Annotated in this window: 50 protein-coding genes, 4 tRNA genes and 1 pseudogene (2 of these 55 running past the window's edge); 29 read left to right on the top strand and 26 right to left on the bottom strand. The window is 48.6% G+C overall.

From position 1 onward, the window contains the following. Both ACJJIO_RS05995 and ACJJIO_RS05990 read right to left on the bottom strand, forming a co-directional pair. Positions 1-1,513 carry the start of an efflux RND transporter permease subunit gene (locus tag ACJJIO_RS05995; protein WP_444910432.1) on the bottom strand. Its footprint begins 1,598 nt before the window's first position, so 1,513 of the gene's 3,111 nt are visible here — the first part of the coding sequence; its start codon is at positions 1,511-1,513; the stop codon falls past the left edge of the window. A gap of 111 nt (positions 1,514-1,624) precedes the next feature. Next, complete coding sequence (locus tag ACJJIO_RS05990) at positions 1,625-2,743, bottom strand: efflux RND transporter periplasmic adaptor subunit (protein WP_444887125.1); 1,119 nt, start codon at positions 2,741-2,743, stop codon at positions 1,625-1,627. 134 nt (positions 2,744-2,877) lie between these two features. On the opposite strand from ACJJIO_RS05990, the gene ACJJIO_RS05985 reads away from it, so the two are divergent. After that, positions 2,878-3,510 (top strand): TetR/AcrR family transcriptional regulator, encoded by a 633-nt coding sequence (locus tag ACJJIO_RS05985; protein ID WP_252083215.1) that lies wholly within the window; start codon positions 2,878-2,880, stop codon positions 3,508-3,510. Positions 3,511-3,514: 4 nt separating this feature from the next. Here ACJJIO_RS05985 and ACJJIO_RS05980 read toward each other — a convergent pair whose 3' ends face one another. From ACJJIO_RS05980 to ACJJIO_RS05960, 5 genes are all read right to left on the bottom strand, one after another. Then, the gene (locus tag ACJJIO_RS05980) at positions 3,515-3,940 is read right to left on the bottom strand and encodes a GFA family protein (protein WP_444910431.1); all 426 of its coding nucleotides are present in this window, start codon (positions 3,938-3,940) and stop codon (positions 3,515-3,517) included. Positions 3,941-3,957: 17 nt separating this feature from the next. Next, positions 3,958-4,719 carry an ABC transporter permease gene (locus tag ACJJIO_RS05975; RefSeq protein WP_252083213.1) on the bottom strand — a complete coding sequence of 254 codons (762 nt, stop codon included), beginning with the start codon at positions 4,717-4,719 and terminating at the stop codon, positions 3,958-3,960. Then, positions 4,719-5,681 (bottom strand): ABC transporter ATP-binding protein, encoded by a 963-nt coding sequence (locus ACJJIO_RS05970; RefSeq protein WP_444910430.1) that lies wholly within the window; start codon positions 5,679-5,681, stop codon positions 4,719-4,721. The genes ACJJIO_RS05975 and ACJJIO_RS05970 overlap by 1 nt, the downstream gene beginning before the upstream one ends. 62 nt (positions 5,682-5,743) lie before the next feature. After that, the gene (locus ACJJIO_RS05965) at positions 5,744-6,973 is read right to left on the bottom strand and encodes an MFS transporter (protein WP_444910429.1); all 1,230 of its coding nucleotides are present in this window, start codon (positions 6,971-6,973) and stop codon (positions 5,744-5,746) included. Next, positions 6,970-7,152, bottom strand: coding sequence for a hypothetical protein (locus ACJJIO_RS05960; protein ID WP_444887121.1), 183 nt, complete (start codon positions 7,150-7,152; stop codon positions 6,970-6,972). The genes ACJJIO_RS05965 and ACJJIO_RS05960 overlap by 4 nt, the downstream gene beginning before the upstream one ends. A gap of 83 nt (positions 7,153-7,235) precedes the next feature. On the opposite strand from ACJJIO_RS05960, the gene soxR reads away from it, so the two are divergent. Further along, positions 7,236-7,724, top strand: coding sequence for a redox-sensitive transcriptional activator SoxR (gene soxR, locus ACJJIO_RS05955; protein ID WP_444889479.1), 489 nt, complete (start codon positions 7,236-7,238; stop codon positions 7,722-7,724). Positions 7,725-7,776: 52 nt separating this feature from the next. On the opposite strand, the gene ACJJIO_RS05950 is transcribed toward soxR, so the two are convergent. The 9 genes from ACJJIO_RS05950 to ACJJIO_RS05910 form a co-directional block, all read right to left on the bottom strand. Then, the gene (locus ACJJIO_RS05950; RefSeq protein ID WP_444910428.1) at positions 7,777-8,502 is read right to left on the bottom strand and encodes a dienelactone hydrolase family protein; all 726 of its coding nucleotides are present in this window, start codon (positions 8,500-8,502) and stop codon (positions 7,777-7,779) included. Between the two features lie 34 nt (positions 8,503-8,536). Beyond that, a complete protein-coding gene (locus tag ACJJIO_RS05945; protein ID WP_444910427.1) occupies positions 8,537-8,950 on the bottom strand; it encodes a VOC family protein in 414 nt (137 codons plus the stop codon). A 275-nt stretch (positions 8,951-9,225) separates the two neighbouring features. Beyond that, positions 9,226-11,988, bottom strand: coding sequence for a nitrate reductase (locus ACJJIO_RS05940; protein WP_444910426.1), 2,763 nt, complete (start codon positions 11,986-11,988; stop codon positions 9,226-9,228). A 12-nt stretch (positions 11,989-12,000) separates the two neighbouring features. Beyond that, positions 12,001-12,429 (bottom strand): nitrite reductase small subunit NirD, encoded by a 429-nt coding sequence (gene nirD, locus ACJJIO_RS05935; RefSeq protein ID WP_252083207.1) that lies wholly within the window; start codon positions 12,427-12,429, stop codon positions 12,001-12,003. 78 nt (positions 12,430-12,507) lie between these two features. Continuing rightward, positions 12,508-15,045 (bottom strand): nitrite reductase large subunit NirB, encoded by a 2,538-nt coding sequence (nirB, locus tag ACJJIO_RS05930; RefSeq protein WP_444910425.1) that lies wholly within the window; start codon positions 15,043-15,045, stop codon positions 12,508-12,510. Positions 15,046-15,376: 331 nt separating this feature from the next. Then, positions 15,377-17,155 carry a bifunctional protein-serine/threonine kinase/phosphatase gene (locus ACJJIO_RS05925; protein WP_444910424.1) on the bottom strand — a complete coding sequence of 593 codons (1,779 nt, stop codon included), beginning with the start codon at positions 17,153-17,155 and terminating at the stop codon, positions 15,377-15,379. Then, positions 17,145-18,608 carry a NarK family nitrate/nitrite MFS transporter gene (locus ACJJIO_RS05920; protein WP_444910423.1) on the bottom strand — a complete coding sequence of 488 codons (1,464 nt, stop codon included), beginning with the start codon at positions 18,606-18,608 and terminating at the stop codon, positions 17,145-17,147. The genes ACJJIO_RS05925 and ACJJIO_RS05920 overlap by 11 nt, the downstream gene beginning before the upstream one ends. Before the next feature lie 180 nt (positions 18,609-18,788). Next, positions 18,789-19,853 (bottom strand): CmpA/NrtA family ABC transporter substrate-binding protein, encoded by a 1,065-nt coding sequence (locus ACJJIO_RS05915; RefSeq protein ID WP_444910422.1) that lies wholly within the window; start codon positions 19,851-19,853, stop codon positions 18,789-18,791. A gap of 7 nt (positions 19,854-19,860) precedes the next feature. Further along, positions 19,861-20,448 (bottom strand): ANTAR domain-containing response regulator, encoded by a 588-nt coding sequence (locus tag ACJJIO_RS05910; protein ID WP_444887113.1) that lies wholly within the window; start codon positions 20,446-20,448, stop codon positions 19,861-19,863. Between the two features lie 706 nt (positions 20,449-21,154). Between ACJJIO_RS05910 and ACJJIO_RS05905 the strand changes: the two genes are divergently transcribed. The 4 genes from ACJJIO_RS05905 to ACJJIO_RS05890 all read left to right on the top strand — a co-directional run bounded on the left by ACJJIO_RS05905 (position 21,155) and on the right by ACJJIO_RS05890 (position 26,328). Then, positions 21,155-22,705, top strand: coding sequence for a Re/Si-specific NAD(P)(+) transhydrogenase subunit alpha (locus ACJJIO_RS05905; protein WP_444910421.1), 1,551 nt, complete (start codon positions 21,155-21,157; stop codon positions 22,703-22,705). Positions 22,706-22,720: 15 nt separating this feature from the next. Next, positions 22,721-24,112: a Re/Si-specific NAD(P)(+) transhydrogenase subunit beta gene (pntB, locus tag ACJJIO_RS05900; RefSeq protein WP_444882653.1), complete on the top strand. Its 1,392-nt coding sequence runs from the start codon at positions 22,721-22,723 to the stop codon at positions 24,110-24,112. Positions 24,113-24,323: 211 nt separating this feature from the next. Then, positions 24,324-25,946 (top strand): S41 family peptidase, encoded by a 1,623-nt coding sequence (locus ACJJIO_RS05895; RefSeq protein ID WP_444910420.1) that lies wholly within the window; start codon positions 24,324-24,326, stop codon positions 25,944-25,946. Position 25,947: 1 nt separating this feature from the next. Then, entirely contained in the window at positions 25,948-26,328 is a 381-nt protein-coding gene (locus tag ACJJIO_RS05890; RefSeq protein WP_444882651.1) for a hypothetical protein, read from the top strand. A 44-nt stretch (positions 26,329-26,372) separates the two neighbouring features. On the opposite strand, the gene yhbY is transcribed toward ACJJIO_RS05890, so the two are convergent. Then, a complete protein-coding gene (gene yhbY, locus ACJJIO_RS05885) occupies positions 26,373-26,675 on the bottom strand; it encodes a ribosome assembly RNA-binding protein YhbY (protein ID WP_444910419.1) in 303 nt (100 codons plus the stop codon). Positions 26,676-26,818: 143 nt separating this feature from the next. Here yhbY and rlmE point away from each other — a divergent pair, with 143 nt between their 5' ends. The 10 genes from rlmE (at position 26,819) to ACJJIO_RS05835 (ending at position 35,176) form a co-directional block, all read left to right on the top strand. Further along, positions 26,819-27,442 carry a 23S rRNA (uridine(2552)-2'-O)-methyltransferase RlmE gene (rlmE, locus tag ACJJIO_RS05880; protein WP_252083196.1) on the top strand — a complete coding sequence of 208 codons (624 nt, stop codon included), beginning with the start codon at positions 26,819-26,821 and terminating at the stop codon, positions 27,440-27,442. 175 nt (positions 27,443-27,617) lie between these two features. Then, a complete protein-coding gene (ftsH, locus tag ACJJIO_RS05875; RefSeq protein ID WP_444887108.1) occupies positions 27,618-29,546 on the top strand; it encodes an ATP-dependent zinc metalloprotease FtsH in 1,929 nt (642 codons plus the stop codon). A 94-nt stretch (positions 29,547-29,640) separates the two neighbouring features. Beyond that, entirely contained in the window at positions 29,641-30,489 is an 849-nt protein-coding gene (folP, locus tag ACJJIO_RS05870) for a dihydropteroate synthase (RefSeq protein ID WP_444910418.1), read from the top strand. 93 nt (positions 30,490-30,582) lie between these two features. Further along, the gene (gene glmM, locus ACJJIO_RS05865; protein ID WP_444882648.1) at positions 30,583-31,935 is read left to right on the top strand and encodes a phosphoglucosamine mutase; all 1,353 of its coding nucleotides are present in this window, start codon (positions 30,583-30,585) and stop codon (positions 31,933-31,935) included. Between the two features lie 127 nt (positions 31,936-32,062). Continuing rightward, on the top strand, positions 32,063-32,797 hold the full coding sequence (gene tpiA, locus ACJJIO_RS05860; protein WP_444910417.1) for a triose-phosphate isomerase: 735 nt from the start codon (positions 32,063-32,065) through the stop codon (positions 32,795-32,797). A 68-nt stretch (positions 32,798-32,865) separates the two neighbouring features. Further along, positions 32,866-33,306 carry a preprotein translocase subunit SecG gene (gene secG / locus ACJJIO_RS05855; RefSeq protein ID WP_444910416.1) on the top strand — a complete coding sequence of 147 codons (441 nt, stop codon included), beginning with the start codon at positions 32,866-32,868 and terminating at the stop codon, positions 33,304-33,306. An 8-nt stretch (positions 33,307-33,314) separates the two neighbouring features. Next, positions 33,315-33,400: transfer RNA gene (locus tag ACJJIO_RS05850), tRNA-Leu, on the top strand. 68 nt (positions 33,401-33,468) lie between these two features. Further along, positions 33,469-34,116 (top strand): hypothetical protein, encoded by a 648-nt coding sequence (locus tag ACJJIO_RS05845; RefSeq protein ID WP_444910415.1) that lies wholly within the window; start codon positions 33,469-33,471, stop codon positions 34,114-34,116. Continuing rightward, a complete protein-coding gene (locus tag ACJJIO_RS05840; RefSeq protein WP_444910414.1) occupies positions 34,109-34,579 on the top strand; it encodes a site-specific integrase in 471 nt (156 codons plus the stop codon). The genes ACJJIO_RS05845 and ACJJIO_RS05840 overlap by 8 nt, the downstream gene beginning before the upstream one ends. A 6-nt stretch (positions 34,580-34,585) precedes the next feature. Continuing rightward, a complete protein-coding gene (locus tag ACJJIO_RS05835; RefSeq protein ID WP_444910413.1) occupies positions 34,586-35,176 on the top strand; it encodes a tyrosine-type recombinase/integrase in 591 nt (196 codons plus the stop codon). Positions 35,177-35,179: 3 nt separating this feature from the next. Here ACJJIO_RS05835 and ACJJIO_RS05830 read toward each other — a convergent pair whose 3' ends face one another. After that, positions 35,180-35,347 (bottom strand): hypothetical protein, encoded by a 168-nt coding sequence (locus ACJJIO_RS05830; protein ID WP_444910412.1) that lies wholly within the window; start codon positions 35,345-35,347, stop codon positions 35,180-35,182. 593 nt (positions 35,348-35,940) lie between these two features. Here ACJJIO_RS05830 and ACJJIO_RS05825 point away from each other — a divergent pair. The 4 genes from ACJJIO_RS05825 to ACJJIO_RS05810 all read left to right on the top strand — a co-directional run bounded on the left by ACJJIO_RS05825 (position 35,941) and on the right by ACJJIO_RS05810 (position 37,913). Then, on the top strand, positions 35,941-36,537 hold the full coding sequence (locus tag ACJJIO_RS05825; protein WP_444910411.1) for a DUF6988 family protein: 597 nt from the start codon (positions 35,941-35,943) through the stop codon (positions 36,535-36,537). A 90-nt stretch (positions 36,538-36,627) separates the two neighbouring features. Next, on the top strand, positions 36,628-37,203 hold the full coding sequence (locus ACJJIO_RS05820; protein ID WP_444910410.1) for a hypothetical protein: 576 nt from the start codon (positions 36,628-36,630) through the stop codon (positions 37,201-37,203). Positions 37,204-37,340: 137 nt separating this feature from the next. After that, entirely contained in the window at positions 37,341-37,532 is a 192-nt protein-coding gene (locus ACJJIO_RS05815) for a hypothetical protein (RefSeq protein WP_444910409.1), read from the top strand. Between the two features lie 6 nt (positions 37,533-37,538). Further along, positions 37,539-37,913 carry a hypothetical protein gene (locus ACJJIO_RS05810; protein WP_444910408.1) on the top strand — a complete coding sequence of 125 codons (375 nt, stop codon included), beginning with the start codon at positions 37,539-37,541 and terminating at the stop codon, positions 37,911-37,913. 338 nt (positions 37,914-38,251) lie between these two features. Here ACJJIO_RS05810 and ACJJIO_RS05805 read toward each other — a convergent pair whose 3' ends face one another. From ACJJIO_RS05805 to ACJJIO_RS05795, 3 genes and pseudogenes are all read right to left on the bottom strand, one after another. Continuing rightward, positions 38,252-38,413, bottom strand: a complete 162-nt coding sequence (locus tag ACJJIO_RS05805; protein WP_444910407.1) for a hypothetical protein — start codon at positions 38,411-38,413, stop codon at positions 38,252-38,254. A 509-nt stretch (positions 38,414-38,922) separates the two neighbouring features. Then, a pseudogene (locus ACJJIO_RS05800) lies at positions 38,923-39,972 on the bottom strand (IS3 family transposase). Positions 39,973-40,174: 202 nt separating this feature from the next. Beyond that, positions 40,175-41,464, bottom strand: a complete 1,290-nt coding sequence (locus tag ACJJIO_RS05795) for a hypothetical protein (protein WP_444910406.1) — start codon at positions 41,462-41,464, stop codon at positions 40,175-40,177. Positions 41,465-42,264: 800 nt separating this feature from the next. On the opposite strand from ACJJIO_RS05795, the gene cueO reads away from it, so the two are divergent. Beyond that, positions 42,265-43,836: a multicopper oxidase CueO gene (gene cueO / locus ACJJIO_RS05790; protein ID WP_444910405.1), complete on the top strand. Its 1,572-nt coding sequence runs from the start codon at positions 42,265-42,267 to the stop codon at positions 43,834-43,836. 31 nt (positions 43,837-43,867) lie between these two features. On the opposite strand, the gene ACJJIO_RS05785 is transcribed toward cueO, so the two are convergent. Both ACJJIO_RS05785 and ACJJIO_RS05780 read right to left on the bottom strand, forming a co-directional pair. Continuing rightward, the gene (locus ACJJIO_RS05785; RefSeq protein WP_444910404.1) at positions 43,868-44,929 is read right to left on the bottom strand and encodes an FAD-dependent oxidoreductase; all 1,062 of its coding nucleotides are present in this window, start codon (positions 44,927-44,929) and stop codon (positions 43,868-43,870) included. A 336-nt stretch (positions 44,930-45,265) separates the two neighbouring features. Continuing rightward, positions 45,266-45,727, bottom strand: a complete 462-nt coding sequence (locus ACJJIO_RS05780; protein ID WP_444910403.1) for a helix-turn-helix domain-containing protein — start codon at positions 45,725-45,727, stop codon at positions 45,266-45,268. 1,237 nt (positions 45,728-46,964) lie between these two features. Here ACJJIO_RS05780 and ACJJIO_RS05775 point away from each other — a divergent pair. After that, positions 46,965-49,355, top strand: coding sequence for a chitinase (locus ACJJIO_RS05775; protein WP_444910402.1), 2,391 nt, complete (start codon positions 46,965-46,967; stop codon positions 49,353-49,355). Between the two features lie 159 nt (positions 49,356-49,514). Here ACJJIO_RS05775 and ACJJIO_RS05770 read toward each other — a convergent pair whose 3' ends face one another. Continuing rightward, positions 49,515-49,910, bottom strand: a complete 396-nt coding sequence (locus ACJJIO_RS05770) for a nuclear transport factor 2 family protein (RefSeq protein WP_444910401.1) — start codon at positions 49,908-49,910, stop codon at positions 49,515-49,517. Positions 49,911-50,836: 926 nt separating this feature from the next. Between ACJJIO_RS05770 and ACJJIO_RS05765 the strand changes: the two genes are divergently transcribed. Together ACJJIO_RS05765 and ACJJIO_RS05760 are read left to right on the top strand one after the other, a co-directional pair. Continuing rightward, complete coding sequence (locus tag ACJJIO_RS05765; RefSeq protein ID WP_444910400.1) at positions 50,837-52,222, top strand: MFS transporter; 1,386 nt, start codon at positions 50,837-50,839, stop codon at positions 52,220-52,222. A gap of 524 nt (positions 52,223-52,746) precedes the next feature. Continuing rightward, complete coding sequence (locus tag ACJJIO_RS05760; RefSeq protein ID WP_444910399.1) at positions 52,747-53,907, top strand: NnrS family protein; 1,161 nt, start codon at positions 52,747-52,749, stop codon at positions 53,905-53,907. 60 nt (positions 53,908-53,967) lie between these two features. On the opposite strand, the gene ACJJIO_RS05755 is transcribed toward ACJJIO_RS05760, so the two are convergent. Together ACJJIO_RS05755 and ACJJIO_RS05750 are read right to left on the bottom strand one after the other, a co-directional pair. After that, the gene (locus ACJJIO_RS05755) at positions 53,968-54,390 is read right to left on the bottom strand and encodes a GFA family protein (RefSeq protein ID WP_444910398.1); all 423 of its coding nucleotides are present in this window, start codon (positions 54,388-54,390) and stop codon (positions 53,968-53,970) included. A 75-nt stretch (positions 54,391-54,465) separates the two neighbouring features. Continuing rightward, entirely contained in the window at positions 54,466-55,275 is an 810-nt protein-coding gene (locus ACJJIO_RS05750; protein WP_444910397.1) for a PhzF family protein, read from the bottom strand. A gap of 169 nt (positions 55,276-55,444) precedes the next feature. Here ACJJIO_RS05750 and ubiM point away from each other — a divergent pair, with 169 nt between their 5' ends. The 5 genes from ubiM to rimP form a co-directional block, all read left to right on the top strand. Then, the gene (gene ubiM / locus ACJJIO_RS05745) at positions 55,445-56,611 is read left to right on the top strand and encodes a 5-demethoxyubiquinol-8 5-hydroxylase UbiM (RefSeq protein ID WP_444910396.1); all 1,167 of its coding nucleotides are present in this window, start codon (positions 55,445-55,447) and stop codon (positions 56,609-56,611) included. 274 nt (positions 56,612-56,885) lie between these two features. After that, positions 56,886-56,962 (top strand) — tRNA-Met (locus ACJJIO_RS05740). A gap of 39 nt (positions 56,963-57,001) precedes the next feature. Continuing rightward, positions 57,002-57,078, top strand: a tRNA-Met gene (locus ACJJIO_RS05735). 40 nt (positions 57,079-57,118) lie between these two features. Beyond that, positions 57,119-57,195 (top strand) — tRNA-Met (locus ACJJIO_RS05730). A gap of 136 nt (positions 57,196-57,331) precedes the next feature. Then, positions 57,332-57,671 carry the 5' portion of a ribosome maturation factor RimP gene (gene rimP / locus ACJJIO_RS05725; RefSeq protein ID WP_252083179.1) on the top strand. The gene runs 125 nt beyond the window's last position, so 340 of the gene's 465 nt are visible here — the first part of the coding sequence; the start codon lies at positions 57,332-57,334; its stop codon lies off the right edge, out of view.

Here is a 57,671-nt window from a genome sequence, read left to right as displayed (position 1 = left end):
CCTGAACCTCGCCACTGTGATTGTGGCGAGCCAGATTGGGCAAAAGGTAATGGCCCAGGTAGGGCACGAATATGACTGCGGCAATCCAGGAGACAACCAGGGAAAGCGTGACCACCTGGAAGATTGAGCGGGTGTATTCCCCGGTGCCGGATTCCGCCGTGGCAATGGGTAGGAAACCGGCGGCGGTGATTAAGGTACCGGTGAGCATGGGGAAGGCGGTACTGGTCCAGGCGAAGCCGGCGGCTTTCAGGCGACTGAGCCCCTGCTCCATTTTAATGGCCATCATTTCCACGGCGATAATGGCATCGTCCACCATCAGGCCAAGGGCAAGTACCAGGGCGCCCAGAGAAATCTTGTGTAAGCCGATATTGAAGTAATTCATCAGTGCGAAAGTCATGGCCAGCACCAATGGTATCGATAGCGCCACGATTAAGCCGGGGCGGCTGCCGAGAGAGAAAAAACTCACCAGCAGGACAATGCCCAGTGCCTCCGCCAATACTTGCAGGAATTCCCCCACACCGCGTTTCACCGCCGCGGGTTGGTCGGACACCTTGCGTAACTGCATGCCGATCGGCAGATCTTCCTGCAACTCGGCAAAGGTGGCGTCCAGCTGTTTGCCCAGCTTGAGGATATCACCGCCTTCTTTCATGGAAACGGCCAGGCCGATGGCGTCCTCGCCCATAAAGCGCATGCGCGGTTGTGCAGGATCGCTGAAACCGCGGTGTACTTCGGCAATATCACCCAGCCTCTGGGTGCGTCCGCCGGCAGTGATGGGGAAGCGGCGAATTTCATCGACCGAGTGAAATTGACCGCTAACGCGAATGCGTACGCGGTCGCTCACCGTATCTACAAAGCCCGCATCGGCGACCTGATTTTGCGACTGCAGTGCGCTTTGCACTGCACTGAGGGGAATCCCCAGAGAGGCGAGCTTGGTATTGGAAATTTCCACCCAGATTTTTTCATCTTGCAGCCCCAGTAATTCCACCTTGCCTACATTCTTGACCCGCTGCAGTGCCAACTGCAGGCGCTCGGCATAGTCTTTCATCAGGGCGTAATCGAAACCGCTGCCGGTTAGCGCATAAATATTGCCGAAAGTAGTGCCGAATTCATCATTAAAAAACGGGCCCTGGATATCCGGTGGCAGGGTGTGGCGGATATCCCTGACCTTTTTGCGTACCTGATACCAGAGATCGGGAATGTAGCGCGAGTGCATATCGTCGCGGGCGACGAACAACACCTGGGATTGGCCGGGACGGGAGAAAGAGGAGATGCGCTGGTAGTCACCAGTCTCCAGCAGTTTTTTCTCCACCCGCTCGGTAATTTGACGGGACACCTCCTCGGCACTGGCGCCGGGCCAAAGGGTATTGATCACCATTACCTTGAAAGTGAAGGGAGGGTCTTCGCTTTGCCCAAGTTGTGTGTAGGAGGCAGCGCCCAGCAATCCCAGCACGATCATGGCGTAGAGTACCAGCGGGCGGTTTTTCAGCGCCCATTCGGAAAGGTTAAAGCCCATGGTTATTTCTCTGTATGGAAGCACGGATTGATCGAACTAACAGTGCTTCGGCAATTTCATCGGAGCGCGTTTTAGCGTTCAGTCCAGTTGTTATTTTGGGGTGGTGCTTAGTTAGTCCTGCTGGGCAAGCGCGCGGTCCGGATCGATCGGGCGATTCATACGGTCCACGGGGCGAATCTGTTGTCCCTCCAATAACAAGTGCGTACCAGCGGCAACGATCCAATCATCGGCGCGCAGGCCAGAGAAAATCGGTACAAATTCTTGGCCGAAGGCACCTACGGTGACTTCGGTTTTATGCAGGGTTTGTTGTTCGCGGTTCAGTACCCAGACAAAGGCTTTGCCGTTATCGGCGCTCACTGCCGACATGGGTACTTGTAAAACATCGGTGGCCACTGCTTTGGGCACGAATACTCGGGCGCTCTGACCTATTTCAATGCCGGTGGTCTTATTGGTAAAGGCCACGCGTGCTTCAAAGGTGCGGGATACCGGATCTGCGGCTGGGGAGAGTTCCCTCACCTGGGCGGGGAAGGATTTACCGGGCTGCGACCAGAGTTCTACGGTCAAAGGTTGGCCGACACGGAAATGGCTAATTGCCTGCTCCGGTAAATCGATGCGCACTTCGCGTTCGCCGTCGGCGGCAAGTTCGAAAATCCCCTGACCAGCGGCGACAACCTGGCCAGCCTCGGCCATGCGGCGGGCGATAACACCGCTCTCTGGAGCTTTCAGTTCCGCATAGGCGGCTTGATTACGCGCTACGTCTAATTGCGCCTTGGCTTGTTGCAGGCGCGCATCGCTGGCTTCGAAACGGGTCTCCACCGCATCGAACTGTGATTGGCTGACCAGCTGGCGCTCCAATAGTTTGCGGTGGCGCCCCAGCTCGCTGCTGGCCAGGCGCTGGTCTGCCACGGCGGAGGTGAGGCGTGCGCGTGCGGAATCCAGTTGTAGGAGCAGGTCTTCGGTATCCAGTTCAGCCAGCGGTTGGCCCTGCTCAACACGGTCGCCTACATTAACCAGGCGCCGCTGTAATTTGCCACTGATGCGAAAGGCCAAAGCGGGTTCGAAGCGGGCTCGCACCTCGCCGGGATAAAAATCCTGTTGGGCACTGGCCACTTGTGGCTGGACCATCACCGCTGGGCGGGGTTTTTCTAATTGTTCGGTGGACTCTGATGGCGCGCAGGCGGACAACAGCAGGCTGAACGACAGGGCAGCGAAGAGTAGCGATCGGTACATAGGGGCTCCCTTCCTCGGCGGCGAGGCGACAAGGTAAGTCCGGAAGTGGACGAGTCATGGCCGGGCGGCCGGTAATGTTATACTAGCGAGTATAGTAAATTTATTAAACTGGCGAGTCCAGTATATGGAGTGCTATGTCTGAACAGACTCAGACGGCCGCCCAGCGCGGGCGTCCCAAGGATCTGGCCAAACGCCAGGCCATTCTCGATGCAGCCAAAGAGCTGTTTCTGACCAAAGGCTTTGCCGCTACCAGTGTGGATGCGGTGGCCTCTGCTGCGGGCGTATCGAAACTGACGGTGTACAGCCATTTCTCCGATAAAGAGACGCTGTTCAGTGCTGCGATTACCTCCCGCTGCGAGATGATGATGCCCCTACCCATTTTCGATCTGAAAGAGGGGGATTCGGTGGCAGAAGTACTGGAGCGCATTGGTCAGGCTTTTCTAAGCATGGTGGATAGCGAGGATAGTATCCGCCTGTTACGGCTTTTATGTGCTCTGGCGGCGCAGGAATCAAAACTTGCTCAGTTGTTTTTCGATGCGGGCCCCCAGCGCATCCTTCGAGATATTGAGCAGTTGCTGCGCCGCGCCACCGAGATGGGCAAGCTGCAGGTGGCAGACCCGGCCGAGGCCGCCGAGGACTTTATGGGCATACTGCTGGGTTGCCGGCACATGCGGGTATTGATCGGTTGTTGTGAGGTACAGGCGGAGGATGAGCGGCGCGAGCGGGTGCGCAAGGCAGTGGCGCTTTTTATGCGGGGGTACCGCTGACAAGCTACTGGTTGGGGTTTTCCGGCATCGCTGGGCAACGGTTGATATCGCCGCTTATTTCCAGCCAGCCCGGCTTGTTTTGGTAGTAGACGTAACGCTCTGGTCGGATAAATACCGGGTCGTCGAAGGCGCCCCCAGCTAGGCCGCGAAACTCTGGGAGAAATTCCAGTGTCCAGCTGAGGGCGCTGCCGCATTGCCCACAAAATTGGCACTCTATCCAACGGCCTGCATCGGACATTAACCGGTGACTTTTCAGCTCGCCTCGAATGAACTCTACATTGTTTTTTTCGAAATACACTGATACGCCTATTAAGCTACCGGTGCGTTTCCGACACCAGCTACAGGAACAGAGGCTCACTCGGCGCGGCTGGCCAGTGGCGCGAAATCGTACAACACTACAGGCACAGCCACCTTCGTGAAATTCCTCCATCCCTAAACTCTCACCGATCAGGTTTTAATGCGGTAACCGGTGCGGAAAATCCACCAGACTGTTACCAGGCATAGGAAAAGGAAGAGTAATGTCATTCCCACGCTGAGGCCCAGGTTTACATCGGCCACACCGTAGAATGCCCAGCGGAAACCACTGATCAGATAAACCACCGGATTAAACAAAGTCACTTTTTGCCAGAACTCCGGCAGCATACTGATGGAATAAAAAGCCCCACCGAGAAAGGTTAAGGGGGTAATAATCATTAGCGGAATAATTTGCAGTTTTTGGAAGTCATCGGCCCAGATGCCGATAATAAAGCCGAATAAGCTAAAACTAACGGCGGTTAGCACCAGAAATGTGACCATCCAGAATGGATGAAGGATTTCGTAGTCCACAAAAAATCGCGCGGTGAGAAGGATTAGTAGCCCGAGCAGAATTGACTTGCTGGCCGCAGCGCCGACATAGCCGGCGACAATTTCAAAGGGGGATACCGGTGCCGATAGCACTTCATAAATAGTGCCTGAAAATTTCGGGAAAAAGATGCCGAAGGCGGCGTTGGCAATACTTTCTCCCAAAAGCGCCAACATCAACAAGCCTGGGATAATAAAGGCCCCGTAGCTCACACCTTCGATGTCTCCCATACGCGAGCCGATAGCGGCACCAAAAACAATAAAGTACAGGGATGTGGAGAGTACCGGAGAAGCGACACTTTGTATCAATGTGCGCCAAGTCCGTGACATTTCAAATTTGTAAATTGCCGCAATACCATACCAGTTCATTATTGTGCCTCCCCACTGAGTTGCTCCTCGCCTTGGTGCTGTGCAGAGTGCACCAGATTGACAAATATTTCTTCGAGAGAACTCTCCCTGGTATATAAATCGCGAAATTCAATATTTGCAGAGGTGAGGCGGCGAAGGAATTCCGTAATACCGGTATTTTCACTCTTGATATCGAAGCGATAGATGAGTTCACTACCATCTCCGTTGAGGCGCAGTGGCAGGTCGGAGAGGCTGTCAGGAATAGTTTCCAGAGGCGTGGGTAATTGCAGACTGAGCTCTTTTTCCCCCATTTTTTGCATCAAAGTTTTTTTATCTTCAACCAATACTAATTCACCGCGATTAATGACACCGACCCGGTCGGCCATCTCCTCCGCCTCTTCAATATAGTGCGTGGTGAGAATAACGGTTACGCCTGAGTCGCGCAGGTCGCGCACCATCCCCCACATATCCTGGCGCAGTTCCACATCGACCCCGGCGGTGGGTTCGTCCAGGAAGAGCACGCTGGGCTCATGGGATAAGGCTTTTGCAATCATCAGGCGTCGTTTCATACCGCCGGACAAGGTGACAATTTTGTTGTCTCTTTTTTCCCATAGGGAAAGCTGTCGAAGGATTTTCTCCAGGTAAGCGGGGTTGGGTGGCTTGCCAAACAAGCCGCGGCTAAATTGAATTGCGCCAAGCACGCTCTCAAAGGAATCTGTGGCAATTTCCTGGGGGACCAAGCCAATTTCGCGCCGTGCATGGCGGTAATCACGCTGGATATCGTAACCATTGACTGTAACGTTGCCCTGACCAGGATTGACGATGCCACAGATTATACTGATCAGAGTCGTTTTGCCGGCACCATTGGGGCCGAGCAGTGCGAAGATCTCACCCCGTTGAATATCCAAGTCAATACTTTTTAGGGCGTTAAACCCACCACTATATGTCTTGTCGAGATCTCTAACAGAAATTATCGGTTTCACTTTCTCTCCTAAGCGTGGCCTTACAGGCAGCTCGGCCAAAATATTTTTAGTGTGTATAGATCCTACTGCAAAAACATTTTTGCGGAGGGCTTCGGTTTTAACCAATGCAGGAGCAGTGCCAGGGAGGCTAAAAGTAGCAGCGCAGTGCTGGCTGCGGAAAAACCACTGGCGAGGCCAAAACGTTCTATCCAGGGCTGGCTGATAAATGGTGAGATAAATTGTCCGATAAAAACACTGGCGGCGAGAGCTCCAGATATTCGCCCACGAATATTGGGAGTGGCAGATTCCAGCCCGGTGGCGAAAATATGGGGGATCAATGTCCCCATACCGCAGCCGTAAATCGCGGTGGCCATTATTATCGCATTAAATGAATCTGCCTCGGCGATCAGCCCCATACCACAGGCCATAACAGTAAAACCTAACACAAAAACGCCACTTTTTCCCAAGTAGTTACGTGCCAGAGGGTAGAAAACCAGTGAAGCCAGGGCACCCATTAAATTGCTGGCAGCAATGGCAATGCCCGCGAGGCTGGGGGTGTTTGCTCCAATCTCTTTTAGCAGGAATGGGAGCTGTGTGGGAATCAGGAAAAAGATAAGGCTGTTTAGTAGGGCTGCACCCAGCAACAAGGCGAATGCTGGCCAATCGGGATTTCCATTCGTGACATTGTTGGGGAGTGGTTCAATGCGATTGCGTGTAGGTTCTGGCAGAAAACGCAACACGGCAGGGATTAGTAGTAGTGCCACTGCATAAATAGCAAAGGGCGCGCGCCAATGTAAATCTGCCAAGAGTCCACCGGCCAAAAGGAAGACAACTCCGCCGAGGCTGATAAAGGCGCCCTGCTGACTCATATAGGTTTGTCTTTGAATGGGGCTGAAATAGTCACCAACCAGGGCGGTGACTGAAGTCATTGTGCCCGCCACTGCAATTCCCAGAAGGATGCGACTGGCCAAAAGTCCCACCAAGCTTTCCTGTAACAGTGCAGAGATGCCGGCCAGGGCGTAAATAGTTACCGCCAGTAACAGCAATTTCCTGCGACCATAACGGTCGGATATAAACCCGGCGATAGGTGCAAATAGAGCGATCATTAATGCCGGTAGGCTCAAAATCAGGCGACTGAGCAGGGCAATATCGTCATGCTGGGCAAAATGTGCCTCCAGTGCCGGTAAGGATGGCGCTATGGTGGCACCAGACATAATTGTGAGCGCCGCCAGGCACAGCAATGTGAATCGCATCGGCACCGGTATAGCTGATTCCGCCATTTCGCGGGTTGGTGCTGCGCTGTTAAGTATCACCGGCGCCCTCCGCTATCGGTTTCTCTATTCTCTACGCTCATGGAGGTGATTGGTTGGCATAGCCCCTCTTGCACCGCCAGGCTGATACTTTGACTTTGTGCTGCCACTAAAAGGGAAGTGGCAGTTGTAGCCGGTACTTCTATGACTGGGTAGGTTTGTTTGCTGTTACGGTTCATCATGATTCTCCCTGGGCTTGCAATGGAATGCTGCGCAGTGTAAAACCTCAAGCAATATTGAGGTCAATAGTTGTCGGAGACATCTGATGTCTGATACCAGTGAAAAGAAAGAGTCGGTTTGTGGAAACAAGAAATGCCGTCGTGAGATGACCGTAGGTGAGGTTGCAGAGCGTAGTGATGTGGCGGTGAGTGCGCTGCATTTTTATGAAAGTAAAGGGCTGATCAGCAGCTGGCGCACCAGCGGCAATCAGCGGCGTTACTCGCGGGACGTATTGCGACGTGTGGCCATTATCAAGGTGGCACAGAGCACTGGTATTCCCCTCGCCGAAATTCGCGAGGCCCTGTCTAATCTGCCTGATGGGCGTACACCCACCGCGAAGGATTGGGCCAAACTTTCCGCCGGCTGGCGTGAGGAACTGGACCAACGCATTCGCCAGCTGACCCAGCTACGCGACCGTTTGGAAGGCTGTATTGGCTGCGGCTGTCTTTCCATGGAGAGCTGCCCGCTCCGCAATCCAGGGGACCAAGCTGCAGAGCAGGGGGCTGGGGCGCGCTATCTGGATATTGGCAAGTAGCGGAGTATTTTTACGGGGTGAACTATTCGACCCCTGAGATATTTGATTGAAATTACTGGAAAATTTTCCGATAAAAATCCAGAGTGCCCAGCCGTGCGTCCTGCGCGGCTTCCTGGTTATAGGCCAGCGGCAGGCCAAATTTCTGCCCGCGCTCAGTTGCGGCAGGATTGGTGAAGCCGTGTAATACGCCGGGGTAGCTCACCAGGGTAAATTTGGCCTCGGCCTCCTGCATCTCCGCCACAAAAGCGCCGACCTGTTGCGGTGGGATCATGCTATCGGCACCACCGGTGTAAACCAATAATTCCGCTTGGACTCCCCCTTTTTTGGTACGAACCTCGCTGGCCAGGGCTCCGTGGTAGCTGACCACGCCACGAAGTTCCACACCGAGGCGTGCCATGCTCAAGGCTACGCCACCACCAAAGCAATAGCCCTGAGCAGCGACTTGAGTTTCCTCGACAACTTTATGCTGTTGAAGCAGGGTGAGGGCGGTGCGGAAACATGCCTCGAGGGATACAGGATTCTCAAGTGCCTCATCGCGATACTGCTGGGCTTCAGCGGGATCATCGGTTTGCCTGCCACTACCAAACATATCCACCGCAAATGCACAGTAACCCTGTCCGGCGAGCCTTTCCGCCTGCTCGCGTACAAAGGCATTGTGACCCCACCATTCGTGAACCAGCATAACGCCGGGACGTTTTTTTGGAGTTGTGTCGTCCCAGGCGAGATAGCCGCTATAGGACTTGCCACCTACTGCATATTCGATCACTTCGGTTTTCATCGTTGCATGTCTCTCTGGCGAATGATGGATACTGTTATTTCAATAATTTGGGGGGGCCTTTGAGTTCCACTAAATTTTGCTCGGGATCATAAATATAAATTGATGGGCCCAGGCCTTCGGCACCGTAGCGCTGTTGTGGCGCGGAGGGTTCAATATTCTTCCCCTTCAAATAAGCAATGATTTTATCGGCTTCGAAAGGGTCTATACGCAAACAGAAATGATGTAAATTACGCCCCTCTATGCCTGGGGCTGCACCACCCTCGCGACCGATGCCTTGATCAACTGGAACCAGATCGATTAATGAGTGCCCTGCGCGCAACTGATAGAGACCCAACTCCTTATTCTCTCGCTCCATGGTGCAGCCGAGGACTCCTTCATAAAAATCGCGCATTGCAGCCAGGGATTTAACCCTCAGCACTACATGGTCAATATGTTGAATTTTGAACACTGGAATTCCTTATAATTGTGGCGGGCGCTAATCTGGCGAATAAAAAATAATACAAATAACCGCCACCGCTGCTAAAAGCCAATAATGGCTGTGTTTGAAACCTTTGATCCAAATATCTGCGCCAGTGTATTAACGGCTCTAAGTGTAGGGGGTGTGAGGCTTTATGGGCCAGGTGGGGCGTGTATTGCGACTAGTGCTATGTCTTTGCGCGGAGTGCTGGTTGAGAAAACCGCAATCCGCGCATTTGGATATGAATTTATCGAACAATATTGGTCTTAAGCACTATAAACCTTATCAAATTTCTCACGCAGACTTTTTGCCGATCTGACAATCTCTGTTTCCAGCACCGCCGCAACTGCGTGGTTCTGTGTATTATGCTGCAGTCTCGTGCGCAACAGCTGGGAAATCTCTGGCTTGCAGGAACCACAGCGGGTCCCGCAACCCAGAGCGTCACCCAGCGCATCAATGGAATTGACCCCCTGGTTGATTGCTTTTTCAATCTGTGGACGTGAAACCTGCATACAGGTGCATACTATGCGCTCACCTGGTGGAATTGCCTGGAGAAACTGGGCAGGGTTTTCAGGTAATTCCAGTTGTAGGTAGCGTTCCAGGGTGCGTCGATCAGGAAGTGTCTGCCAATCATTACTGGAAAAAATAAGCAGCTCTATTTGTTCGCTATAAGCGAGCCAACGCTGGCTATTTAAGGTCTCTATTTGCTGCCAGCGTATATCTGGTTTTTTTTGTAGTAATTGGGCACCCAGTTGGCGACCATCCAAAGGGGTGCTGAGCGCCAACTCAAAGCGATATCCATTTTGACAGGGCACTCGATACCAGTGCAGTAGATTTTCTTCCATATGGGTCTGTAGCCAGCGCCAAAGGTTTTGTGCCAGTGGTTCCGGGCAAATAAGGGTGATAAAGCTCTTACAGGCGAGGGCTTTCAGCTGAACCGGTACCTGTTTGAATTCGGGCTGACCGGAAATTGGGTCTACCTCTGCCCCGGCAAGAGCGCTGACCTTAGACTCTTGGGCCAAGGTCTGGCTCCAATGAATAGGAGCGAATAGCTCACCGGGTTTTTGGCCACTGTTTAATACCGCACGTCCGCACATTTTACCCTGGGCACTGTGTAACTCTACCAACACGCCCTCGTCTATACCGTATTTACGCGCGTCTCTGGGGTTTATCTGAATTTCGGCAATCTCACTGTGATCCAGCAATTTCCGCGCGCGGCCGGTACGGGTCATGGTGTGCCATTGGTCACGTATGCGGCCGCTGTTTAGCCATAGGGGATAACTAGGACTTATTTGTTGCTGGGGTGTACGCGGCTTGACAGCAATAAAATTGGCTCGACCAGTTTCAGTGAAAAATTTTCCATTGCCAAATAATCGTGCACTACCCTGGGGATTTTCCCGATTTACCGGCCACTGTACTGGTTCAAGCGCATCGTATTCATTTTGCTCGATATTACTAAAGAGTGAGATATCAAAGGCGCGACTGCCATTATTTTCGAAACCGGACAATTGTGCATGTTCTCGAAAGATATCTGCGGGGTGGGCAAAGTTAAACTGCTCGCGGAACCCTAGGCGGCTGGCCAAATCACAGATAGCCTGCCAGTCGTGACGCGCTTCTCCAGTGGGATCGATAAAAGTGCGCTGCCGGGAAATACGCCGCTCTGCATTGGTAACTGTGCCATTTTTCTCTCCCCAGCCGGTGGCCGGCAGTAGTACATCGGCGCAGCGGGCGGTATCGGTATCGGCGATGCAATCGGAAACAATCACCAGTGGACATTTACGTAGTGCCTCAGTCACCCTCTCTGCTTCAGGCAAACTCACGGCGGGATTAGTGGCCATAATCCAGATTGCTTTGATTTGGCCGGTCTCCACTGCATGGAACATATCCACCGCTTTTAGTCCGGGGGCCAGTGCCATATTGGGAGCATCCCAGAAGCGTCGCACCCGATCGATATCACTCTCTTTAAACTCCATATGGGCGGCGAGCATATTGGCCAGGCCGCCTACTTCACGCCCCCCCATCGCGTTGGGTTGGCCGGTAATAGAGAAAGGACCAGCTCCAATCTGGCCAATGCGACCTGTTGCCAGGTGGCAGTTAATGATTGCATTGTTTTTGTCTGTGCCGCTACTGGATTGATTAACCCCCTGTGAGTAAAAGCTAAGTGTTTTTTCCGTTTCGGCAAACAAACGGAAGAAAGCTAATAACTTTTCTGCAGGTACACCACAACTCAGTGCAGTTTGCTGAAGGGACCAGTGCTGGGCCGCTTCCAGAGCCAGCTCAAAGCCTTGGGTATGATGCTGAATATAGTGGTGATTGAGGCGGTTGTGCTGGGCGAGGAAATTAAGCAGACCATTAAACAGTGCTGCGTCACTGCCGGGATTTATCGCCAAGTGCAGATCGGCCATCTCGGTGGTAGCGCTAGCCCGCGGATCAACGACTACTATTTTGGCCTTGCCTGCCTGCATACGCTGGAACAGTATCGGGTGGGTCCAAGCGGCGTTAGAGCCTATTAAAACAATAAGGTCTGCCTCTTCCAGATCCTCATAACAACAGGGCACGGCATCTGCACCCAGGGCGCGCTTGTATCCTGCTACGGCTGAGGACATGCAAAGGCGTGAATTGGTATCAATATTGGCGCTGCCAATAAACCCCTTCATTAATTTATTAGCAACATAATAGTCTTCAGTAAGGAGTTGCCCGGAAAGGTAAAAAGCTACTGAATTCGGGCCGTGTTCGTGAATATTGCGGGCGAATTCATTGGCCACATAAGACATAGCGGTATCCCAGTCACAGGCTTCGCCATGCAAATGTGGGCGTAAGAGTCTCCCATGCTCACCGAGTGTCTCCCCAAGGGCTGAGCCCTTAACACACAAACGGCCAAAATTAGAGGGATGTTGTTTATCACCTGTGACGGAAATTACAGAAGTACTTTGCCGCTTTTCCTTGTTAATAGTTACTCCACAGCCCACCCCACAATAGGGGCAGGTAGTGCAGGAACGCTGGGTGCTTAGGTATTCCTTTACTGCCATTACTATTCTTGCTTATTTATCACAACCGATATAAACGGTATTTCCATTAAATGCTAAAGGGTAAGTGGCAAGCTGGATATTACCGTCCTCCATACAAACGCCATCTTCAAGGCGAAAGTGATGTTTATAAAGTGGTGAGGCAATAGTTAATTCACCATCCAGTTCTGCGATTATTCCCCGTGAAATAATGCCAGCTTGTGCGATCGGGTCCCAGTTGTCAACGGCGTAAAGTTGTCGCTCTTGCCCCGGTAAAAAAAATAGGGCGATACCTTTCCTCTCAGGTTTTGCTAGATAGTCCGTTTTTTCTGAGGAGGTATCGCCCCAAAGGGCACACACCCCGGAGTTGCTGACTAAATCTGATCTTTGGCAGATCGGCAGCCAATGGGGGTGGGTTATGGCATTGGATGTATGTGAGCTTTGTCTGGCGCTGGCTTGGTGCATAACAATTTCCTTGCGGGATTAAGAGAAAAATCAGCAATTGAAATTAAATTTTCATAAATTAAATGTATAGGATTGTCTCTATGCAGATTCAGCAGTTTCTATTATTTCTTCAATAGTTGCGGGACGGGGCTGGCCGCGTTCCTTGACGAAAATAATATTGTCATCGCTCTCATTGCTGTTAACAAACTGACGAAATCGTTTAAGTTTTTCCGGATCGTTGATTGCGGACTTCCATTCACACTGATAACTATCGACAACGCGTTCCATCTGGATTTCCAGTTCGGTACAGATTCCCAATTTGTCATCGATAATGACTTCACGTAGATAGTCGAGTCCGCCATCAAGGCTTTCCAGCCATACCGAGGTGCGCTGCAATTTATCGGCAGTACGCACATAGAACATCAGGAAACGATCGATATAGCGAATCAGGGTTTCATCATCCAGGTCGGTAGCGAATAGATCGGCGTGGCGCGGGCGCATGCCGCCATTGCCGGCAACAAATAAGTTCCAGCCTTTTTCTGTGGCGATAACGCCCACATCCTTGCTCTGCGCCTCGGCGCACTCGCGTGTACAGCCCGATACAGCCATCTTTATTTTGTGTGGGGAGCGAAGCCCCTTGTAACGGTTTTCTACACGCAGGGCCATGGAAACACTGTCCTGCACACCAAAGCGGCACCAAGTACTACCTACACAGGACTTTACCGTGCGCAGAGATTTGCCATAGGCATGGCCGGTTTCAAATCCCGCATCAATGAGTTCCCGCCAAATTTCCGGTAGTTGTTCCAGGCGTGCGCCAAACAAATCGATACGCTGGCCACCGGTAATTTTGGTGTAGAGGTTATAGCGTTTGGCAACATCGCCAATCACGATGAGTTTCTCTGGTGTGATTTCTCCACCGGGAATACGCGGTACTACAGAGTAGCTACCATTTTTCTGCATATTCGCCATAAACGTATCATTGGTATCCTGCAGGCCAACGTGGGCTTGCTCCAGGATATGTTCATTCCATAGGGAGGCGAAAATAGAGGCGGCGGTGGGTTTACATACTTCGCAGCCCTTGCCGCTACCATGCTTTTGAAGGAGATCATCGAAGGTTTTAATTTCCTCCACCTGAATAATGTGGAACAACTCTTGGCGACTATAGGGGAAGTGTGTACAGAGATGATTGTTGACCTCCATTCCCAGAGCGGCTAATTCACTATCGACGATATCCTTCAGCAATGCGGCACAACCACCACAACCCGTGGAGGCCTTAGTGGCATCCTTCACTTCAGCCAAGGTATGACAGCCGCCATGTACAACATCCAGAATTTGCCCTTTACTCACGTTATAACAGGAGCACACGGTAGCATTAGTGGGGAGAGCGGAAGCACCAAGGAGTGATTCCGCTCCGTCAGTTGAGGGAAGAATCAGTTGTTCCGGGTGCTCTGGCAGGTCGATATCATTGAGATGATATTGCAGAAGAGTATCGTAATCCCCAGTATCACCAACCAGTACAGCGCCGAGCAGTTTCTGGCCTGTAGCATCGGTTATCATACGCTTGTACACGCCGTTCTGTTCATCGACAAAAGTAATTGCTGCAGCGCCTTCGCTGCGGCCGTGAGCATCGCCAATAGAGCCAACCTGCACACCGAGAAGTTTTAATTTAGTGCTCATATCGGCACCATTAAAAAACGTCTCCATACCGGTGAGCTGTGCGACGGTGGTGCGAGCCATACTGTAGCCTGGAGCCACCAGGCCAAAAATTTGCCCCTCATAGAGAGCGCACTCACCGATGGCAAAAATGTTGGGGTCTGATGTACGACAGCGGTTGTCGATGACAATACCTCCTCGCTCACCGACTTGCAGCCCTGAGGATTTTGCCAGCTCATCTTGAGGTCGAATTCCTGCAGAGAACACGATCATATCGGTAATCAGTTCGTCCCCCCCTTTAAATTGCATACGCAAGCGGCCGTCAGCCTCCTTAATAAGTTCGGTAGCTCGGCTGGTATGTACAGTAACGCCAAGGGCCTCGATTTTTTTTCGCAGTAAATTGGAGCCGCCCTCATCAAGCTGAGTGGACATCAGTCCTGGAGCAAATTCCACCACATGGGCGTCAAGCCCCAGGGTTTTCAAGGCGTTTGCCGCTTCCAAACCGAGCAGGCCACCACCGACAACGACGCCACTTTGCGCGTTAGACGCAGCTGCGCGAATCGCATTCAAATCTTCGATGGTGCGGTAGACAAAGCAACGCTCGTGTTGATGCCCTGGGATGGGGGGCACAAAAGGATAGGAGCCAGTAGCGAGGACCAATTGATCATATCTATGTAAGCTTCCAGTCTGGGTGGTAACAGTTTGCTTTTCGCGGTCGATGGAAGCTACCGGATTGTTGAGCTCTAGCTCAAAACCCCATTGTCGATATTGCTCAATATCACCCATAGCCAAATCTTCCGCACTGCACCCAGCGAAGTATTCGGATAGATGTACTCGATCATAAGCAGGTCTGTTTTCCGCACAAAAGACTGTGACGGTAAAACCGATGCTTTCATTTTTTTCTGCCAGCTGCTCAAGAAAGTGGTGCCCGACCATGCCGTTACCAATCACAACCAGCTTTTGCTTTTTTGTCTTTTCAGTCATTGATATTCCTGCCATCTAGAAGCGATTCTCTTGGCAGGAGGGGCGGATGATATGACAAGGGCGCCTCCTCTTCTGCCGAAGAGTACAGGCGCCGTTGCCTCGAATTGGGGGATAATTTTGTTGGTCATTAAATACATTCAATCTTCATGCCAGTATTTATCCCAGGGATGGCGCCTATCCGCTCCTATTGTCCACAATTTTTGCGGTATGTTGGTGCAGAAAACCTTTTTTCTGCTCTGAATTGGTGCTTAGTTAAATTTTGTGGAATATTAAGTAGGAAATGTCATCTTAAGTTACTGAGAGGCAAGTGAGGGATTAACCAAGAGGGGCTTTAGAAAACATACAGAAGGTGGGAAAGCAGTAGAATCAGCGCTATGAGTTGCCAGAATAAAATTGGATTTTTTTCCAGTAGAGGATGGCTCTGGGCAGGTTTAAAGGTTGGATTGGGATGCTGCAGGTCCTGGATAAATTCGGATAGGCTATCGTATCTTTGTTGAGGGTTGGGGGCACAGGCTTTTTGCAAGGCACTATCTATCCAGTGGGGGATATCCTTGCGGTGCACATATGCATTTGTATAACGCAACTGTTGATAACTTTTGAGGTGATAGTGCAGATTGCCGAGGCGCTCAGGGTAGGGATATCTTCCTGTGAGTAATTCATAGGCAATTACTCCGAGAGAAAAAATATCCGAACGATGGCTGGCGCTATCGCCATAAAAGAATTCAGGAGCCGCATAATTCTTACTGCCTGGAGTATCAATTTCTGTGAAGTGTAATTGCTCTCTAAGGCCTGGCCCATCGACCCCTCCGAGGTCAATGATTACTAGGCGACCATTATTGCGGATCATAATATTCTCCGGCTTCAGATCGCCGTGCACAATCTCTAATCGCTGCAGGCTGCGCAGGGCACTTACCAGCTGAGAAAGTAATCCCCTTACCTGGGATACCTCTGGCTGAGGGTTAAGTTGCATCCACTGTCGCAGCGTCTGCCCCTCAATATATTCGAGAACATGATATAGGCAAGCGCGTTCGGCTCTTGGAGCGTATAGCTTGATAACCCCTGGATGATTTATTCGCCTGCCGGTCCATTCTTCGGCGATAAAACGCTCGATATAGTTTGGATCATCACAGTAATTTACCGATGGAGTTTTCAGCGCGCGAAGCTCTCCGGTCATATGATCTTGGGCCAAGTATAGGTGGCTACGTTTACTGGCATAAAGCTCCTGCAAAATAAGAAAACCATCGAGTTTTTGTCCTGGGTTCAGATCGGGAGCGAAGGGAAGCGTTCGGCTGTGCATTGCCAATTCGTCGCATTGAGGAAAGTCCAGATTATTAACCCTGGTGACGATTGCACTAAGGTTATCTTTGGAGCCTGATTTTAGGGCCGCATCAATGAGTTGTTGTGGTGTAGTTTTGTCAAACTCAGAAAGTCTTTTCTGGATAGAAGTCTCTGGCAAAAAATCGTGAATGCCATCGGTACTCAGTAAATAAATATCACCGGTTTGCAGTGCTTCACAGCGGTAGTCCACTTCAATATGGACATCCATCCCCAGGGCTCTACTGAGAAAAGTGCGCCCAGGAGACAGCTGGTGGCTGTGATCACGCGTGAGGCACTCAAGCGTGCCAGCGCGCAGGCGGTAGATACGTGTATCGCCGATATGCACCAAGTGGGCGCTGGCACCTTTAAAAATCAGGGCTGAGAAAGTGGTCAGCCAACCCCGCTGGATTTCCACGCTGCCTCCACTTTGCCGGTATAGCCAGCTGTTGAGGGAGTGGAGTACTCGTGCAATAGCATGGCGAGTAGACCAGGTTTCCGGGGTGCTGTAGTAGTCCGAGAAAAAACCGTTGATGGCTGCACGAGCAGCTTCGCCGCCGGCCTCGGCGCTGGCGACACCATCCGCTACTGCGGCGAGTGCGCCATAGCGCTTTAACTCTAGCCTCTCGGGTAGCCGTACGGCACAAGCATCATCATTGTGTTGGCGATGACCGGAACAGGTAGCACTGAAAATTTGCAGAGCATGAAACTCTTTACTCTGCAAATTTTTAGAAGCTCCATGGGCGTTTTGTATCCCTACCGGAGTTTTTGTGTGCTGTTCTTTATCAGGCGACATCGATCATCGACACGCTGCCATCTGGGTGTACCTCAGCCATTTGACCCTCGGGTTCCTCCAATAATAACAGTGCTGTAAAGCCGAGAAGTGCGGTGATGCCGATAACCATAAAAAATGTTTGGTAGGAAACCAGGCTTAACACGGTGAGATAAAAAACTGCTCCGACATTGCCGTAGGCCCCAGTCATACCTGCGATCTGCCCGGTAAGACGGCGCTTGATTAGAGGGACTACAGCAAATACAGCCCCTTCACCGGCTTGCACAAAGAAAGAGCAGGCCATGGCAGCGGCTACCGCCAAGTAGAGTGGCCATTCGGCATCAATCAGGCTCATGGTGAAGTAACCCAGTGCCAGGCCTGCAGTTAGTATCAGCAAGGTGGGTTTGCGTCCCCAGCGATCACTGATTAAGCCGCCTGCTGGACGAGACATCAAGTTCATGAAGGCATAAGCTGAGGCAAGTAATCCCGCTTTTACAGGGTCTAGGGTAAAAGTCTCAGAGAAAAACAGTGGCAACATGGATACTACTGCGAGTTCTGAACCAAATGTAGCAAAGTAAAGAAGGTTGAGTACGGCTACCTGCTTAAATTTATAACGATGTACGGGAGCCGGTGGATTAGTGAAAATCTCCCGGTTGATGCTATATGTCTTGCGTGCATCCAGTAGGTAAAGTAAGCCGAGCCCACAATAAATCGAGGTGGCAGCGAGACTGGAAATCAAGTTTACACCGCTTGAAAGTTTCCAGGTCAACAACGCCAGTGCGGCATACATTGGTACCTTCATAATCAGTAACAGTACAAAGTCTCCTGAACTAGTGACCTCCATAGCCCCTATTTTTTTGGGTTTGAAATAAGTGGAGCCCTTGGGGGTATCGGTAACTGAGAAGTAGTAAATCACACTATATACCAGTGCAATAACTCCGGTGATTCCAATCGCATAGCGCCAGCCATTGTCGCCACCAAAAAATAGAGCGATGGTCGGTAAGCTCATAGCGGCAGCGGCAGAGCCAAAATTACCCCAACCGCCGTAAATTCCCTCAGCAGTGCCCAGTTGACGGGCGGGGAACCACTCGGAAACCATGCGGATACCAACGACAAAACCAGCGCCAATAAAACCGAGCAGAAAGCGACCTATTGCCGCCTGCATAAAGTTATCTGCTAAGGCAAAAATAAAGCAGGGTACACTGCCGATAGCAAGTAACAGGGAGTAGGTAAGCCTGGGGCCGTATTTATCGGTGAGCATCCCGATTACTACTCGTGCTGGAATGGTTAGGGCTACATTTAAGATCAGTAGCGTTTTTACCTGATCAGGAGTCAATGACAGGCTTTTCGATATTGCCATCAATAATGGGGCATGGTTAAACCAGGCAAAAAACGTAATGAAGAAGGCCACCCAGGTTAGGTGAAGAATCTTTATCCTTCCTCGAAATGAAAAAAGATTGAGGGATTCACTAGACATGCGCATTTCCTTTATTTGCATACTTCACAGGCATAAAAAAAGCCCACCACCGCGCGCCTTTGGTCGCAGTCAATGGACTCCATTGCCCGATATTTTTGTTGAAAGAGCGATTGACTGTGCGAATGCGCTTAGCGGCAAGCCATTGCACCATCGATATATTCTCATTCAATTAATGTGCCATTATTTCTTGGAATTGAGGAAATCCACAGTTTGATGGTATAGCTCTGGCCTGAAGTTTTGACTGTTTATCGTTGCTATCTCACTAAACCCCCTGCACATCTCTATTAACTGCCGGGCTTTTGTCTCACAGGGACGACCGTTGTCATTATCGATATGGGCAAACAGGTGCCAGCCTGGGTTGGCTATGATATTGGTGTTGCGGCGGTAGAGAATCTGATCATTCAGGGAGTGCTGCAACAGTGACTCTGGTAAATTCAGATAGTGTTTCTGTGATAATAATCCGGCGGCTTCGCAGCGATTTTCTCTTGCTATTAACCAGGAGCAGGCTTTCAGTAATGCTGCACGCAAAGCTAGATGGCTGACCGGGTTGGCCTTATGCCAGCTCTGGGTCACAGCTAATACTTTTTCCGGCATTGCCGGCAATAGTGTATTGCAGGCCGTAACAACCACTCCAGTACCCTTTTGGGCTGCAAGGCTATTCCATGGTTCGCCAACACAGTAACCATCAATAATGCCGCTGAGAAGGCTTTCCAGCATTTGTTCGGGGGGTAATATAATAAGCTGTATATCCCGATCCGGATTCACACCTGTGGCCTGTAACCAATGGCGCAACTGTAGTGTGTGACTGGAGAATGGGTAAACCGTGGCCAGTCTTATCGGTGAGATGCCAGTGTTTTTCTGTAGGTACTGTTTTAGTGCTACACCAATATCAGTTTTCGTTTCTTCTGTTGTGTAGTGCTGCAGGCGTTGATAGAGATCCTCTGATAGGGTAATGGCGTTGCCATTACAACTGAGAATCAAACCACTGATAAGTCGCTCTTTGCAGTCAGGTAGAGTTTCTGGGAGCGTTAATGGCATAGGGGCCAGCATGGCTGCGGCATCGGCCCTACGCCCGATCAATTTATCGCGCAGAGTTGCCCAGGAAGTCTCCCGCTTTAACTCCACCTCAAGGCCAAATTGACTAAAGTAACCTTTCTCCTTGGCAATGATTAGGGGGGCGCTGTCGGTGAGTCTGAGATACAGCAGCTTGATAGATTTCTTTTCCGGGTACAGTAAGGAAGACATTAGGGATTCAGTGCTCGCTCTGAAAATATTGAATAAGCTGTTCGGCTACCGCGTGCATGGTGGCATTACTACTCATGGCAAGATTACGCAAAATCTTATGCGCATCCTCCTCGTTGAGTTTTTTCTTGGCCATTAGTAATCCTTTGGCTCTTTCAATGGTTTTTCTATCACTGAGTTGCTGTTGGGTTTTCTCAAGTGATTGTCGCAACAGCTGAAAGCTCTTGAATTGAGCCATGGCAATTTCTATTGCCGGGGCAACTCTCTCGGTAGTGATCCCCTCGGCCATATATGCGCTGACCCCAGACTCAACTGCGCGACTGATAAAGTCCGCACTGTTGTGGCTGGAGAACATAGCTACTGGTGTCGGTGCCTCACGATTAACGATGGCAAGGCTCTCTAGGATGTCTCTATCAGGGGATTCAATGTCGATCAACACCACATCGGGGCGATATTTCTCTACTTGGAATAGAAGCCCTTCGGCACTGCTGATTTGCGCAACAATAGTGTATCCGGCAGATTTTAAACACTCACAGACAAGGTGAGCGCGTTCTTGATTATCATCAACCAACATGATGGCAGGGCTAATATTCGTCACGACTTGAAGTGGCACTCGTTTGTGGCTAGATAGACGGCTTACCAAAGTACAATCAAAACTTGTGCCAAAATCGTGAGAGAGGGGCAAATAAAATAAATTCTTCTAATTCCATGAAGTACAGTATGAGATATCCGCTGTTTCTTATTACGCCATTTTGGAACTATTGATCTTTTAGTACAAGAGGAGTTTTTGAGAGGAAATCTGGCCAGGTCACTTTGAAATGAAGATGCTAAAGAAGTTTTTTGAAAGCATTTCCAGGTGGGTATATGAAAAGAATTTACATCATTATCAATTTCTGATGGGTGAAAGATCCTATTGCCAGGTTTTTTTTGTGATGATTAGCCTAATGAGAAAGAACTTTTAGGGAATTAACAAACCCAATTGTTTGGCCAGTGTGAAACCAAAGAGTATTTGTATTATTTAAGTTGGCCCGATTCCTTTGTTGCTTCTCACGGGTGATAGAAAGTTCCTTTTCACAGTTTATTCTTTTTTTGTCGCTGTGACCTTATGATGTGCTTGAATTAATGTTGCAGCTGTAACTTATTAATAGCCTTATAAATTTCACCAATTGTGGCTATTAGATAGCTTCTCTTTCAATCCCAGTTTGCTGAGTTTACACTCGGCCTGACTATAAAGTGGGCAAACTAGTCCTTTTTGAGGTGGATGTAGTTGTAAATTCATAATATTAAATGTGAGGGGCACGGCGGTGATAATAGCCATACCTAGAGAGACCGTAGAGGGGGAGGCGCGTGTTGCGGCAACTCCGGAGAGCGTAAAGCGATTAATTGACTTGGGTTTTTCTGTTGTTGTACAAGCCGGGGCTGGTGAAAAGGCTAGCTTTGCCGATGAATTATATCGACAAGCTGGTGCTGAGATCCGTGGGGATATAGTGGCTTGCCTAAAGGGGGCGGAAGTTGTTCTTAAAGTGCAACCGCCAACGGATGAAGAGTTGGCTTTAATCCCTAAGGGGGCAACATTGATTGCCTTCTTAAAGCCAGCACAAAATGCCGAGCTCCTACAAAAGCTTGCCGATAATGATATTAACGCACTTGCCGTAGAGTCCATCCCCAGGATTTCCCGGGCCCAGAAAATGGATGCGCTCAGCTCCATGGCTAATATTGCCGGCTATCGAGCCGTCATCGAAGCCGCACATAATTTTGGTCGTTTTTTTACCGGGCAAATCACCGCGGCGGGAAAAATCCCTCCAGCCAAAGTTCTCGTTATTGGTGCCGGTGTTGCCGGACTCTCGGCAATAGGTACAGCTAAAGGTATGGGAGCCATCGTTCGGGCATTTGATACCCGAGCCGAGGTGCGCGAACAAGTAGAATCCATGGGGGCCGAGTTTCTCACAGTAGAGGTGGAAGAGGAGGGCTCGGGTTCTGGCGGATATGCCAAGGAGATGTCGAAGGAATTTATTGAAGCGGAAATGGCGTTGTTTCGCGAACAGGCCAAGGATGTGGATATTGTTATTACGACGGCATTGATACCCGGTAAACCAGCACCAAAACTATGGCTTGCCGATATGGTTGACAGCATGGCGCCTGGCTCTGTGGTGGTGGATCTGGCGGCAGAAATGGGGGGTAACTGTGATTACACCGTCCCTCACCAGAAAACAGTACATAGTGATGTGACAATCATTGGCTACACCAATTTACCCAGCCGTGCAGCGGCACAGTCTTCCCGATTGTACTCCACCAATCTCGCCCATTTACTCAGTGAACTCACTCCGAAAAAGGATGGTGAAATAGATCTTAATTTTGAGGATGAGGTTATTCGTGGAGCGACTGTGGTTAAGTCAGGGGAGATCACCTGGCCGCCTCCCGCTCCCAAGATCTCTGCGCAGCCCCAGAAGCCAACAAAAGCCGCAGAGGAAACCAAGGTTTCCCTCGAAGAAAAAGTTGAAAAGCGCAAATCTCCCCTATCTATTTTTGTTTTCTGGGCAATCGCTGGAATATTACTTCTTTGGCTTGGCCGGGTAGCTCCATCAGACTTCGTTTCACACTTTACCGTTTTTGTGCTGGCCATTTTTGTCGGTTGGCAGGTAATTTGGAATGTCACCCATGCCCTGCATACCCCATTGATGAGTGTTACTAATGCGATTTCTGGGATTGTTGTGGTGGGGGCATTGTTGCAATTGGGAGCTACTGGTTCTGGGCTTGTAACCTTGCTGGCCTTTGTTGGTGTACTTGTAGCTAGTATCAATATATTCGGTGGTTTTTTTGTTACCTACCGGATGTTGAAGATGTTTCGTCGTTAAGAAGGGAGATAAGTGATGAACGGTATGATTGCAATGGCTTATCTTTTTTCCGCGGTAATGTTTATTTTAAGTCTGGGCGGTTTGTCCAGTCATGAAACTGCGCGCCGGGGGAATATCTACGGAATGGTTGGTATGGCGGTTGCCATAATAGCCACTATTTCCGGTATTGCCTCCGGCGCTTACTGGATGGTGATTATTGCCATGGTGGTGGGGGCTGTAATAGGCCTGTCACTCGCAAAACGCGTGGCTATGACACAGATGCCGCAGATGGTAGCCCTTCTGCACAGCTTCGTTGGCCTTGCGGCAGTTTTAATTGGTTGGGGAGGCTTTCTCGATCCTCGAGTCAATCTCCATGGTTCTGCACATGTTGTGCACAGCACAGAAATTTATCTTGGGGTGTTTATTGGGGCTATCACCTTAACGGGCTCACTTGTTGCTTTTTGTAAGCTACAGGGCATAGTTTCCGGTAAGCCCTTGATGTTGCCGGCTCGGCACTGGCTTAACCTAATTGCGATCCTGGCCTGTATCGTATTAGGTGTGCTCTTTGTGCCTGCAGAAGTGAGTGGGCCTACGGTTATCAATCTACTAGTGATGACCGCTATTGCTTTATTGTTAGGTATCCACTTAGTGGCTGCTATCGGTGGGGCTGATATGCCGGTGGTTATCTCCATGCTGAACAGTTACTCAGGATGGGCCGCAGCGGCTACTGGATTTATGCTAGGTAATGATCTGCTTATCGTAGTTGGTGCACTCGTTGGTTCTTCCGGTGCGATCCTCAGCTATATTATGTGCCGCGGTATGAATCGCTCTTTTATCAGTGTGATTCTCGGTGGTTTTGGCTCTGACGGTGGGGAAGTCTCCGATGAGGAAGTCGAGGGTGAGGTGATTGCCATTGACCAGCAGGAACTTGTCGATGACCTCAAGAGCGCCGATAGCATCATTATCGTGCCTGGGTTCGGAATGGCTGTTGCCCATGCGCAACAAGCCGTCAGCGACTTGACCGATCGCCTGCGCGGTATGGGTAAAACAGTGCGTTTTGGTATCCATCCTGTTGCAGGGCGACTGCCGGGCCATATGAATGTCTTACTGGCCGAAGCCAATGTGCCTTACGACATAGTGTTAGAGATGGATGAAATTAATCCCGACTTCCCCAGTACCGACTTGGTACTGGTGATCGGAGCCAACGACACTGTTAACCCCGATGCCGTAGAAAAACCCGGCTCTCCAATTGCTGGAATGCCTGTAGTGGAAGTTTGGAAAGCGCGCAAAGTGGTGGTGCTTAAACGTTCTATGGCCTCTGGTTATGCGGGCGTGGCAAATCCCCTGTTCTATAAAGAGAATACTCGTATGTTGTTTGGCGATGCCAAAGACAGCCTGCAGGGTGTAATTGGGAGGGTTTGCGACTAATAAAATAACGCCTGAATGTTTAATCATTAGGTGGCCATTACCCAATGGGGCTGAGACGCTGATGCCAGATTGGTATTGGATGTTTCAGCTCCATTTGTTTTTTCAGAGTGAAATTATTCTTAAATTACTTTGACTATCGCTGGCTTTCATTAATAGTGATAACCTCCCCTACTTTAATAGTATTAGACAAAAATATTAAAGGAGCTGGGGGATGGGGGCCTGTTTTCGTAAACTTGCCTTGCAAGGAATGATGGCGTTTGGAGCGTTTGCTCTGATTGCTTGTGGTAGTGGCGGCGGCAGCGGAGATGATACACCTGAAAGAACGGGTACTGCTGGTAATGCAGAGGTTCCTACCCCGGCTGGAGCATCTTGGGTAGAGAATAACTTTTTGCCATCCTCGACTTTTGTAGCTAGATGCGTCTCACCAAGAACTGGTACCGACCCAGCAACTGGCTACGAATATATCGATCAGCTGGGAACACGCGTCGACGAAAACAACTGGCTTCGTTCCATGAGTAATGAAGTCTACCTTTGGTACGATGAAATTACAGATAAGGATCCGGCAAGCTTTGATGACTCTTTGGCTTACTTTGATCAGCTGAAAACGTTTAAGAAGACGCCCTCCGGCCGAGATAAGGATCGTTTTCACTACACGATTCCGACCAGCGAATGGTTATCGCAAACCGAGTCCGGAGTCTATGTTGGCTATGGACTTCAGTGGGCACTTCTATCGAGTGAGCCACCACGAAAGGCAGTAGTTGCTTACCTAGATGAAGAAAGCAATGAAAGTTTGCCAGATATTATTGCTCGGGGTGCTGAGGTGATCAGTGTGGATGGAGTCGACTTGGCCAATGGTGAAGATATAGATACGCTAAATAATGGCCTGTGGCCTGAGAGTGAAGGTGAATCCCACACTTTTGAATTTAGGCAAGTGGGCTCTTCCACGATTGAAAAGGTTACTCTAGTTGCCTCAGCAGTGAAGTCTGATCCAGTTCAGTTTGTAAAGACCGAGGTGACGGGCTCCGGTCGCAGAGTGGGCTATATACTTTTCAATGATCATATTGCAACAGCTGAGGCGGAATTAATTAATGCAGTTACCCAGTTAGATACTGCTTCTGTTGAAGATTTAGTGTTGGATTTACGCTATAACGGCGGTGGGTATTTAGATATTGCCTCAGAGCTAGCCTATATGATTGCTGGTACAGTAACAATTGGCCAGCCCTTTGAGCGGACCAAGTTTAATAATAAGCATCCAGAGACAAACCCAATCACAGGGAAACCAATTGACTCGACCCCGTTTCATACCTCTGCGCTTGGGCTTATAGATGAGGGTTTGAAAGGAGCCCCTTTGCCTACATTGAACCTTCCACGTGTATTTGTTTTGACCAGTGAGAATACTTGCTCGGCCAGTGAAGCTATTATTAATGGCTTGCGCGGAGTAGATATAGAGGTTATTCAGATTGGTGAAACTACTTGTGGCAAGCCCTATGGTTTTTATCCGTTGGATAATTGTGGTACTACTTATTTCACAATTCAGTTTTCTGGTGTGAATGCTAAAGGCTTTGGCGATTATTCAGATGGGTTTGTCCCTAATGGTACCGATAATACAGCTGCTGATTTGCCGGGTTGTCATATCGGCGATGACTTTTATCATCTTTTAGGTGATGCCAATGAGGCTCGTTTTGCGGCAGCCCTCAACTATATTGAAACAGGGGAGTGTGGTGATATAGCCGTTAGTGCATTTTCTGAGTCTGGTATCAATTCACGCATTCCAATATCAAATGTTCAAGTGCCAAAAGAAGCTTCTCGTAGCAATCGGATAATGGTGAGATAAAATGAAAATTGCAGCCCTGATAGGTTACTGCTGTCTTGCCGTTATATGCTTGGGATGCGCCTCTCAGTCAAATATTCAGAGTGTCCAACCGGCGCTTTTGAAAAAGGTTAGCCCAGAAGTTACTGCGGAGATACAAGTGCTGGTTTCAGAAGCCTTGGGTGGGGTTAAAGTTACTCTGGGCTCTGAAGTGTTTGTAGAAAAAAGTATTCTGGTCGTTGAACGTAATCGGCAGCATATGGCATTAATTGGTCGAGATATGGCGAAGCCCATCAAATTCCAGTTACTTACGGATGGGCGGAAGTGTTGGCTTGCTCGACTTTCTAGCGATGAGATGTGGGAACTGTCTGTACCCTGTGAGCTTGCTGTTGATGAAGATACTTGATGGAGATTATCAAGAAACGGCAAAGGCCGCTTCTTGATAAAACATCAGCGCAGCAAGTTAGACTTGCGTACATCCGGCTTCTTCGCAGCTCGATAGATTAAAGCGATTTTACCAATTTCCTGGATCAGTTCAGCAGAGGATTTCTGGCAGAGCTCCCCTACAACCTGGTGTCGGACTTCACGGTCAGCGATCATCAGCTTTACCTTGATCAGCTCGTGATCTTCCAGTGCACGTTCCAGTTCTTCCATCACGCCCTCGCTGAGCCCATTGCCCGCTACAGTCACGACAGGTTTGAGATTGTGACCGAGAGAGCGCAGTGCTTTTTTGCGGTCGGCGGTTAAAGGCATACAATACTCCATTACCACTTTGTGGATATCGATATGGGAGTGACCAAAAGCCTCGATCTTCGTCAGCAGTTGTTTGGCTGACCCGATCGCGGCTTATGACCGCTCTTACTAATAAGCTGTAGTGATTGTAGGCATTGTACCCGATGGGCCGATCTAAGAGCAGCCACCGCTGGCTGCGTGAACATTTTAATGACCATTACGTCAAACAGTCCCAGAAAGAGGGCTATCGCTCCCGTGCCAGCTACAAGCTGCAGGAGTTACAGGATAAGGACCGCCTGTTCAAGCCAGGCATGACGGTTGTCGATCTGGGCGCTGCACCGGGAGGGTGGTCTCAGGTGGCGATGGAGCTAGTGGGGCACAAAGGCCGGGTTTTGGCGTCTGATATATTGCCGATGGACCCCCTGGCCGGTGTGGACTTTGTGCAAGGTGACTTTACTGAGGAGTCAGTGCTCAATGAGCTGCTGCAACATCTTGGCGATGAGATGGCAGACCTTGTGATTTCCGATATGGCCCCCAATATGAGTGGGATACGCGATGTTGATCAGCCCGCCTCCATGTATTTGGTAGAGTTGGCAGTAGATATGGCCCGGCAGGTATTAAAGCCTGGCGGTGCTTTTGTTGCCAAAGTCTTCCAGGGGGAGGGGTTTGATGAGCTGATCCGCGACTTGCGCGCGAGCTACAACAGTGTTGTGACTCGTAAGCCTGGCGCCTCCAGGCCTCGCTCTCGCGAAGTCTATTTGGTGGCCAGGGGCTTTAAGGGCAATTAGGCGCGAAGGCGTATTTCTAGTCTGCCTGCTTGATATGGTATAAGCATTATTCCTATTGGGCGGCAGGGCTGTTGTCTCCTACACCTATACTGATTTGATGGGTATAGATAGGATCGGCACAGCAAAATGAACGGATTTTGAGTGCGAAAGCGAGAGGGCTATCCCTTTGAATGATATGGCAAAGAACCTTGTACTGTGGTTGATCATCGCGGCGGTGCTGCTGATGGTATTTCAGAATTTTAAGCCGCAGACACGGGATGAGGCTCTCAGTTATTCCGACTTTGTTCAGGATGTGCAGTCGGGACAGGTGAAAAGCGTCGTTGTGGATGGTCTGGTGATTACTGGCGAAAAAGCTGACGGCAGTCGCTTCAAGACTATCCAGCCGCAGATTATTGACGATGAACTCACCAATGAGTTGGTGCGCAGTAATACCCAGTTCGTTGGCCGTGAACCTGAATCTCCCAGTATCTGGCAGCAACTCTTGGTAGCGAGCTTCCCGATCCTCATTATTATTGCCGTCTTTATGTTCTTCATGCGCCAGATGCAGGGCGGTGCTGGTGGCCGTTCCGGGCCTATGGCTTTTGGTAAAAGTAAAGCGCGCCTATTAGGCGAAGATCAGATCAAGACCACCTTCGCCGATGTTGCGGGTGTGGATGAAGCAAAGGAAGAAGTACAGGAGCTGGTAGAGTTTCTACGAGACCCCACCAAGTTCCAGCGCCTGGGCGGTAATATCCCCCGTGGTGTACTGATGTGTGGTCCTCCCGGAACCGGTAAGACCCTGCTGGCTAAGGCCATTGCCGGTGAGGCAAAAGTGCCTTTCTTCTCTATTTCCGGTTCCGACTTCGTAGAAATGTTTGTTGGTGTGGGTGCTTCCCGCGTCCGTGACATGTTCGATCAGGCCAAGAAGCAAGCTCCCTGCATTATCTTTATTGATGAAATCGACGCTGTAGGCCGCCACCGTGGCGCCGGTGTTGGCGGTGGTCATGACGAGCGTGAACAAACACTCAACCAGCTACTGGTAGAGATGGATGGCTTTGAAGGCAATGAAGGGGTGATCGTGATCGCCGCCACTAACCGCCCGGACGTACTCGACCATGCTCTGTTGCGCCCTGGTCGATTCGACCGTCAGGTATTTGTCGGCCTACCGGATATCCGTGGCCGCGAGCAGATTTTGACTGTGCATATGCGCAAGGTACCACTGGATGACAAGGTCAATGCTCAGACTATTGCGCGGGGTACACCCGGTTTCTCCGGTGCCGATTTAGCCAACTTGGTGAATGAAGCTGCACTTTTTGCTGCTCGCGCCAATAAGCGTACGGTGACCATGGAGGAGTTTGAGCGCGCCCGTGACAAAATCATGATGGGTGCCGAGCGCAAGTCCATGGTGATGAATGAGAAAGAGAAAGTGAATACTGCTTATCATGAAGCGGGTCATGCGATTATTGGTCGCCTGGTTCCAGAACATGATCCGGTTCACAAAGTCACCATTATCCCTCGCGGCCGTGCACTGGGTGTTACCCAGTTCTTGCCTGAGGAGGATAAGTACAGCCTCTCCAAGCGTGCGATTGAATCCCAGTTGTGTTCACTGTTTGGTGGTCGTATTGCCGAAGAGATGACCCTGGGTATAGATGGTGTGACAACCGGCGCGTCCAACGATATCGAGCGCGCTACCGACTTGGCACGTAGTATGGTGACCAAATGGGGACTCTCTGAGAAACTTGGTCCCTTGCACTATGGAGAAGATGAAAGTGGCCAGCCGGGGCAGGGTAACCCGGTTTCCGGCAAGACCTCTAATGATATTGATGAAGAAGTTCGCCGTATCATTGATAGCTGCTATGAACGTGCCAGCCAGTTGCTAGAGGAAAATCGGGATATCCTTGAAGCGATGAAAGATGCCCTGATGGAATATGAAACCCTGGACGCAGAACAAGTGGACGACCTGATGGCTCGTCGCAAAGTGCGTCGACCTAAAGACTGGGAAGATAACAATTTTGGCTCCGGTGGCAACAGCTCAACCGATGAGGTGGATAAAACGGATACATCTGAGGCCTCTACTGAGGCAGACAAGAGTAACCCGGTTGGTGGCCCGTTAAACGAGCACTGATTCCCAGCGAAACATTCAAATGGCATAAACGGAATGTAGGTCGGGATGGCGTCAGTCCATCCCGGTTCGACATTCCGTTTTTTTATCTCTGTATATGAAAATCACCTGTGGAAAACACACACTAGACCTCTCCTCACCGGTAGTGATGGGGGTTCTCAATACCACCCCAGACTCTTTTTCCGATGGCGGCAGTTACTATCAGGCTGGCATGCTAGACCTGTCTCTTGTCTTGTGCCGGGCCGAGCAAATGCTAGACGAGGGGGCCGCAATTATTGATGTGGGTGGGGAGTCTACTCGACCTGGAGCTTCTCCTATTTCTGAGCAGGAGGAGCTCGACAGAGTACTTCCCGTGGTAGATGCGATTTGTACGAGGCTGGATGTCGTCGTCTCGGTAGATACCAGTACACCAACAGTGATGCGCGAAGCCGCTAAAGTGGGAGCAGGGCTTATCAATGATGTTCGTGCACTTGAGCGAGAGGGGGCACTTGAGGCTGCCGCGCAAACAGATTTACCGGTATGTCTTATGCATATGCAAGGGCAGCCGGATACCATGCAAACTTCCCCCAATTATAGAGATGTAGTAACGGAAGTCGCCCATTACCTGGCGAGCCGTATTGAGGCCTGTGGTGCTGTGGGAATTAACCGAGAGCGCCTCTTGCTGGACCCAGGCTTTGGCTTTGGCAAGACCGACGCTCATAACCTGGCTTTATTGGGTGCCTTGTCGCAACTGGGCCCAGTGGAAGTCCCTATACTGGCTGGCTTGTCGCGTAAGTCGATGATTGGGCGCCTGTTGCAGCGAGAGGTGGAAGATCGGCTTCCAGGTAGCCTTGCACTTGCTATGCTAGCAGCCCAGCGAGGAGCAAAGATTTTACGGGTGCACGATGTTGCAGAGACAGTTGATGTTCTGCGATTACAGCAAGCTGTCGAGGGGTTTAAAGCCTAATTCCTACAAACATTAGCCTTCTAAAATTGTAGAGGCATTTGTAAAATTTTTACAAATTAAATGCGGCGTAGTTAGCTGCAGTAGAGATCAGAAATGGAAAGAAAGTACTTTGGCACTGACGGAATTCGTGGACATGTGGGAAAGGGGCCAATAACCCCGGACTTTATGCTGAGGTTAGGGTACGCCACTGGTAAGGTACTGGGTAAGATGTCTGCGGGTAAGAGGTCCAGTCGCCCCTATATTTTGATTGGCAAGGATACGCGAGTGTCCGGCTATATGTTTGAAGCTGCCCTGGAGGCGGGTTTAATCTACTCAGGAGTTGATGTGGGCCTATTGGGCCCCATGCCTACCCCTGCTATTGCCTACCTCACTCGTACTTTCCACGCTCGGGCGGGAATCGTAATCAGCGCCTCGCATAACCCTTTTCACGATAACGGCATCAAGTTCTTCTGTGCCGAAGGCTACAAATTGCCCGACGAAGTAGAGCGCGAGATCGAAGCTGCGCTCGAGCTTCCCATGGAAGCGGCGGAAAATCTAGGCAAGGCATATCGAGTAGATGATGCGGCCTCGCGTTATATCGAATTCAGCAAAGCATCCACACCTTGGAACTTTTCCTTGGGTGGTCTCAAAATCGTTCTTGATTGCGCAAACGGGGCCACTTATCACATAGCACCAAAGGTCTTTCGAGAACTGGGGGCAGAAGTGACTGCCTTAAGTGCTAGCCCGGATGGGCTAAATATCAATCTGGAATGTGGCTCCACCAAACCCAAGCAGCTACAGAGCGCAGTAGTGGAGCAAGGTGCTGATCTCGGGATCGCTTTCGATGGTGATGGCGACAGGGTTTTGTTTGTTGATCGCAATGGTGATCTTGTCGACGGGGATCAGCTGCTCTTTATTATCGGCCTTTACCAGCAGGAGCATCTTGGGGGCTGTAAGGGCATTGTCGGTACCCTGATGAGTAATTACGGCTTTGAGTTGGCCTTGCGGGAGCGCAATATCCCGTTTGAGCGCGCTAAAGTTGGCGACCGCTATGTGCTCGAAAAAATGAAGGCCAATGGCTGGATGCTGGGTGGTGAATCTTCTGGCCATATCATCTGCGCCGATGCTTCAACAACCGGAGACGGCATTGTTGCTGCTCTTCAGGTGCTTCGAGCCCTTTCTGAATTTGGCCTACCTCTGCACCAGCTCAAGGCGCGCATGCAGATGCTTCCCCAGCACATGATTAATGTGCGACTTGGACATCGCGATGGTATACTCGACCATCCGGAAGTTATGGCAGCGGTCAGTGATGCGGAGCTTCAGCTCGCTGACAATGGTCGTGTTCTGCTGCGTCCCTCTGGTACTGAGCCCCTTATCCGGGTAATGGTGGAAGGCCGTGATAGCACACAGGTAGAGCAACTGGCACAGCAGATCTCCGCTGTAGTACAAAGGGTTGGGGGCGGCTGAGCCCTTCATTAGGGGTGCTCCTGAGGCGTTCTATAGGGCGCCATCAGTGAGATAGGCAAACTCGTATATTTTTGGTTGTATGTTGGCGGCAATGTCGCTAAGATTTGCGCCCCTTAAAGGAGCACACATGCGAATACCGCTGGTAGCAGCTAACTGGAAAATGAACGGCAATAAAGCCTTTGCCGAACGTTTTTTTTCTGACTTCGACTTGCAGGCTATTGCCGCTCACGTGGTTGTTTGCCCGCCATTTCCTTATATTCCCCTGGTGTCCCAGGTAGCAGAAGATAGGGAGCGCTTTAGTGTTGGTGCGCAAAACCTCAGTCAGGAATCCAGTGGCGCGTATACCGGTGAAATATCCGCTGAAATGCTACTCGACTGGAATGCTCGTTATGTCATTGTTGGGCACTCCGAGCGTCGCAGTCTCTATGGGGAGACAAGCGAGCTGGTAGCCAAGAAGTTTGTGGCTGCCCAGGAGGCTGGTTTGATCCCGATCCTTTGTGTCGGGGAAACCCTGCAAGAGCGTGAGCAGGAGCGTACTCTCGAGGTGATCGCAAACCAGCTTAAAGCTGTTAGCGACATCATCGAAAGTGATACCTGGAAGCATTCAGTTGTGGCTTATGAACCTGTTTGGGCAATAGGCACAGGTAAAACTGCAACGCCTGAAGAGGCGCAGGACGTTCACCAATTTATTCGGGGTGAGCTCGGTAATGTAGGTGAGCATGTACAGATTTTATATGGCGGTAGTGTAAAATCCGCTAATGCCAGCGCCCTGTTTGCGCAGGCTGATATTGACGGCGCCCTTGTGGGTGGCGCTTCGCTTGATGCGAAAGAGTTCGCCGCAATTTGTCGCGCTGCTGAATAATATTCAGCGAGCGGATTAGGGAATACTAAAAACGGGTTAGCACAACCCCGGTAGAGAGTTTCCAGAAAATGGAAGAAATTGTTTTAGGTATACACGTTCTGGTTGCATTGGGTATTATCGGCCTGATTTTATTGCAGCAAGGTAAGGGTGCCGAGGCCGGTGCCTCCTTTGGTGCAGGTGCATCTCAGACAGTTTTTGGTAGTCAGGGTGGCGGAAATTTCTTTTCCCGCTTGACAGCAATTCTTGCTACTGTATTCTTCGTCACCAGTTTGGGGCTGGCCTTTCTGGCTCGCCAAAACGCAGATGCCGATGTCGATGCAAATCTGCCGCAAATACCTGCTGCAGTTGAGCAAGTTGGACCGGCCAACGAGTTGCCAGAAATCGAAAGCGATATCCCGCAACTTGAATCAGGTCTGGAAGCCGGTGATGTTCCTCAGGCTCCGACTGAAAGCAGCGATTCGCAAGAGCCAGCTGTAAATCAGGAAACTGATTCAGAGGAACAGCAGTAAAGATTTTTGCCCAGGTGGTGGAATTGGTAGACACGCTATCTTGAGGGGGTAGTGAGCTATGCTCGTGCGGGTTCAAGTCCCGCCCTGGGCACCATACATGAAACTGAGAGAAAACCTCAGTCAAATCAAAGAGTTAAAAGGAGGCTTAGGCCTCCTTTTTTTATGTCTGATACTCCGCTGGCACACAATTGGTACACACTCATGCACCTGTTGAAGCGCCCGGATAGCCCCCACCTTTACTTCAATCTACGCCTCCCTAATTCATCGCGGTTCTTGCGCTTCTCCTTACATACAGTTGAAAGAGATAAGGCTTCTAAGAGAGCGTTATATCTAGCAAGGAAGGTCAAGCAATGGCACTGGTTGGGTATGGACTACGAACTGATAAAACGTAATGCCTACGAGCAGGCAATAAAATTTCGGGATGATTGGCTGGATGAGTTCTTTAGTGAAGGGGGGTACGCTCTACATAGCTATGATGCAAAGCAGCTTTTAGCGGAGCATTTAGGGGGGAGTGTTGAGAGTGGTCCTCAGGTTGAATTGGATTTAGTGGAGACCGAGGAAGAGTTTCTTAGTAGCGGTGTAAGACCTGAAAGAACGGCTACGGCACTTCAGGCGCGGATAGGGAGGTTGCAGAGACAGTTATTGAGGGCTCAACAACGCCTTGTTTCTGGCTTGTCTACACCCGATGAAGTTGAAGATGATTTAGCGGATTTACTCGGAGCCCAGTTAACAATAGAAGCCCTTGAGCAACATAGGAGGCCTGAAGGCCTTACCGAAATTCTCAGAGCTGTATCAAGGCTGTGTGGATAACAAAAAGGCCGAAACTATAGCTAATCCACTGGGACAGGGAGCCTATGATGCGCTTCGTTTGGCCGCAGAGGATTTCATGTGGGTGTTCGGGGATATTTCTTTAAATGCTTTCAAGGTAAAGGATGCAATGCATTTTAGGGATGTGCTGCTGAGAGGTCCGAGTAACAGGAAAAAATATCCCGACCTTACACCTGAAGCGGTTTTATCTGGTGATGCAGGGTTCGGTAAAGGAATGTCGGCCACCACGGTTGGGGAGCGACTGCTCTATGTCTCTCAAATTTTTGAGTATGGGGTTAGGTTTGAGTACATCAGTAAGAATCCCTTTAAAGGCATTACGGTACAGAGGGATACTCCAACGATGCCCGATTATACGCAGGAGGATTTGGAGCGTATCTTCAAGTCACCGCTATTTGTTTCTGGTAGTTCATACTGGAAGCGGTCTGCAAGGCAGTCGCATTTTTGAGCGTTGATGATAGCGCTATTTACTGGTGCAAGATGTGGTGAGATAGCACAGCTTAGAGCCGAGGATGTAAGGGAGCAGGATGGTATTGCTTACTTCAGCATCAATGATGAGGAGGGAAAGGCGGTCAAGTCTAAGGCCGCTATAAGAAAAGTCCCGGTCCACTCTAGATTGGATGAGCTGGGTTTCAAGGATTATCTGAAAGGTTTGCCTAATGTGTGGAATGAGACTCACCGCTCAGGGCTACTGTTACCAGGTATTCCAGCTCCATCAGTAAGGCAAAGGCCACATGCACGCCTTAGTAAGTGGTTCAATGAGCAGTACAGGGATCGCTTTCTAGGAGGCTTTAAGGCAGAGAATAAATCTTTCCATACATTCCGTCGTAATTTCATTCGTAACTCACTAGTTAGTGATGCAAGTGAAACTCATGTGCTGAATATGGTTGGTCACCAAGAAGGTGAGTTCAGTACAGCAACTATCCACTATGCCCCCGAACGCTATACCCCTAAGCAGCTATATAATGAGCTTGTAAAGATGGACTATCCTTTTCTGGACTTTACAGCATTGGCTGCTTTTTGGAGAGAGATACCTAAGCCGTAATACCTATGAAGAGTGCTTGAAGTTATCGTCCTTGTTTTTGGGTGTATCGTCTTCATCAAAAATCTTAGATGGATCACCAGTATATTGTGGTTCATCAAAGTCAGGGCCATCTTTGAAAATTTCTTCAGAGCGTTTCTTAAGCTTGTATTGGAGGTCTTTCGTTGAAGCCATGGTTAAGATTTATGCATAGATGTATTCACGGAATGCCATCAAAGGCTATGTCTCCTGATGGTACATTAGAATTACCTTTTTAGTTCATAGAAAAACCCTCCCTTCCAGGGATACCCTTTCAGAGCTTTAAATATTCTTTCTTTAGGTTGTTGGTAGTGGTGGTTACTAAAAGACCCCTATAAGCCCTTATAGGCATTTAAAAGCCCTTTAAAGTGCCCCTATAACCCTAAAAAACAAAACCCCGACGAATCGACGAAAAGAAAAAAATATTGCCTTAGGGCAACAAAATTCCAAACCCAGTAACCATGTGGGTTTCAGAGTATTTGGAAGGGAGGTGAAAGAAGTGGAGTTGGCGTGAAAATAAACGTATTGGGGTGATTAGAGTTTCCCCCCCTGACTTATGGGCATCATACTCTTGAGGTTGTCATAGCTGATTGAACAACAGACTTAAAACACTTGGTTGCTATTTAATCAAAAATCTATAAGCTGCAGCAAGTAATGGTCTTTCTGCGGGCCTTGAAGGGGCTCCCTTAAAAATAGTAACTAAGCAGATAATGAGCCGTTCGCTAATTAGTAATCAGTTATAACTCGGCATGAACTACAAAGAAGAACTAAATAAAGCCAATAACTTTCGCATTAAAATTAATACGATCACAAATGGCATAGTTATTCCTGGGAATGCAAGGTCTAAGGTGTCTAGTGCATATCATCATCTTACATTAGAACACTTTTGCTCCCTGATCCACTTGCTGAATCTAAATTTATACGCTTCATCAGCCGCTCTACTTCGACCTCAGTATGAAGCTTCTATGAGAGGCATATACTTTTCAGATTACGCATCTGACAAGGCACTAAAAAACTTCATTTCCGGAGAAAAGAAACCTACTCTGGGAACAATAATCGGCGATATCACGAGCAAGCTTGAAAAGAAAAAAGAGAGTCCATTTTGCCGGTTTTTCTCGTCTATAGAAACGATGATGAATGAATTTACTCACGGTGGAATGGACCAAGTAAATCGCAGGTTCACGGAATCAGAGCTAATTAATAACTACAGTGAAAAAGATAAATTTATTCTGGTTTCTGCCTCCTTAAGCCTCGCAAAAATATCATTTACATGTACGTTGAATACGGCTGGTAGGAAAAGCGAGCTGGCAACGCTTTTCCCTGAGGTTGAGGTAGATAAGTTATGAGCATCACTGGCAATATGCGTAAGCCCCTTGCGGGGCAGGCTGCGTCAGGACTGTCACCAGCTTTGAGTTTTTTATTTTGGGAGGAGATGAATGTCTTCCGAAAAATCACTTGGCATAATAGCGATTATTATATCAGTTTTTGCTTTGGCAGTATCTGTCTGGCAGGCCGTAGATAATCGAAACTTTAACAAGCTATCAATAAGGCCGCATTTACAAGTAAGTCCAAACTTAACTAGCGTGTCAGAGTCTGGGCTATATCTTGAAAACGCTGGAACTGGAACAGCATTTATTCATTCAATTAAGTTGAATATAAAGGGAAAGTCTTTTGATCTTATTGAAAACAGCTCAACAGATTTTTTTAAATTTACTGACGTAAAACCAAACTGCTACAGAGAAAGCTGGCCGCGACGTGGAGCCGCCATTCAGGCTGGCAAAGAATTCCCACTGATAAGTGTAACAAAATCCGACAAGCCACTGTGCGGTTTAGCCGCGATTGAGTTTCTCACAGAACCGGGAATAACAATTAACATTTCTTACTCATCACCTTACGGTGAAATATTTGAGTTATCTGACAGTATCTCCTTAACTGAGAGAGAGCTTGGCGAGTATTTTGAGCTGATTAATAAAATTAAAAATATGAAACGCCGAGTTTATCCGGCCAGCTAAAACGCTTTTGCCGTGGAAATCATGTTTAACAAATAAAGTTTAGGTGTTCATTTTAGGGGGGGATAGTAGAGAGTATGCTATTTATTGAAGTTGTTAGTAGTACCTAAGAAACCACCATTGTTCAAATAGATTCTAATGTGGCACCAAGACCCGGTGAGGTTATTGACATCTCTGACCATGAGAATGTAAAAGATTTTGATGAAGTAATTGCCTTTGAAACTTCTTACAAATATGAATCTGGCAATTTTCAAATATGGGTATTAGCTGAAGAAAATGAAGATAATCTTCAGCAGCGTCAGAGAATCATGAAAGATAACGGTTGGGTATAAGCATACATGGAACAGTTAGACCCGGTAGAAATTTATATGTCTACGATTCTTCTAGCTACGGCTGCTAGCATGATCGTGCCAATGCTGCAACATATAACTGGTCGTAAAATTCCTGATTTAGAATATCTAAAAGAAGGAGAAAAGGACATAAAACCGAAAATAAAATCTCAGAGCCTTATAGAGCGATACCATTATATTCTGTGTTGTGCTGTCTGCGGTCTCCTTATCGGTATTGTGTTACCCGCCTACTGGTTTGGATTTGATAAGCTACCAAATGTCCATCAGCAAATATTTTGGCCGTTAGTTATTGGCTTTCTTTCTCAGCAGGTACTTATGTACGCACAAACGAAGAACATAAAGGAAATAGAAAAAGAGCTATAATACAGCTAGAGAATTTCTAAGTTACTGAGTATATTTTTTCTATAATCAGGCAAAAGTTACTTCAGAAATTCTTATCACTTATAAAGCTAGCAAAGATGTGAGCATTACTCTATGGAAGCTGATTAGCGGGGATAGGGTACTCAGCCGTAAAAGAAAGTTATGGTTAACTAATTTATATAGCAATACGCCCAAATCGACCTCGCGCTGGGGCGATTCTATATTCATTTTCTCCTTTATGAGCCAAATATCTCACACAATTAAACTATACCCGTTTATAAAAAAATGCCTGCAAAACCCCTCAAAGGTTCTACAGGCATCGTCAACAAATCTTAAGCGGTTTACTGGACGTATCCAGTCGGACGGCTGACAGTGGTTCCAGAGGCGTCCATAGCGGACACAACGGTACTGCCAGCACTCATAAACTTCTCTACATTATTCAGCAGGTCATCAATAGCCTGCTCTCTGTGCTCCCTACTCACCTTTGCAGTGTCAACTGCCATACGTTCTACCCAGGCATTTCGGTAGGTAATTACAAATAGACTTGAAAAGGTATGGAAAACTGTAACGCAATTAAGCTGATAGAGGCTTACTAAGGGGCAGGTATAAGTAGGAAGTGATAGTGTGATTACGTATGGTTTTTAGTTACGCAATTAGTGTTGAAGGATAGGTGTTCTTAAGTGCTCCGTAACTGTAGCAATTGTCTCTGGGAGTTTCTTTCCACGGCTCTTGGGCCTAAAAGTGTATAAGGAAGACTGATTGAAAGTGCAGTTTTCTACTTGCTGGCGCCATGACCTTAAAGAAAGTTTGTCATAGATGCATTCTTTACAGTGGGCATTTATCTCTTGTTGTCGTGACATTATTTTTTACCTATAGGTTGAGCACCCAAAATCTCTGCTGTAAGTGCCACATAGAGTGAGGGCATTGTATTTAGGGGATTTTTAAACTGAAAAGCTTATTTATGAGTCCCTACGAGCGTGCTATAGGCCTTTAACAGGTTGGGCTGTAGTGGTCAACTATTTCCGGACAGTAAGTTAAGTTTTTCCTCCGCTTTTGCAGGCAGTAATCCGTCATTGTGTTGGTGGGGACGCTCCCAGTTGTAGTAAGTCATCAAAGTAATGGCTGATGTCTCAGCTTACTTGTAACCGAGAGAGGGTATCCATTCACTTTTCAGACTCCGGCACAGTCTTTCCATTGGTGCATTATCCAAGCAATTTCCACGTCGACTCATGTTCTGGGTCATTCAGTAGCGCCATAGCCGTTGGCGGAACTGATGGCTGGTATACTGACTGCCTTGATCTGAGTGGAACATAACCCCATTAGGCTTTCCTCGCTGCTCCCAGGTCATTTCTAGTGCCTTTATCGTTAGTGTGCATCTGGTTTCCCTGAGAGGGCCCATCCAACGATACGGCGAGCGTGTAAATCTATAATGGTAGCCAGGTAACACCAGCTTGAACCGGCCCAGATATAGGTAATGTCACCACACCAAAATTGATTGGGTTTCTCAACATTAAACTGGCGATCAAGTTCATTCGGTATATCTGAGTGCTCGACTATTGCTCTCTTATGCTTATGAGGACCAAGTTGTGTACACACTAAGTCGGCCTCACACATTAGTCTTCGGACTTTAAAGCGTCCGGTTGATACCCCTTGCTCTTAAAGCAAACTTACGACTGTACGACTTCTTGCAGAGCTACGGCTGCGTTCGAAGACTTCAATGACTTTGGAGCGGAGCTTTATTCTGGGAACATCAACGGAGTTCTTCTTTATCCTGTATTCGTAGTAGCATGATCGCGGTATTTCAATCGCTTTGCAGACCAGTTCCACGGGCTCCTGCTCACTCAATTGGTCTAGCAGTGCGTACGATTCATCTCGTCGGACACTAAAAGAGCGGTAGCCTTCTACTCCGATCTGCCTCTAGTTGCCACATCCAACGGCGGATAGCCGTTGTACCAACATCCAGTGACCGGGCTGCTTCAGCAATTGAATAGCCTTGACCTACAACCAAGCGGGCAGAATCTAATTTAAATTCGGGAGAAAAGGATCGACGTTGTCTACTCATTGAAAACCATCTATTTTCGATGGCAACTTTACCACCTAAATTGGTGTCCGGGTTTAGGGGACCACTACACAGCGACTAGTTCTAAAGAACAATTCGAATGAGTGCAAAATCTCAAGCCTTGCCTATTTGTTAGCCTAAAATAAGTAAGACAGGGAATAGTTGATACAAAGTAGAGATTTAAGTGATCAGTAATAGCTAGCCATCATTGATATACCTGACTAGTATTACCTTGCCCTACTTGATGCAAAGAGGCCCGGCTACTAGAGTTACTTTGCACTATTTTTTGTCGGTTCCCATTTCCAATCTGGACACTTTCAATAGCGCTAAAATTACTTTTCTGAATAATTGAAAGGCTATTTCTATCGCCAAGTTGCTTGGTAATTATGTTTAAGTCACTTCCCGTTTGATGAAAGGTTGACTGATTTTCATTGCCAATCTGGCGAGTAAGGATGGTGAGGTTCTCTCCAGCTTGATCAATTCCTGTAACATTTTTATTGCCTTGTTGTTCATTAGAAGTGTTAATGTTTAGAGCGCTCTGGTTAATGGTTAGTTGGTTAGCTAAGCCAAACTGATTGGAGTTAATGCTGCTTAACTCAGTACCTTTCTGATTGACAATTACTTGATTGTTGGAATTGGTTAGTTGTATGTCTTTGCCGTTTTCAGTGGACTCCTGGCCTGGAATGTCAAGTGCGCGGTCTCCACTCTGGCGTAAGACGATAGTGTTGTCAGAGCTACCGGTTTGGCTGATCAAAGCAATATCAGAAGTTCCCAATTGTCGAATTTGCACACTATTTCTAGTAGACAAGCGCTGCAATATTCCTATGTGATTTTTGCTTTCCTCTTGAAATATATCAATGCTGCTATTATTTGTTGCAATTAAATTAATAGTTGCTGAGTTTTTTAGATTCAGCTGAATAACTGAAACAGTGTTGAAAAAGCTAGATTTGCTTTCCTCTACAGCGGCATGCTGAACATTGCCTTCTTGATGTACTTTTATAGTACTGGATATGCTCCCTTCTTGTTTGGTAATGAAATAATTTGAACCTCCTATCTGAGTATTGATGACTCTATTTTTGTCTCCAGAAATTTGGTTTGTGTTTGAATAGTTTTGGTTGCCCTGTTGATTAATGAAGATGTTGCTGTTGATGTTGTTAGTCTGGGTGATAGATAAAATATTTTTACTGCCAAGTTGGCGATTAATAATGGATGAGGTTATGGTTCCTGACTGAAAAATATTTGCCTGATTTAAGTTGCCTATTTGAATGGGTTGTATGCTGCTTCCAAGTGTTTCTTCATTTTGCTGGGTATTCACAATATTCTTATTGCCATTTTGAATGCTCGCCCTGAAGTTATTGTTATTTTTTTCTGGTTGATCGCTGCTGGAGTTGAAATCTGTTTGTAAGTGATCCTGAGAGTTATGATTCCCTGCGGCAAAGGCTGCAATGCTAATAAATGTAATTATCCCTGTGAATAAGTTGCAATATGGCTTCATGTGTGACTCCTTTACTGCATGAGTCTGAAATAAATGGCAGGTCTATATTGAGATCTAATTATTTTTTGGATTCTTTAAGTGGAAAATAAGGTTGAAATGATCTCCTTCGTGAATTTAGAGGGAGCCCCGCTTGTAGGAGAGTGTTCCATCTAGCGTTGCGATTGGTCTGCCTTCTAAGTAAATCTTCTCATAAAAGTATCTATAGGTGTCAGATTATCCGCCATGGGAAATAAGTGTTGAAATTATGAGAAAAAAGTATGGGTTTGGCGTATGTTGCTTTTTTTGTGATTCTGCATATGCCTAGAGTGAAGGTCTGAAAAAAATTTGGCAATTTATTCTACGGATTGTTTTATAGTTTTAGGCGCTTTATTGATTATTTGAGTTAACTGTATAGGAATATTTTCTTAGATTTGTTGAGTGTCTATTTCTATATGTACACTGGCGGATTTATTATATTGAGGCGCTGTTGAGAGACCATGCTTTTGATTGCGTCGCCCCAGCTTTTTTCGGTTAAATGATAAAGCCAGCGGTTTTAATATGCATTGGCTTCTGGATGTGGATATTGTTGTGCTGAGGAAAAATAAGAGTTCAGCCTGTATCTCAAATGACAGTAATGCTGTTGGCATATAAATATAGATAAACGTAAGGCCACCTAACTCCAACTCTTGTAACCATTTATTGCTGATGCCACCGCAGTCTATGCTGCTTTGGGGCTTATTTAAGGTGTGTAGTTAGCAAGAGGTTTTAGCCGCCAGAGTATTACCAAATTTTAACGCTAAGATTATGAGGAGGGATTCTTCTTGTCTCATTTATCACGTCGAGATTTCTGTCTTGGTACCTTGGCGGCATCTCTATTGGCTAGTTCTAATATGAGGGCGCAAACCAATGGCACCTGGGATTCCTCTACAAGGCCTGTACTGCCAATTCCTCCGGAGTTGAGGGCGGACTCAGTCGGAAAAATCAATCTAGTAGCCAAGCGAGCAGAGAAAGTATTTCTCAAGGGAGTAACAACGCCGACCTATGGCTTTAATGGCCCCTTTTTAGGCCCGGCTTTGCGCTTGCGCAAGGGTGAAACGGTAACGGCCAACGTACATAATCAGTTGACCCAGAATGTAACTGCACACTGGCATGGCCTGATTGTGCCGGGTCATGCCGATGGTGGTCCCTATATGCCCATCAAGCCAGGCCATACATGGACTGCAAAGTTACCGATTATCCAGCCGGCGGCGACGCTTTGGTTTCATCCGCATCTCTATCCCACCACTGCCGAGTTGGTACTTAAGGGGCTGGCAGGGCTGATTATCATTGATGATGAAAATAGTGATGCCTTGCCTCTGCCGAAGCGTTGGGGGGTGGATGATATCCCTCTGATTATCCAAGATAGGCGCTTTAACAAAGACGGCAGCTTCTTTCATCGCTTTAATGAGATTACGGTTGCAGCGGGCTATTGTGGGGATATCTTGCTTACCAATGGCGTGGTCAACCCGGTTGTTAATCCCCCAAGAGGATGGGTGCGCTTCAGGATTCTGGACGGATCAAACGCTCGTAACTACCGACTCTCCACTAGTGATCAGCGGCCCTTCTATGTGATTGCCACAGACGGTGGATTTTTACCGGAACCCGTAGAGGTTAAAGAATTACCCATAGCTGCCGGGGAGCGCTACGAGGTAATGGTGGACGCTCGCAATGGCCAGCCCTTTGATTTTATAACTCTACCAGTGCCCCAACAGGTGATGCGGTTGCCCCCATTCGATGGGCCTGTAGTGTTTCTCAGTGTGGTCCCCACTAATGAGGAGGGGCGGGGTTCTTTGCCTGAGCGGCTGGTATCAATGCCTGAAATACCGGCTAAGCTGCCGCCGATCAGCCAGAAGTTGGTAATGCAGATGAACCGCTGGCAGATCGCAGACAAACTTATTGATGCGACCGGACTGGAAAAAATGGTAGCCTCGGGAAAAACGGACCCTGCTGTGGTAGCTAGGGTGCTCAAACTCATCACTGAGGCGCCGGCGTTGCCTTTGAAAGCACAATTGACCGCTAATGCGGTTAATGGTGTTTCATTTTCATTCACTGAACCTGGGTTCAAGGCCCCCATTAATACAGACTTGCACTGGCGAATTTCTGAGGGTAAAGACACTATGCTACACCCGGTCCATATTCACGGTTGCCAGTTTCGGCTGGTTAAATTTAACGATGCTACGCCGCCGGCCTATATGCGTGGCTGGAAGGATACGGTGCCTATATCCAATGCCGGTAGTGCAGAAATCTATGTACGTTTTCCTCTGGAGGCGATGCCGGATATGCCCTACATGGTGCATTGCCATGTTCTGGAGCACGAGGACTCTGGCATGATGACAGAGTTTAGTGTGGCCTAGTAAAGAGGGCCGCGCGGGATTATTGCTCTCCTTAAAACTCAACCACAAACCTACTGAGCCTTCTTTGAACAAATGGTAGATGATTGGCCGCGGCTAATAAGGCAGAAAATTCGAGCCTGGTGAGAAATGATTGTGACGTGACAATTTTTCTTCCTCGCTCTGTGATATCTATTACCTTCTTATCTTCCCGACGGCGTAGCGGCGAGTAATTATCCAGCTGGCCTTCTGCAATACATTTGGCTAGCTCGGCTGCATCGGCGATACCCAAATTCATACCTCGTCCGCCAACTGGGGAGTGGCAATGTGCAGCATCACCGGCTAGATGTATTCTGCCCTTGGAGTAGCTCTGTGCCTGACGGATAGATATCTTGAAGACCCCTTCCCGCCTCACCTTGTGAATTCTTAGCGGCAGCGGAAAAACTTCCAAAACCTTTTCGCAATTACTAACAAAGCGATAGCGATTTTTACCGATGGGGACTGAAACTGCCACTATTCCCGGCTTGGTCTGCGTGAGGGTGAACATTTGTGGATGAGGCCAATCATCCAGTTCCACATCGGCGATTGACCAGTCTTCGTTTAAATCAAATCCGGGATAGGGGATATTGGCACTTTGTCGAACTGCGCTGCGAACACCATCTGCGCCGATAATAAGATCGAAGCTACTCTCCTCTCCACTGGATAATTGAGCTGTAACGGATTGCGCTTCCTCATGAAGCTCATTGAGTGCGAGTTTATACTCGACTTCCACACCCATGGAGGCCAGAGACTCCGCTAAGATTGTTTCGGTGCGGTCTTGGGGTAACCCCAATATGGTAGGAAAATAAGAGGTACTTGAATGCAGCGGCAAGGTCAAAGCAAGGTGGTTATCTTGATAGATACAAGCATTTTGAATGGGCACCCCCTCTTCAATCAGCCTTTTAGATACACCTGAGTGTGATAGTAGCTCTAAACTTTTAGAGGTAATACCAACGGCCCTACTCAGAGTAGAGGCACTATCACGTTTATCTATAATCCTGGCAAATATATTCCGGCGTGCTAATTCCACGGCAAGAGTAAGACCAGTTGGTCCCGCACCGACAATCAGTACCTTCATAATAGCAAGCTGTTGTTTTCCTTATCACAACGATAGTACAGCTCTCAAGGGAAGTATCTGGTTGGTAAAGTACAAAATGGGTGGCTGTGAATCGATACCTTCATGACTTTTTTAAATGTACCGGTCATTAATCGTTTTATTTGTAGATTGCTTTTCTTGTTTTCAGAACTGGCGGCATCCTCAATAAGATCTTGGGCTGCCAGTATTGATTTCTTTGGAAGGTGCATTTATAGGTATCACAATATGTAGTGATTCATTTAGCTCTCTATCAAATCTTTAACTGTTTACAAGCTTCTCAACAGGTTAGTGGGGTGGCATCTTTAAGAGAACAACAGATTATTGGCTGTGACTTAGCTTGTTCTGAGTCGTTTCGGTAGAGTCATCAATAGGCTCTTGCTGTAATTTCATTGCTCTTTTCACAAGGTTTTGGAAGTTTGAACACTCCAGCTGATTGTCCTCTGGGCAATTTGCCACATGCCTCAAACCATCGCGCATAGCTTCCAGGCGGCGGATATTCTTATCCACTGCATCGGCCTTTTCGAGCAATTGCTCCCGATCAATATTGGGTTTTCCGTTGTATGTAAACATACTAGCGATCTCATCGAGAGAGAAGCCCGCATAGCGTGCCAGAGCTATTAGAGAGAGCTGCTCCAGCACACTGATATGGAAGACTCTGGCAATACCTCGTCTACTGATAGATTGGATCAGACCCTTCTCCTCATAATATCTAAGGGTAGAGGAGGGAAGCCCACTGCGCTTCGCGACTTCGCGAATATCTATATCCTGTTGACCACTCATCTGTATTTACCTCAAGCTAACTTGAAGTTGTATCCTAGTTTTGACTGCCCCCGCTGGCAACCCTTCATTACTTAGTGGGTAGAGACTGGAAGAGAAATAGAAGTTGTGATACGTCCGATGCCTTATTGGCTCGTGTCTTTATCTTTATATCGATTAGATTCCAAATAAGTTTCTTAATGTTGCTTTATTTTAATGATTGCTAATCTCAGAGTCATCAGAGGTTGCTCTAATTACGGGGGGTATCGATGCTAAGCCTGGCATTATGACTTATTGCCTTGAGTGCGATTAGCACCAATATCTTGCTCTTTGATCTATTAGTTTTTTTCTCTGTGTTTTTTTAATGTTTTTTTCTATTTTGTCATATGGTGGGGAAACAGTTGCTAGGTAATCCTGGTTGTCCTTTAAGGGTAATTCGGATGAGGCTCAAGCTGGGCTGCAGGTTGAAGGGATAAGTTCGATAGCCGATTCAATTGTAAAGCTGGAGTTGAGGCTGAATGGGAATTGATAGTTTTACCAGAGATTTTCTATTGAGGCTCTAGCCCACTCATAGGGAAAAGGAGGGCTGTTAAGCTGGATTGTTGGAAGTACGAGAGAAATTGCTCTGGAGAATGACATTGGCTCGTTTAGTTTTTTTACATTTGCCGACAGCCTGAAATATATAAATATGGAAGAAATATGCAAAAGATTATCTATGGAATGATATTTATGTGCTTTTTGTGTATTGATTTGTCTGTTTTATTAAAAATTAAATTTCTATTTAAGATAGGCTGAGTTGAATCTAGGCAGAGGTGTTTTCGATATGCTTTGGAATAGCCTTCCTATTTGCTTCCGCTTCCTAGTACTTTATGTGTGTTTTGAGGTGGCTGTTTTGTAAAGAATTGTTTTTTATGGTGGGAACCATTCTGAGAAGGTTCTATCGAATTTGCAGTGTATGTATGGGGTTTTGGCTATAAAGCGCAGAAAAATTTTAAGTATTTGTTGAAGGTATCATATGGCTCAGTTTATCTGTGCCGAAATAAGAGTCTAATTGGATGGGAATATTATTCCTCTAAATGCCTGGGGCTAAAGTCAGATGGTTTATAAATTCTGACCACATAATTAGAAATTGAAAACCCACTATAGAGTTTAACGATAAAATCTTAGCCCGCACTTCTTGTAATAACACTAGCGTGCTGCACTACCTCCTTGCATACATCCATTTTTGAAAAGAACCCTTAAAATGAATAGTGGAGACTCTATGAGCCACCTTTTTATTCGTACAGCGATTGCTTCGGCATTGATCATTGGTGCCCAGGCTGTGGCAGCCGATCAGCCCGCAGAAGACTATGTGGAAGGCCAGCATTACCGGGGAGGTAGCCAAGTTTGCTATGGCGGCGATCTTTTTAAAGCGCAGTGGTGGGCTACTGCAGAACAGCGTCCAGCTGAGGCCCTGACTGCGCAGAACACCTGGGATTCCCCCTGGATCGTGCAAGAAACGGGAGTCTGTGACGCCTCTGATGATAGTAGTGACAGTGATCATTCCGATAATCACAATGACAACGACAATTCTGATTCCGGAAATTCTGCTGGTTCAGATAATTCCGGTAGTGATAGCTCCAGTGACGTAGCCGCTTACCAATCCGGGCAAAGCTATCGCAAGGGTAGTGAAGTTTGCTATGCCGGCGATATTTTTGTTGCTCAATGGTGGGCAAATGGTAGTGACTTACCCTCTGATGCACTGACAGCGGAAAATACTTGGGATTCACCTTGGGTTCGCAAAGAGGCCGATGGATGTAGCGTTAACGATAACAACAATGGAAGCGAAAACGGCGGAGACTCTGGCGGTAATAACGGCGGTAATAGTGGAGGAGATACTGGTAACAGCGGTGATACTGGCAATACTCCGATCTCTCTCAACCTGTCTACTTCACAAACGCAAGTGACTGGTGGTGGTACGGTGCAGCTCAGCGCTAGTGCTTCCGGCGGTGATAGCGCGCTCAGTTATAGCTGGGCACAGCTCTCACCGAGCGCTCCTAAAGCGGATATCGCCTCAGCGACAAGCGCCATGACTTCTGTGACTCTGCCGGCCACAACCTATGATGTGAACTTTGTTTTTAGTCTGATTGTCAGCGATGGTGAAACCAGTGAGGAGGCGCAGGTTACAGTGCAAAACCTCGCCATTGACGCTGGTAACGGTGATGACGCCAATGATAATAGCAACTCAGGTGGTGCAGTGAATGCGGTGATCTCCGCTTCTGCCAATAGTGTGGGCTGTACTGGCAGCATTACTCTGGATGGTTCTGATACTACCGGTGGTAGTGGTATGAGCTATATCTGGAGCCAGACAGGTGGCCCTTCCATCAAGCTCTCAAACTACGTGGGTAGCTCCACTCAGGCGGTATTGTCTGAGGTTTACAGCAATGTGACCTACACCTTCCAGCTGACGGCTACCGATTCCTCTGCGGCCAGTGACGTTGCAGAGGTAAGCATCAATCAAACGGGTTGTGCCTCCGCAAGTGGTCATGTCATGGGCTTGAGTGAACTGAAGGCGGAGGAGAGTGCCCGTACCACTGATTCGCTTCTGCAAGAAGTGAAAAATACTGTTGAGACCCGAGACAACGCGATTGTGGAAGCGGTTCAACCCGGTCGCAGTGCCAACCCGACAAATGTTCAGCGTGTTGAGAGTATTATTTCTGAGGATACCTGGGACTATTTGTTCCCCCTGCGGGCCGATGCATACACTTACACCAATTTCCTGCGCGCAGTGGCCAAGTTCCCGGCTTTTTGCGGTGACTACACCGATGGTCGCAATTCCGATGCTATTTGCCGTAAAGCGCTGGCAGTAATGTTTGCCCATTTTGGCCAGGAAACCGGTGCCCATGCGGCGGCCTGGGATGAGCCGGAATGGCGTCAGGGGCTCTACTGGATTCGTGAGATTGGTTGGACCGAGGAAACCTCCGGTGGTTATGGCGCCTGTGAATCCAGCAGCAGCTGGGCGGCGGATGTATGGCCCTGTGCCATCAATGCCGATGGCGGTTACAAGAGTTATTTTGGCCGCGGTGCAAAGCAGTTGAGCTGGAACTATAACTACGGGCCTTTCTCCCAGGCTATGTACGGTGATATTTATACACTGCTGGAAAATCCGGAACTGGTTGCGGATACCTGGTTGAACCTGGCGAGCGCTATTTTCTTCTTCGTGTATCCACAGCCGCCCAAGCCGAGCATGTTGCATGTGGTTGATGGGACCTGGGAGCCCAATAGTGTTGACCGGGCCAATAACCTGAGTTCAGGTTTTGGTGTCACTACCAATATTGTGAACGGTGCTATCGAGTGTAGTAAGGGTTCAGAGGATGCTCGCTCTCAGAATCGCATGGACTACTACAAAAGTTTCACCGGCTATTTGGGCGTGAATATTCCTGCGGATGAAGAGTTGGGGTGTGCCAATATGGGTCAGTTTGAGACCGGTGGTGCTGCCTCCCTGAGTATCTATTGGGATAAGGATTGGGGTTGGTCTGCCGACAATCCCAATAATGAGAGTTTTGCCTGTCAGTTGGTGAACTATCAAACCGCCTACTCCGCACTGAATCAAGGCGATTACGCTAAATGTGTAGAGGGTAATTTTGATATGACTATCGATTACCAAAACTAACTAATAGTGGCGATAGTGGCGACTTAAAATCTGGGGCCGTAAATATGCGGCTCTTTACTGATCAGTGGGCCCGGTAGCAAGTATTGTTACCGGGCTTTGTACAGATAATTTTTATACAGTCTGAAGCCAATGCAAGTTTTTCGGCAATAAAAAATTGGGTTAAGAGTTTTCATCCAAGACCTGCTGTACCAGTGCAGAATCCACATAGGCAGTGCCTTCAGTAATTAAGCCATTCTCAAATTTAACAATCCAACAGTAGGTATTGTTGTATCTTCTACCATTCAATGCGATGCAGGTGCTTTCCATTTCAACCACCGCATAGTCCCCGTCGATTAGTATTCGCTTGACCTCCATCATTACCTTACCTCCTTGGAGTACCTTGCCAATTCCATGAAAGGCACGCTCGACCAATTCTCTCTTGGAGGTATATTCACCAGCCATAGCATGGGTACCCTTTATAACCCAGTGCACATTGTCCGCAACGCGCTCTAAAAATGGTTGTGGGTCGGTACGGAGAGCGTTGAATACCTCTTCGACAGTTTTCCGTTCGAGCATATCAGTAGCTCTCCACTAGATTAAAATTAATAGTGTTTTCGATAAAGTGCTGGCAGATATGAATATAGCGCACGGGGATCGTATATGGTGTGACAGTAAATGGTGAGTAAAAAAGACAGCTAGGGTGGTTGCTATAGAATAACAGTCCCATTACTTTTGCCTGGCTACGACTGTAAGTGTAGTCTGGCCTAAATCTTTAACTATGACGGTAAATCGCTTTAAGTAAGCGGGGTTATATCGTAAGTGTGAGTCATTGTAGTTACAGTGTGTACACTGGATGTTATTCACAGCTGGCACTGAGATCTATATATTATTTTTTGTTCGTTCGTAAAAGTCCGACTTCAAGCGCAGGCGACTACTTTCCGCCTCTGCCTGGCGCTGAAGTCGGTTTACTGCATTGGATCGGCTTTAGCGGCGGATCAGTCCCAGAACAGCTTAATAGAACTCTTCCCAAACCACTGTTAATGGCACTACTGCTTGTCTTTACCTAGGTGCCGGTCGATGGCGGAGTTTGAATCAGGATGGGTTTCACTATTCTCATCCTGATGAATTAAATTCATGGCGCATAGGATTAAAATCCGAATTCTACTGCCTCGTTCTCACTGTGCCGTGAGATACCCTAATTCATTTCTGAGAGTAACTTTCCGGACTCACCTTGTTACATGGGTAAGTGTTGGTGATAAAACGAGAAGGCGGTATGAGAGAGAAGTGTAGAAATCCTGGGAAGAAAGTAGGAGACTATTGGTTGGCTACAGTTTATAAGGGGGTTTTCTCAGTAATATAGGACTTTGTTATCAGTAATTAGATCCCAGCTCTTAAAATGTCAAATTAAACCCTCTCCTTTAAAGTTTGAGATCAACTTTTTACTTCTAAAATTGTGAATAGATTGAGCCGATAAATTCAGCTATTGGCAGCCTGGAGTACCTATGGCAGCGGCAAAAGAGGCACTTTCAAAAAAGCAGATCATTGCTCTAACCGCATTAACCTTTGCGATTTTTCTAATCGCCAATGACTTTACAGCTTTCTCTGTGGCAATACCGGCTATGCAGAGACATTTCCAGGCAGATATTTCTACGATGCAGTGGGTAATTAACGGTTATGCACTGGTATTCGGTGTGTTGATTGTCACCGGAGGTCGCCTGGCTGATATGTTTGGGCGTCGCCGTCTGTTTTTTATTGGCAGCAGTATTTTTATTCTGTTTTCTCTATTGGGTGGCTTTGCGGTGAATGTCTGGATGCTATTGGGCAGCCGGGCGCTGATGGGGGTGGGTGGGGCCTTGATGTGGCCGGCAATTCTTGGGATGACCTATCAAATTATGCCAGAGGATCAAGCTGGACAGGCTGGTGGTTTGATTATGACAGTTTGCGGGTTTGCCAATTCGGTTGGGCCGCTACTCGGAGGCTTGCTTACTGATTTCCTTAGTTGGCGTTGGATATTTCTTATTAATTTCCCTATTGCGCTTATCGCTATGTTGATTAGCTGGCGAGTAATTGATGATGACAGTCCAGAAAAATCTGGTGAGCAGGTGGATTATGCAGGAATTATTTTCCTGTCGATTTCTTTATTAACACTCTTGCTGGCTCTGGGTTTTGTTGTGGATATGGGCTTGAGTAGCTCCTTGGTTTTGGGGTTGCTTATCGTTTCTGTTATTACATTTTGTTCTTTTTCCTGGGTGGAGGCTCATGCGAGGGTAAGCCCACTCATCCCTGCGGATGTGGCAACAAATGGGCGATTTTTTACTGTGGGCATTACAACGCTGTTACTTTCCGTGATTTTTGTCTCGATGTTGCTTTATGTACCACAATTTTTAATAAAAGAATTAAAATTCTCCGCTGTCTGGTCTGGTGCCGGCTTGCTGCCAGTTATGATTACTTATGGAGTTGTTTCCTATGTTGCTGGCAGGCTCTATGCCATGCTTGGGGCCAAAGTGATTTTGTCAGCGGCAGCTATCTTTCTTGGCGGAGGGATGTTTTTGTTATCGAACCTCTTGGAGCACACTCGTTACATTCATTTGGTGCCAGGCTTAATTTCTCTAGGAATTGGGCTGGGTCTATTTTTTCCCACCATTACCACTGCTGCTGTTACTGCAGTGGGCCCTGATCGAGCTAGCCTTGCTGCAGCCCTGATTTTTATGTTTCAGATTATTGGTGGGGCGATAGGGTTGGCAATGAATACCACCATAGTATCCTTGGCCCCGAGTTTAGCCACAGGTATTGATCGTGCGTTTGTGGTCAATGCTTACTTGGCTTTATTGGCGCTGCTGGTATGTGTTCTGTTTGTACGAGGAAAGCCTGCAGATAACAAAATGTAAAATATAAATCCTAGTTGTTTAATTGTTGATATTTCGATGTTTATAAATTTTATCGATAGCCAGTGAGGATTCTTTGAATAAAATTGTTGGCTTACTAACTTAAAGTTGAACTTTAAGTTAGTGGTTTTTTGCTGGGGTTGCTTTTTTGTCAATCATTATTTGATTTTTTTTATGGGGAAAATGCCCGCTTTTTGTATAGGGTTATAAATTTTATAAACTATGCCCCTTGCCTATTAACTAATAGGGTTGATTGGGGGAAAATAAGCGGAGTGCTCAATTCTTAGAATGGACTCTCAGGTGTTAATTCACACTGTGATGAATCATCAGGCTGGCATTGCATTGGGCATTGAGTAGAAACGGGACTTATTGGTGCTGACCCCTTTCTTGGCTCCTGCGTTTAAATTGCTGATTTCGAAACAGTGATAATGGCGTTGTGCAGTGCGTGTTAACTGTGAATGGAGCCTTGTGAAGGCAAATACCTGCCCCGGGAGAATTAACCTCCCTTTGTTTAAGGAGAAAAGATTGTGATACCCATTGTCGACCGCGCGAGCGCGGAATCCATCGCCCCTTTCTGGCGCATGCCTTTTCGACCTTTCTTTTGGGGGGGTGCCCTGTGGAGCATGATCGCATTACTGATCTGGCAGGCCTCTCTGTCCGGTTGGCAGCTGCCCGCCCTACGTGTGGGGGTTGCCTGGCATTCCCATGAAATGTTGTTTGGCTTTGCCGCGGCAGTAGTGGTGGGCTTTTTGGGTACCGCCATGCAAACCTGGACCGGAATTCCCTCACCAAAGGGGACTCAGCTAATAAGCCTGGTGGGTTTATGGTTGCTGGCACGCCTGGGATATCTCTTTGCGGCGGTGCCTCTGTGGATGCCGGTCGTGGCCGAGGTGTCTTTCTTCCTACTGGCTGCATTCTTGTTAGGGGCGCGTGTACTGCGCACCAAGCAATGGCGCAACTTATTTGTGCTGCCGGCTATGCTGGCCTTTGCTGGACTGGCGGCCAGCCACTGGTTGTTACCCGCTGCGCAGAGCCGGGTGGCGTTGATGGCTCTGCTCTTGGTGACGGCGATTATTTTGGTGATTGGCGGCAGGGTTATTCCTTTCTTTACTGCGCGGCGCTTCCATTTGAGCCCGCGTGAGAAGTTACCCATTGTGGAATGGGGCACGCATATTGCGGTCGTACTCCTACTGCTTAGTGTGGCCTTGGATCTGCCCAAGATAGTTTGGGCATTGCTGGCCATTACCCTGGGTGTTTTGCAGCTGGTAAGAGTGTTGCGCTGGCATCCCACCAAGATCTGGGCGGAGCCCATGGTTTGGTCCCTACACCTCAGTTATTGGTTGGTGATTTTGGGTTGTTTTCTCGCTGCTTTGGCCTGGAGTGGAATCGCACCCGCTTGGCAGAGCTCAGCGCTACATGCTTTTGCGGTGGGTGGCATTGGTGGTTTGATTCTGGCTATGACCAGTCGTGTGAGTTTGGGGCATACCGGCCGTATTTTACAGGCGCCGCGTCTTATGCCGTTGGCGTTTGCCGCACTGGCGCTATCCGCCCTGGCCCGTATTTTCTGGGCGCCGGCTCCCAGTGGCTTTCTCGCTGCTATTGTTGCCTGGGTGCTGGGTTACTCACTTTTCCTGATTTACTACACCCCAGTTCTATTTCAACCCAGAGTAGATGGTCACCCAGGCTAAAACTTACAAAAGGTTGTGAGGTGCTGCTTTGCTTATTTGCAAGCGGCACCGTTGTTCCTTTCAGGGGGTGTCGGCTTTATCAACCTGGGGGAAACCATCGAGTTCTGGTACTTTGCCAAGGTCCTTGTCCCAATCGGCTTTACTGGCCATAAAAATATGTGCATTGGGTCTGATGGTTATAGGGCTGTTAAGGCTGCCAGCGGGCACTGCCAGTAATTCTGCTTCTTTGTCGGCAAAGGGCAGGGCGGACCCGCACTGACCGCAGAAGCTTTTTACGTGCCGGGTTGAGGGGAGTTTAAAGACTTTGATGAGTTCTTCCCCGTGGTTCCAGTGGAGCTTGGCCGAGGTGGAAAAGAGGCTGGCGGCATGGGCGGAACCAGTGTCTTTACGGCAGTGGTCGCAGTGGCAAAGGAAGAAGCTTTCAAAAGCCCCCTCCACTGTGAACTGGACTTCATTACAGAGGCATGAGCCTTTGTGATTCATTTTTTTTTCCATTTATTTTTTTGTGGCAAAGGATTTTTTGTGCGTGAAATCTGACGATCGTGCAGTGACTAAGAACTACTTGTCCTTTTCGACTACATCAATCACGCCGCTAAGGTATTGCACTGCGTTACCGGAGACGATCACTCGCTCCCCATCAAGCTGGCAGTGTAGCAGGCCTCCGCGTTTTGAGGCTTGGAAGGCTATCAGGTTTGATCTTCCCAGTTTTACTCCCCAGTAGGGTGCCAGTCCAGTGTGAATGGAGCCAGTTACTGGATCTTCATCACCGCCATTGGTGGGCCAAAAATACCTGGATATAAAATCGTATTGCCTAGATTGTGCGGTGACTACCACATCATAGGGAGCGAGTTTTGCCAGCCTGGCGGGGTCCTGCTGCAGCTGTAGGATATCCTCTTCTTCAGCGTAAATGGCAAAGTAGGCTTGATTGTTGCGCAGAACTTCTCTCGGTGTGATCGATAGCCCTTCGAGCAGGTCACAGGGAATGTTAGCTAATGGCTGTGGGGTGCGGGAGGGAAAATTCATAGCGATCAGGCCGTCCCCTCTATGAGTGACATGCATCTCACCGACTGCCTCGGCAAATAAATCCAAAGCTTTTAAATGTGGGTGCTTTCGAAAGACTACAAAAGCAGAGGCCAGGGTGGCGTGGCCACAAAAGTCGATTTCGGTTAACGGAGAAAACCAGCGGATATGATATTCGCTGTCGCTGCGTTTTTTGAGTAGGAATGCTGTTTCTGAGAGATTGTTTTGTGCGGCGATGGATTGCATCAAGGGCTCGCTGAGCCACTTTTCAGTAATGATTACCGCTGCAGAGTTGCCTCCAAATTGGGCGCTGGTGAAAGCGTCGACGATATCGATTTCTACCTGCATATACGATCCTTTGTATGTGTCTATTCTCTTGTTGCGCCTGCCTTGAGGTTTTCTGATTTGTATCAGTTGCCCCGCTGTTACTCCAGCATACAGTGAGCTTCGATCGGTCGATAACAAAAGTTATTTATCACAAGCAGAAATTGAAGTGGGATGTTCTAGGGGGGGGAGGATGCTGCACACAGATGTCGCGATTGTAGGGGCGGGCCCTGCGGGTCTGGCTTTGGCGCTTATGCTGGCTGCTCGGGATTGCAGGGTAACGTTACTGGAGCGCCAGGATGATGAAATGCTGGCGTGTCCAGCGAACGATGGGCGGGAAATTGCGCTCACTCACAAATCCGTAAGATTGTTGCAGTCTCTAGGAGCCTGGCAGCGGCTGAAGCCCGAGGAGCAGAGTTCGCTGCAGTCTGCGCAGGTGGTGGATGGCGATTCCCCCTCTAGTCTGGACTTCGATACTCGGGGGCGAGGTCCACTGGGCTTTATTGTGCCCAATGCTGCAATTCGGCGGGTGCTTTATGAGGCGGTGCGTGAGGATAGCAATATACAGCTGCTGCCTAATAGTAAGGTGATTGGCACACGTTGCGAGACGAGTCGGCGACTGGTACAGCTTGAGGGGGGGCAGGTTGTTACTGCGGCCTTGTTGGTGGCGGCGGACAGCCGCTTTTCTGAGGTTCGTCGTATGGCTGGGATTGGCGCAGATATGCGCGACTTCGGCAGGGTTGCGGTGCTAGGTCCGGTGCGCACAGAGCGGGAGCATGGTGGCGTTGCCCGGGAGTGTTTTCGCTACGGTTCAACCCTTGCTCTACTGCCAATGTCCGATGCGCAAACCTGTTCGGCGGTAGTGACGGTATCCGCCAATTGTGCCGAGGAAATGATGGCCTACAGCGATAGGGAATTTGCGGCCCATGTGCAGAGAGAGAGCGCTGGGGCTCTTGGGGCTGTTGAGGCTTTCACTAGGCGCCATTGTTACCCGCTGGTGGCAGTTTATGCCCATCGATTTCTTGCTGAGCGCTTTGCCCTGGTGGGAGATGCTGCGGTGGGGATGCACCCCGTTACGGCGCACGGTTTTAACCTGGGCTTGGCCGGCGCGAATACTCTGGCTAGCCAATTGCATAATGTAACGCGGCTGTATCAGCCGGCGGGGCTCTCCCTTGCATTGTCTCGCTATCAGGATCAGCACCGTTTGGATTCGCACCCTATTTATACCGGTACTAACCGGGTTGTGGACCTTTTCACCGATGATCGACTGCCAGCGAAATTATTACGCAGAGCGATATTGCGTATCAGTGAACATTTTCCACCGGTACGGCGTGCCATAGTGCACCAGCTCACCCGCTAAACAGCAAGGCTTGATGTGGTGAATACACACAGGGCCGTGGCATTGGAAGTAAGAATCGGCATATGCAGTGGGCTGTATTTGCGGGATTTTCTTCCTTTTCTATACTGATCAGCGAGGTATATTCGAGGCTGTTCCCGACTGAAGGGGAAAACAAATGCCAATTGTGGCTTGACTCATGGGGACGCTAACCATAGAATGCGCAGCCTCTTGAGTGGTTGGGCTGGTCCCGCCGCAGGGAAACAAAGGTCAACCAGGCTTTGTTTCTCGGAGTTGTTGCGGGGTGGAGCAGCCTGGTAGCTCGTCGGGCTCATAACCCGAAGGTCGTAGGTTCAAATCCTGCCCCCGCTACCAATTTTGCTTTTAGCAAAAACTTTGATGTGCATTTGTTGTTGCGGGGTGGAGCAGCCTGGTAGCTCGTCGGGCTCATAACCCGAAGGTCGTAGGTTCAAATCCTGCCCCCGCTACCAATTTTGCTTTTCTATAAAAGCTTTGATGCGCATGTGTTGTTGCGGGGTGGAGCAGCCTGGTAGCTCGTCGGGCTCATAACCCGAAGGTCGTAGGTTCAAATCCTGCCCCCGCTACCAAATTTTGCATTCATGCATACTGGCTGCATGAATGTGCGGTCAAAGCCCCGTCAGGGGCTTTTTCGTATCTGCAAGAAAAGTTGCAGATAATTTTCGAAGTGGGCCGCAGGCCCATTTTTTGTATGTGGTGACGTAAATGGCGAGCAAACGCGAATTGCTGGAAGAACTTCTGGCGCCGGTGGTGGCATCGCTGGGGTGTGAACTGTGGGGGATCGATTATCAGACCCATGGTCGCAACGCGCTGCTGCGCATCTATATCGATTCTGAAAATGGCATAGGTGTGGAGGACTGCGAGAAAGTCAGTCGCCAGGCCAGTGCCGTACTGGATGTGGAAGACCCCATTAGCGGTAGATATACCCTGGAGGTCTCCTCCCCAGGACTAGACCGTCCCCTGTATAAGCTGGAGCAGTACGAGCGTTTTGCCGGTGCCCAAATCGAGGTGCGCCTGCGTATGCCGCTCGACGGTCAGCGCAAGT

The organism is Microbulbifer mixtoriginis (SeqCode), from assembly GCF_052467235.1.
The sequence above is the reverse complement of the archived record's forward strand: the minus strand, read 5'-3'. Positions and strand labels throughout refer to the sequence as shown.

Coding starts and splice junctions, on each gene's coding strand:
- ACJJIO_RS05990 (WP_444887125.1), bottom strand. CDS start 2,743: ATGTACCGATCGCTACTCTTCGCTGCCCTGTCGTTCAGCCTGCTGTTG.
- ACJJIO_RS05985 (WP_252083215.1), top strand. CDS start 2,878: ATGTCTGAACAGACTCAGACGGCCGCCCAGCGCGGGCGTCCCAAGGAT.
- ACJJIO_RS05980 (WP_444910431.1), bottom strand. CDS start 3,940: ATGGAGGAATTTCACGAAGGTGGCTGTGCCTGTAGTGTTGTACGATTT.
- ACJJIO_RS05975 (WP_252083213.1), bottom strand. CDS start 4,719: ATGAACTGGTATGGTATTGCGGCAATTTACAAATTTGAAATGTCACGG.
- ACJJIO_RS05960 (WP_444887121.1), bottom strand. CDS start 7,152: ATGATGAACCGTAACAGCAAACAAACCTACCCAGTCATAGAAGTACCG.
- soxR (WP_444889479.1), top strand. CDS start 7,236: ATGTCTGATACCAGTGAAAAGAAAGAGTCGGTTTGTGGAAACAAGAAA.
- ACJJIO_RS05950 (WP_444910428.1), bottom strand. CDS start 8,502: ATGAAAACCGAAGTGATCGAATATGCAGTAGGTGGCAAGTCCTATAGC.
- ACJJIO_RS05940 (WP_444910426.1), bottom strand. CDS start 11,988: ATGGCAGTAAAGGAATACCTAAGCACCCAGCGTTCCTGCACTACCTGC.
- nirD (WP_252083207.1), bottom strand. CDS start 12,429: ATGCACCAAGCCAGCGCCAGACAAAGCTCACATACATCCAATGCCATA.
- nirB (WP_444910425.1), bottom strand. CDS start 15,045: ATGACTGAAAAGACAAAAAAGCAAAAGCTGGTTGTGATTGGTAACGGC.
- ACJJIO_RS05925 (WP_444910424.1), bottom strand. CDS start 17,155: ATGTCGCCTGATAAAGAACAGCACACAAAAACTCCGGTAGGGATACAA.
- ACJJIO_RS05920 (WP_444910423.1), bottom strand. CDS start 18,608: ATGTCTAGTGAATCCCTCAATCTTTTTTCATTTCGAGGAAGGATAAAG.
- ACJJIO_RS05915 (WP_444910422.1), bottom strand. CDS start 19,853: ATGTCTTCCTTACTGTACCCGGAAAAGAAATCTATCAAGCTGCTGTAT.
- pntB (WP_444882653.1), top strand. CDS start 22,721: ATGAACGGTATGATTGCAATGGCTTATCTTTTTTCCGCGGTAATGTTT.
- ACJJIO_RS05895 (WP_444910420.1), top strand. CDS start 24,324: ATGGGGGCCTGTTTTCGTAAACTTGCCTTGCAAGGAATGATGGCGTTT.
- ACJJIO_RS05890 (WP_444882651.1), top strand. CDS start 25,948: ATGAAAATTGCAGCCCTGATAGGTTACTGCTGTCTTGCCGTTATATGC.
- yhbY (WP_444910419.1), bottom strand. CDS start 26,675: ATGCCTTTAACCGCCGACCGCAAAAAAGCACTGCGCTCTCTCGGTCAC.
- rlmE (WP_252083196.1), top strand. CDS start 26,819: ATGGGCCGATCTAAGAGCAGCCACCGCTGGCTGCGTGAACATTTTAAT.
- ftsH (WP_444887108.1), top strand. CDS start 27,618: ATGGCAAAGAACCTTGTACTGTGGTTGATCATCGCGGCGGTGCTGCTG.
- folP (WP_444910418.1), top strand. CDS start 29,641: ATGAAAATCACCTGTGGAAAACACACACTAGACCTCTCCTCACCGGTA.
- glmM (WP_444882648.1), top strand. CDS start 30,583: ATGGAAAGAAAGTACTTTGGCACTGACGGAATTCGTGGACATGTGGGA.
- tpiA (WP_444910417.1), top strand. CDS start 32,063: ATGCGAATACCGCTGGTAGCAGCTAACTGGAAAATGAACGGCAATAAA.
- secG (WP_444910416.1), top strand. CDS start 32,866: ATGGAAGAAATTGTTTTAGGTATACACGTTCTGGTTGCATTGGGTATT.
- ACJJIO_RS05845 (WP_444910415.1), top strand. CDS start 33,469: ATGTCTGATACTCCGCTGGCACACAATTGGTACACACTCATGCACCTG.
- ACJJIO_RS05835 (WP_444910413.1), top strand. CDS start 34,586: ATGATAGCGCTATTTACTGGTGCAAGATGTGGTGAGATAGCACAGCTT.
- ACJJIO_RS05830 (WP_444910412.1), bottom strand. CDS start 35,347: ATGGCTTCAACGAAAGACCTCCAATACAAGCTTAAGAAACGCTCTGAA.
- ACJJIO_RS05825 (WP_444910411.1), top strand. CDS start 35,941: ATGAACTACAAAGAAGAACTAAATAAAGCCAATAACTTTCGCATTAAA.
- ACJJIO_RS05820 (WP_444910410.1), top strand. CDS start 36,628: ATGTCTTCCGAAAAATCACTTGGCATAATAGCGATTATTATATCAGTT.
- ACJJIO_RS05810 (WP_444910408.1), top strand. CDS start 37,539: ATGGAACAGTTAGACCCGGTAGAAATTTATATGTCTACGATTCTTCTA.
- ACJJIO_RS05805 (WP_444910407.1), bottom strand. CDS start 38,413: ATGGCAGTTGACACTGCAAAGGTGAGTAGGGAGCACAGAGAGCAGGCT.
- ACJJIO_RS05795 (WP_444910406.1), bottom strand. CDS start 41,464: ATGAAGCCATATTGCAACTTATTCACAGGGATAATTACATTTATTAGC.
- ACJJIO_RS05785 (WP_444910404.1), bottom strand. CDS start 44,929: ATGAAGGTACTGATTGTCGGTGCGGGACCAACTGGTCTTACTCTTGCC.
- ACJJIO_RS05780 (WP_444910403.1), bottom strand. CDS start 45,727: ATGAGTGGTCAACAGGATATAGATATTCGCGAAGTCGCGAAGCGCAGT.
- ACJJIO_RS05775 (WP_444910402.1), top strand. CDS start 46,965: ATGAGCCACCTTTTTATTCGTACAGCGATTGCTTCGGCATTGATCATT.
- ACJJIO_RS05770 (WP_444910401.1), bottom strand. CDS start 49,910: ATGCTCGAACGGAAAACTGTCGAAGAGGTATTCAACGCTCTCCGTACC.
- ACJJIO_RS05765 (WP_444910400.1), top strand. CDS start 50,837: ATGGCAGCGGCAAAAGAGGCACTTTCAAAAAAGCAGATCATTGCTCTA.
- ACJJIO_RS05755 (WP_444910398.1), bottom strand. CDS start 54,390: ATGAATCACAAAGGCTCATGCCTCTGTAATGAAGTCCAGTTCACAGTG.
- ACJJIO_RS05750 (WP_444910397.1), bottom strand. CDS start 55,275: ATGCAGGTAGAAATCGATATCGTCGACGCTTTCACCAGCGCCCAATTT.
- ubiM (WP_444910396.1), top strand. CDS start 55,445: ATGCTGCACACAGATGTCGCGATTGTAGGGGCGGGCCCTGCGGGTCTG.